The sequence below is a fragment of the Chitinophaga vietnamensis genome, assembly GCF_902167635.1.
GTDB classification, from domain to species: Bacteria; Bacteroidota; Bacteroidia; order Chitinophagales; family Chitinophagaceae; genus Chitinophaga; species Chitinophaga vietnamensis.
Map to the genome: position 1 here is coordinate 171,847 of NZ_CABHMS010000002.1, position 57,671 is coordinate 229,517.

General features: G+C 50.2%; 50 protein-coding genes (2 of these 50 only partly in view). 37 read left to right on the plus strand and 13 right to left on the minus strand.

Translation table 11 applies throughout. From position 1 onward, the window contains the following. Window positions 1–631 carry the 5' portion of a GntR family transcriptional regulator gene (locus FPG75_RS05280; RefSeq protein ID WP_143305619.1) on the minus strand. 401 nt of this gene lie to the left of the window's left edge, so 631 of the gene's 1,032 nt are visible here — the first part of the coding sequence; the start codon lies at window positions 629–631; its stop codon lies beyond the left edge, outside the window. Window positions 632–815: 184 nt separating this feature from the next. Between FPG75_RS05280 and FPG75_RS05285 the strand changes: the two genes are divergently transcribed. The 7 genes from FPG75_RS05285 to FPG75_RS05315 all read left to right on the plus strand — a co-directional run bounded on the left by FPG75_RS05285 (window position 816) and on the right by FPG75_RS05315 (window position 10,028). Further along, complete coding sequence (locus tag FPG75_RS05285; RefSeq protein ID WP_143305621.1) at window positions 816–2,921, plus strand: bifunctional aldolase/short-chain dehydrogenase; 2,106 nt, start codon at window positions 816–818, stop codon at window positions 2,919–2,921. A 27-nt stretch (window positions 2,922–2,948) separates the two neighbouring features. Beyond that, window positions 2,949–4,307: an FGGY-family carbohydrate kinase gene (locus FPG75_RS05290; protein WP_143305623.1), complete on the plus strand. Its 1,359-nt coding sequence runs from the start codon at window positions 2,949–2,951 to the stop codon at window positions 4,305–4,307. Window positions 4,308–4,356: 49 nt separating this feature from the next. Next, window positions 4,357–6,342, plus strand: a complete 1,986-nt coding sequence (locus tag FPG75_RS05295) for a beta-L-arabinofuranosidase domain-containing protein (protein ID WP_143305625.1) — start codon at window positions 4,357–4,359, stop codon at window positions 6,340–6,342. Between the two features lie 45 nt (window positions 6,343–6,387). Next, window positions 6,388–7,200, plus strand: coding sequence for a helix-turn-helix domain-containing protein (locus FPG75_RS05300; RefSeq protein ID WP_143305627.1), 813 nt, complete (start codon window positions 6,388–6,390; stop codon window positions 7,198–7,200). Window positions 7,201–7,240: 40 nt separating this feature from the next. Then, entirely contained in the window at window positions 7,241–8,782 is a 1,542-nt protein-coding gene (locus tag FPG75_RS05305) for an FAD-dependent monooxygenase (RefSeq protein WP_143305629.1), read from the plus strand. Between the two features lie 64 nt (window positions 8,783–8,846). Then, window positions 8,847–9,131: a hypothetical protein gene (locus FPG75_RS05310; protein WP_161596674.1), complete on the plus strand. Its 285-nt coding sequence runs from the start codon at window positions 8,847–8,849 to the stop codon at window positions 9,129–9,131. Window positions 9,132–9,140: 9 nt separating this feature from the next. After that, entirely contained in the window at window positions 9,141–10,028 is an 888-nt protein-coding gene (locus tag FPG75_RS05315) for an AraC family transcriptional regulator (RefSeq protein ID WP_143305633.1), read from the plus strand. Window positions 10,029–10,030: 2 nt separating this feature from the next. On the opposite strand, the gene FPG75_RS05320 is transcribed toward FPG75_RS05315, so the two are convergent. From FPG75_RS05320 to FPG75_RS05340, 5 genes are all read right to left on the minus strand, one after another. Beyond that, on the minus strand, window positions 10,031–10,798 hold the full coding sequence (locus tag FPG75_RS05320; protein ID WP_143305634.1) for an ABC transporter permease: 768 nt from the start codon (window positions 10,796–10,798) through the stop codon (window positions 10,031–10,033). A 1-nt stretch (window position 10,799) separates the two neighbouring features. Continuing rightward, window positions 10,800–11,561, minus strand: a complete 762-nt coding sequence (locus FPG75_RS05325) for an ABC transporter ATP-binding protein (protein WP_143305636.1) — start codon at window positions 11,559–11,561, stop codon at window positions 10,800–10,802. A 3-nt stretch (window positions 11,562–11,564) separates the two neighbouring features. Continuing rightward, window positions 11,565–12,488, minus strand: coding sequence for a pentapeptide repeat-containing protein (locus FPG75_RS05330; RefSeq protein ID WP_143305638.1), 924 nt, complete (start codon window positions 12,486–12,488; stop codon window positions 11,565–11,567). 135 nt (window positions 12,489–12,623) lie between these two features. Beyond that, window positions 12,624–13,049: a hypothetical protein gene (locus FPG75_RS05335; protein WP_143305640.1), complete on the minus strand. Its 426-nt coding sequence runs from the start codon at window positions 13,047–13,049 to the stop codon at window positions 12,624–12,626. Between the two features lie 4 nt (window positions 13,050–13,053). Then, window positions 13,054–13,773, minus strand: a complete 720-nt coding sequence (locus tag FPG75_RS05340; RefSeq protein WP_143305642.1) for a hypothetical protein — start codon at window positions 13,771–13,773, stop codon at window positions 13,054–13,056. Between the two features lie 211 nt (window positions 13,774–13,984). Between FPG75_RS05340 and FPG75_RS05345 the strand changes: the two genes are divergently transcribed. From FPG75_RS05345 to FPG75_RS05355, 3 genes are all read left to right on the plus strand, one after another. Continuing rightward, window positions 13,985–17,086, plus strand: a complete 3,102-nt coding sequence (locus tag FPG75_RS05345; RefSeq protein WP_161596675.1) for a ligand-binding sensor domain-containing protein — start codon at window positions 13,985–13,987, stop codon at window positions 17,084–17,086. Between the two features lie 7 nt (window positions 17,087–17,093). Further along, window positions 17,094–17,858 carry a response regulator gene (locus FPG75_RS05350; protein ID WP_143305645.1) on the plus strand — a complete coding sequence of 255 codons (765 nt, stop codon included), beginning with the start codon at window positions 17,094–17,096 and terminating at the stop codon, window positions 17,856–17,858. Between the two features lie 215 nt (window positions 17,859–18,073). Next, window positions 18,074–19,141: a glycoside hydrolase 5 family protein gene (locus tag FPG75_RS05355; RefSeq protein WP_143305647.1), complete on the plus strand. Its 1,068-nt coding sequence runs from the start codon at window positions 18,074–18,076 to the stop codon at window positions 19,139–19,141. Window positions 19,142–19,218: 77 nt separating this feature from the next. On the opposite strand, the gene FPG75_RS05360 is transcribed toward FPG75_RS05355, so the two are convergent. Further along, window positions 19,219–20,385, minus strand: a complete 1,167-nt coding sequence (locus FPG75_RS05360) for an alginate lyase family protein (protein WP_143305649.1) — start codon at window positions 20,383–20,385, stop codon at window positions 19,219–19,221. Between the two features lie 227 nt (window positions 20,386–20,612). Here FPG75_RS05360 and FPG75_RS05365 point away from each other — a divergent pair, with 227 nt between their 5' ends. Further along, on the plus strand, window positions 20,613–21,434 hold the full coding sequence (locus tag FPG75_RS05365) for a hypothetical protein (RefSeq protein WP_143305651.1): 822 nt from the start codon (window positions 20,613–20,615) through the stop codon (window positions 21,432–21,434). A 13-nt stretch (window positions 21,435–21,447) separates the two neighbouring features. Here the strand turns inward: FPG75_RS05365 and FPG75_RS05370 are convergent, their stop codons facing one another. Then, entirely contained in the window at window positions 21,448–22,737 is a 1,290-nt protein-coding gene (locus FPG75_RS05370) for a hypothetical protein (RefSeq protein WP_143305653.1), read from the minus strand. A gap of 343 nt (window positions 22,738–23,080) precedes the next feature. Between FPG75_RS05370 and FPG75_RS05375 the strand changes: the two genes are divergently transcribed. Beyond that, window positions 23,081–23,464 carry a helix-turn-helix domain-containing protein gene (locus tag FPG75_RS05375; RefSeq protein WP_143305655.1) on the plus strand — a complete coding sequence of 128 codons (384 nt, stop codon included), beginning with the start codon at window positions 23,081–23,083 and terminating at the stop codon, window positions 23,462–23,464. Between the two features lie 84 nt (window positions 23,465–23,548). Next, window positions 23,549–24,304: an SDR family oxidoreductase gene (locus tag FPG75_RS05380; RefSeq protein ID WP_143305656.1), complete on the plus strand. Its 756-nt coding sequence runs from the start codon at window positions 23,549–23,551 to the stop codon at window positions 24,302–24,304. Here FPG75_RS05380 and FPG75_RS05385 read toward each other — a convergent pair whose 3' ends face one another. Both FPG75_RS05385 and FPG75_RS05390 read right to left on the minus strand, forming a co-directional pair. Further along, window positions 24,305–25,012: a LytR/AlgR family response regulator transcription factor gene (locus tag FPG75_RS05385; protein ID WP_143305658.1), complete on the minus strand. Its 708-nt coding sequence runs from the start codon at window positions 25,010–25,012 to the stop codon at window positions 24,305–24,307. Window position 25,013: 1 nt separating this feature from the next. Beyond that, the gene (locus tag FPG75_RS05390; RefSeq protein ID WP_143305659.1) at window positions 25,014–26,048 is read right to left on the minus strand and encodes a sensor histidine kinase; all 1,035 of its coding nucleotides are present in this window, start codon (window positions 26,046–26,048) and stop codon (window positions 25,014–25,016) included. Window positions 26,049–26,217: 169 nt separating this feature from the next. On the opposite strand from FPG75_RS05390, the gene FPG75_RS05395 reads away from it, so the two are divergent. Genes FPG75_RS05395 through FPG75_RS05405 form a run of 4 tightly spaced genes read left to right on the plus strand, consistent with a single transcriptional unit; the run spans window position 26,218 to window position 30,248 of the window. Beyond that, on the plus strand, window positions 26,218–28,653 hold the full coding sequence (locus tag FPG75_RS05395; protein ID WP_143305661.1) for an outer membrane beta-barrel protein: 2,436 nt from the start codon (window positions 26,218–26,220) through the stop codon (window positions 28,651–28,653). A 34-nt stretch (window positions 28,654–28,687) separates the two neighbouring features. Continuing rightward, window positions 28,688–28,855 (plus strand): hypothetical protein, encoded by a 168-nt coding sequence (locus FPG75_RS25960; RefSeq protein ID WP_161596676.1) that lies wholly within the window; start codon window positions 28,688–28,690, stop codon window positions 28,853–28,855. Between the two features lie 36 nt (window positions 28,856–28,891). Then, window positions 28,892–29,395, plus strand: coding sequence for a GNAT family N-acetyltransferase (locus FPG75_RS05400; RefSeq protein ID WP_143305663.1), 504 nt, complete (start codon window positions 28,892–28,894; stop codon window positions 29,393–29,395). 19 nt (window positions 29,396–29,414) lie between these two features. Further along, window positions 29,415–30,248, plus strand: a complete 834-nt coding sequence (locus tag FPG75_RS05405) for an AraC family transcriptional regulator (protein ID WP_143305665.1) — start codon at window positions 29,415–29,417, stop codon at window positions 30,246–30,248. A gap of 59 nt (window positions 30,249–30,307) precedes the next feature. Here the strand turns inward: FPG75_RS05405 and FPG75_RS05410 are convergent, their stop codons facing one another. Beyond that, on the minus strand, window positions 30,308–30,496 hold the full coding sequence (locus FPG75_RS05410) for a hypothetical protein (RefSeq protein ID WP_143305667.1): 189 nt from the start codon (window positions 30,494–30,496) through the stop codon (window positions 30,308–30,310). 273 nt (window positions 30,497–30,769) lie between these two features. On the opposite strand from FPG75_RS05410, the gene FPG75_RS25965 reads away from it, so the two are divergent. From FPG75_RS25965 to endOF3, 16 genes are all read left to right on the plus strand, one after another. Next, window positions 30,770–30,946: a class I lanthipeptide gene (locus tag FPG75_RS25965; protein WP_161596677.1), complete on the plus strand. Its 177-nt coding sequence runs from the start codon at window positions 30,770–30,772 to the stop codon at window positions 30,944–30,946. A gap of 153 nt (window positions 30,947–31,099) precedes the next feature. Beyond that, on the plus strand, window positions 31,100–32,329 hold the full coding sequence (locus tag FPG75_RS05415; RefSeq protein WP_143305669.1) for an MFS transporter: 1,230 nt from the start codon (window positions 31,100–31,102) through the stop codon (window positions 32,327–32,329). Window position 32,330: 1 nt separating this feature from the next. After that, window positions 32,331–33,140 carry a hypothetical protein gene (locus FPG75_RS05420; RefSeq protein ID WP_143305670.1) on the plus strand — a complete coding sequence of 270 codons (810 nt, stop codon included), beginning with the start codon at window positions 32,331–32,333 and terminating at the stop codon, window positions 33,138–33,140. Window positions 33,141–33,362: 222 nt separating this feature from the next. Next, a complete protein-coding gene (locus FPG75_RS05425) occupies window positions 33,363–34,643 on the plus strand; it encodes a TCR/Tet family MFS transporter (RefSeq protein WP_143305672.1) in 1,281 nt (426 codons plus the stop codon). A gap of 71 nt (window positions 34,644–34,714) precedes the next feature. Beyond that, on the plus strand, window positions 34,715–35,320 hold the full coding sequence (locus FPG75_RS05430; protein ID WP_143305674.1) for a hypothetical protein: 606 nt from the start codon (window positions 34,715–34,717) through the stop codon (window positions 35,318–35,320). Window positions 35,321–35,458: 138 nt separating this feature from the next. Beyond that, window positions 35,459–39,568 (plus strand): RHS repeat-associated core domain-containing protein, encoded by a 4,110-nt coding sequence (locus FPG75_RS05435; protein ID WP_143305675.1) that lies wholly within the window; start codon window positions 35,459–35,461, stop codon window positions 39,566–39,568. Between the two features lie 16 nt (window positions 39,569–39,584). After that, a complete protein-coding gene (locus FPG75_RS05440; protein ID WP_143305677.1) occupies window positions 39,585–40,022 on the plus strand; it encodes an SMI1/KNR4 family protein in 438 nt (145 codons plus the stop codon). Window positions 40,023–40,354: 332 nt separating this feature from the next. After that, window positions 40,355–40,666, plus strand: a complete 312-nt coding sequence (locus FPG75_RS05445) for a hypothetical protein (RefSeq protein WP_143305679.1) — start codon at window positions 40,355–40,357, stop codon at window positions 40,664–40,666. A gap of 40 nt (window positions 40,667–40,706) precedes the next feature. Beyond that, on the plus strand, window positions 40,707–41,096 hold the full coding sequence (locus tag FPG75_RS05450) for a VOC family protein (protein ID WP_143305681.1): 390 nt from the start codon (window positions 40,707–40,709) through the stop codon (window positions 41,094–41,096). A 35-nt stretch (window positions 41,097–41,131) separates the two neighbouring features. After that, a complete protein-coding gene (locus FPG75_RS05455) occupies window positions 41,132–41,836 on the plus strand; it encodes a DUF2461 domain-containing protein (protein ID WP_143305683.1) in 705 nt (234 codons plus the stop codon). Window positions 41,837–41,859: 23 nt separating this feature from the next. Beyond that, window positions 41,860–42,435, plus strand: a complete 576-nt coding sequence (locus FPG75_RS05460) for a hypothetical protein (RefSeq protein WP_143305685.1) — start codon at window positions 41,860–41,862, stop codon at window positions 42,433–42,435. A gap of 188 nt (window positions 42,436–42,623) precedes the next feature. Next, window positions 42,624–43,184, plus strand: a complete 561-nt coding sequence (locus FPG75_RS05465) for an RNA polymerase sigma-70 factor (RefSeq protein ID WP_143305687.1) — start codon at window positions 42,624–42,626, stop codon at window positions 43,182–43,184. Between the two features lie 71 nt (window positions 43,185–43,255). Beyond that, on the plus strand, window positions 43,256–44,275 hold the full coding sequence (locus FPG75_RS05470; RefSeq protein ID WP_143305689.1) for a FecR family protein: 1,020 nt from the start codon (window positions 43,256–43,258) through the stop codon (window positions 44,273–44,275). A 111-nt stretch (window positions 44,276–44,386) separates the two neighbouring features. Continuing rightward, window positions 44,387–47,710 carry a TonB-dependent receptor gene (locus tag FPG75_RS05475; protein ID WP_161596678.1) on the plus strand — a complete coding sequence of 1,108 codons (3,324 nt, stop codon included), beginning with the start codon at window positions 44,387–44,389 and terminating at the stop codon, window positions 47,708–47,710. Between the two features lie 22 nt (window positions 47,711–47,732). Then, window positions 47,733–49,271: a RagB/SusD family nutrient uptake outer membrane protein gene (locus FPG75_RS05480; protein ID WP_143305693.1), complete on the plus strand. Its 1,539-nt coding sequence runs from the start codon at window positions 47,733–47,735 to the stop codon at window positions 49,269–49,271. Between the two features lie 136 nt (window positions 49,272–49,407). Continuing rightward, window positions 49,408–50,361 (plus strand): endo-beta-N-acetylglucosaminidase F3, encoded by a 954-nt coding sequence (gene endOF3 / locus FPG75_RS05485; protein WP_143305694.1) that lies wholly within the window; start codon window positions 49,408–49,410, stop codon window positions 50,359–50,361. Between the two features lie 52 nt (window positions 50,362–50,413). Here the strand turns inward: endOF3 and FPG75_RS05490 are convergent, their stop codons facing one another. Both FPG75_RS05490 and FPG75_RS05495 read right to left on the minus strand, forming a co-directional pair. Next, window positions 50,414–52,027: a hypothetical protein gene (locus FPG75_RS05490; RefSeq protein WP_144695831.1), complete on the minus strand. Its 1,614-nt coding sequence runs from the start codon at window positions 52,025–52,027 to the stop codon at window positions 50,414–50,416. 286 nt (window positions 52,028–52,313) lie between these two features. Continuing rightward, complete coding sequence (locus FPG75_RS05495) at window positions 52,314–53,426, minus strand: hypothetical protein (protein ID WP_143305698.1); 1,113 nt, start codon at window positions 53,424–53,426, stop codon at window positions 52,314–52,316. Between the two features lie 158 nt (window positions 53,427–53,584). Between FPG75_RS05495 and FPG75_RS05500 the strand changes: the two genes are divergently transcribed. From FPG75_RS05500 to FPG75_RS05515, 4 genes are all read left to right on the plus strand, one after another. Then, a complete protein-coding gene (locus tag FPG75_RS05500) occupies window positions 53,585–54,268 on the plus strand; it encodes a response regulator transcription factor (RefSeq protein WP_143305700.1) in 684 nt (227 codons plus the stop codon). Continuing rightward, complete coding sequence (locus FPG75_RS05505; RefSeq protein WP_143305702.1) at window positions 54,265–55,548, plus strand: sensor histidine kinase; 1,284 nt, start codon at window positions 54,265–54,267, stop codon at window positions 55,546–55,548. The genes FPG75_RS05500 and FPG75_RS05505 overlap by 4 nt, the downstream gene beginning before the upstream one ends. A 150-nt stretch (window positions 55,549–55,698) precedes the next feature. Continuing rightward, window positions 55,699–57,093 carry a TolC family protein gene (locus FPG75_RS05510; RefSeq protein ID WP_143305704.1) on the plus strand — a complete coding sequence of 465 codons (1,395 nt, stop codon included), beginning with the start codon at window positions 55,699–55,701 and terminating at the stop codon, window positions 57,091–57,093. A gap of 26 nt (window positions 57,094–57,119) precedes the next feature. After that, window positions 57,120–57,671: the 5' portion of an efflux RND transporter permease subunit gene (locus FPG75_RS05515; RefSeq protein WP_143305706.1), read on the plus strand. 2,724 nt of this gene lie beyond the right edge of the window; the window shows 552 of its 3,276 coding nt (coding positions 1–552); its start codon is at window positions 57,120–57,122; its stop codon lies beyond the right edge, outside the window.

Sequence of the window (57,671 nt, forward strand, 5' to 3'; positions counted from 1 at the left end):
GTTGCAGTTTCTCACGGGCTTGTTCGAGTGCGCCATAAATATCGTCCTGAAAATTTTCGTATACAGCGCCATACTCGCCGGTAACGCCTTTCAGCTTTTTATCCAGCAGGATCAGTTTCTCTTTCGGGATGGTGTTGATCACTTCATCCACATGATCCCAGCGTTCCCGGAAATGGGGGAGGATCACCACGTGCGTGTATTCGTTGAGGTTTTGAGAAAGTAATTTTTTGAACAGGCTGAAATCACTGTTGTAGATGTAGAAATCGATGCTGGCCTGCTCTCCGAGCTTTGCGGCAAACGAGTCATAGATCACTTTCTTATGTTCGCTGAGTTTATTGAACAGCAGCAATATCCGGTACTGCTGGCCAAGGTTGCTTTGTTGCACATAATACCCTTTGCCTGGCACGGAACCCAGGATGCCGAGGCCTTTCAGGTATTTATAGGCTTTCTCCGCCGTATCCCTTGATATTTCGAAGTTGTGGCTTACCTCATTGATAGAAGGCAGGATATCATCCTGCTGTATCTTCTTGTCTATAATGGCTTTGATGATGGAGTTGGCCAGTTGATAATATTTAGGTGTGGCGGCATAGTCGTCGATAAAAAGATATTTGAATACCGGATGTTGTTTCATAGCGTGTGAGTTAGAGTCTGGACAATGATAGTAATTTAATTTGGCATTAAGCAAAGAAGCCCTTGAAGCGCTCAAAGCGCTTCAAGGGCTGGAACCGAAATAGCCATATGCTAACCATGACAGTACATGACAGTTAGAAATACTACATGCTTTACTTTTATTACAACGTTAAAATTTATTGTGTATGTCATTCAAGCATGTCAGTTATTTATGGGATAATACGGTGGCCGCTGGTATGGAAGGAGATGAAGTAGCCTTGCTGATCTACCGTTCCAACCTGCTGGGGGCCGATCTCCGGCTCACGAACTACGGTGGTGGCAATACCTCCTGTAAGGCCATGGCAAAGGATCCTGTGACGAACGAAGCGGTAGAGGTGATGTGGGTGAAAGGCTCTGGCGGCGATCTGGGAACACTGAAAAAAAGCGGGCTGGCGGCCTTGTATGTGGAACGCCTGCAGCAACTTAAAAATATATACAAAGGTATTGCGCAGGAAGATGAGATGGTGGCGCTCTTCAACCATTGTATCTACGACCTCCATTCCAAAGCGCCATCGATCGATACGCCGTTGCATGCGTTCCTGCCTTTCAAACATATCGATCACCTGCATCCTGATGCCGTGATCGCGATTGCCGCTGCGAAAGATGGCGCGCAGATCACGCAGGAATTATTTGAAGGCGCCATTGGCTGGGTGCCCTGGCAGCGGCCAGGCTTCGACCTGGGGCTGCGGCTGGCACAGTGTTTAAAAGATCATCCGGGTATCCGCGGTATTATGCTCGGATCGCATGGATTGTTCACCTGGGGCGATACCGCCCATGCGTGTTATGTGAATACATTGGAAGTGATAGAACGTTGCGCATCATACATCGCTGAACGTACAGGCCGTGATAAACCGGTTTTCGGCGGAAAGAAAATAGATGCCTTGCCGGCCGAACAGCGCGCCAGTCAGGCCGCAGCGCTCGCGCCAGTACTGCGCGGGTTTTGTTCTTCCGCGCAAAAAATGGTAGGACATTTTACAGATGATGCCATCGTACTTGAGTTCATCAACTCCCGCGATCTGCATCGCCTCGCGCCGATGGGCACCAGTTGCCCGGATCATTTCCTGCGCACAAAGATCAGTCCCCTCGTGCTCAACCTGGCGCCGGATGCGGATCTTCAGGAGGTAACAGCCGTGAAGGAATTACTCGCGCCGCTATTTGCCGGCTACCGTGATCAATACGCCGCCTACTATCAGCAATGCAAACATGCGAATAGCCCTGCGATGCGTGACCCCAATCCCGTCGTGATCCTGTACCCGGGCGTAGGGATGTTCACGTTTGCGAAAGACAAACAAACCGCCCGCGTGGCAGCAGAGTTTTATATCAATGCCATCAATGTGATGCGCGGCGCAGAAGCCATCTCGGAATATGTTGCGCTGCCCCGGCAGGAGGCTTTTGATATCGAATACTGGCTACTGGAAGAAGCCAAGCTGCAACGCATGCCCGCACCGAAAGCGCTCAGTGGAAAGGTAGCGCTGGTAACCGGCAGCGCTGGCGGCATTGGCAAAGCCATCGCGAAAAAGTTTGCAGAAGAAGGAGCGGTGGTAGTGATCAATGATAACGATGGGCAGCGACTGAGCCAGGCCGAAGAAGAGTTTCATCAGCGCTTTGGTAGAGATGTATTCATCGCCGCCTTGCTGGATGTGACTGATGCCGCCTCTATCCGGCAGGTGTGTAACAAGGCCGTGCTGGCCTTTGGCGGCGTAGACATCATCGTTAATTGTGCCGGCATCTCTATCTCCAAACCACTGGAAGAGCATACGGAAAAAGATTGGGGCCTGTTGTATGATGTGCTGGTGAAAGGACAGTTCCTGGTAACGCAGGCAGGGCTTCATATCCTGCGCAAGCAGGACATCGGCGGCGATATTGTAAACATCGTCAGTAAAAATGCATTGGTATCAGGTCCTAACAATGCCGCCTATGGTTCTGCCAAGGCCGCACAGCTGCACCTGAGCCGGCTGAATGCCGCCGAGCTGGGAAAAGATCGTATACGCGTGAACGTAGTAAACCCCGATGCCGTCATCTCCGACAGTAAAATATGGGCCGGCGCATGGGCAGAAGGCCGCGCCAAAGCCTATGGCGTGAAGGTAGAAGAGCTGCCGGCCTTTTATGCCCGCCGCACCTTGCTCAATGAAATTATTGTACCGGAAGATATTGCCAATGCCTGCTTCGCCTTTGTAGGCGGACTGCTCAACAAAGCCACCGGCAACGTATTGAATGTGGATGGCGGCGTGGCGATGGCCTTTGTCAGGTAAACTTTCGTTTGTAACTTAAGCTGTGCTATGAAAAAAATTCCCGTTATCGCCATCTTCGATATTGGTAAAACCAATAAAAAACTGTTGCTCTTCGATGAACAATACCGCATCGTTTTTGAATACGCCACCCGTTTACCTGAAACAGCGGATGAAGATGGCGATCCCTGCGAAAACCTGGAAAGCCTTCGCCACTTTGTGTTTGACACACTGCAACAAATACGCCGGGATGAAAATGTGCGCATAGCGGCCATTAACTTTTCTGCCTATGGCGCCAGCATGGTGCATATAGATGAGCAGGGGCGCGCACTTACGCCCTTGTACAATTACCTGAAACCTTACCCGGCAGCACTCAGTGATCAGTTCTATAGCCGCTATGGCGGCAGCGCGGCACTCTCTTTACAAACGGCGTCGCCGGTGCTGGGGAGCCTCAATGCCGGCATGCAGTTGTATCGCCTGAAATATGAGCAGCCGCTGATATTCCGGCAACTGAAATATGCGTTGCACCTGCCGCAATACATGAGCTACCTGCTAACGGGTGTTGCCTGTTCCGATAAAACCAGCATCGGCTGCCACACCCATCTATGGGATTTTCAGCGGAATGATTATCATACATGGGTAACAACGGAAGGCGTGAAAGACAAGCTGGCGCCCGTTTTTGCCGCTACGGCAACGATGATGTCCGATAATGGTGTTATCGGTGTTGGGCTGCACGACAGCTCCGCTGCGCTGATCCCTTACCTGGTGACGTGCTCCGAGCCCTTTGCCCTGATCTCCACCGGCACCTGGTGCATCTGTTTAAATCCTTTTAACAACATTCCTTTAACTACCGAAGAACTGGCCGCTGACTGCCTTTGTTATCTTTCCTTCGAAGGCAAGCCGGTAAAGGCTTCCCGGCTGTTTGCCGGTCATGAGTATGAGCAACAGGTGAAACGGATCGCCAATCATTTTCACCAGCATACTGATCGTTATCAAACAATGGAATATAATGATGAGATTATACAACAATTGAAAGAAGCCCCGGTGTTAGATAAAGACAGCGGGCCTTGCACCGTATTCGAACAGCGCCATCTCGATTCATTTGCATCAGATACGATTGCCTATCATCAACTGATGATGGATATTGCCAGGGAGCAGTACATCGCCGCCATGCGCGTGCTGAAAGATACACCGGTAAAACGTATATACGTTGACGGTGGATTCAGTAAAAACCGGCTCTATATGCAACTGCTGGCCAATATGCTCCCGGAGATGGAAATATTTGCCGCTTCCATGCCGCAGGCAACGGCGATGGGCGCGGCATTGGCCATACACGAAGCCTGGAATCATCAGGCGGTACCTGCGGACCTGGTGACGTTGAAGCCTTACCGCGCAGCCAGGTGTGGGTAGATCATATTAATCCGTCATTCTTAATATTTATTTTTATATTTTAGTCAGCATGAAAACACTGCTGGCTCTTTCTCTGTTCTTCTTGTCTGTTGCAAATGCCAACGGCCAATATCTCAACAACCGCGCGCCACTCCGGCCCAATCCGTATATGGAGCTGCCACCGCAGGCAATTCAGCCGCAGGGCTGGCTAAAGGAAATGTTGGTTCGTCAGAAAGATGGCGCCACCGGCCAGCTGGATCAGTTGTATCCGCTGGTGATGGGGCCGCGCAATGGCTGGCTGGGCGGCGATGGCGACCAGTGGGAGCGTGGCCCCTATTGGCTGGATGGACTTGTGCCGTTGGCGTATATTCTCAACGACAAAGCACTCATTGCGAAAATAAAACCCTGGATAGAATGGTCGCTCAACAGTCAGCAAGCGGATGGCTATTTCGGTCCTGCCAGAGACTATGGCCCGGAAGATGGCATCCAGCGCGATAACAGCCACGACTGGTGGCCCAAAATGGTGATGCTGAAAGTGCTGCAACAATACTATGAAGCTACCCATGATCAACGGGTGATCACCCTTCTCACGAAATATTTCCGCTACCAGCTGAAAGAGCTGCCCGCCAAACCGCTCGACCACTGGACCTTCTGGGCCCGCTACCGCGCCGGCGACAACCTCATGGTGGTATACTGGCTCTATAACATCACCGGCGATACCTTCCTCTTGCAACTTGGCGATCTGCTGCATCAGCAGGCCTTCGATTTCACTAAAGCATTCGCACAGGGAAAGATGCTGACCACCATGGGCAGCGTACATGGCGTAAACCTTGCGCAGGGCATGAAAGAGCCGCTCATCTACTATCAACATCATCCTGAGTCGCAATATATCGATGCCATCAATAAAGGCTTTAACGATCTGCGCACCTTCAACGGCTTTGCCAATGGTATGTTCGGCGGCGATGAATCACTGCATGGCGGCAACCCTACACAAGGCGCCGAGCTGTGCACCGTGGTGGAAATGATGTTCACACTGGAACAGATACTGAGCATCACCGGCAACGTAAAATATGCCGATCATCTTGAAAGGATCGCCTTCAACGCACTGCCCACACAGGTAACGGAAGATTTTACGGCAAGACAATATTTTCAGCAGGCCAACCAGGTGATGGTGACAAGGCATTTCCGCAACTTTGATATCAACCATCACGGCACTGATATCTGCTACGGCCTCCTCACCGGCTACGCCTGCTGCACCTCCAATATGCATCAGGGCTGGCCAAAGTTTACCCGTAACCTCTGGTATGCCACGCCAGATAAGGGTCTGGCGGCACTCGTCTATTCTCCCTGCGAAGTAACGGCGCTGGTGGCCGGCAACAAACAGGTGCATATTAAAGAAGAAACAAATTATCCTTTTGCAGAAACGATTAAATTCAGGTTCACTACCGCCGGCAATAAAGCGACGGCCTTTCCGCTACAGCTGCGCATCCCCGAATGGTGCGACAGCGGCGCTGTGACCATCAATGGCATCCCGCAACTGAGCGCAAAGGGCGGCCAGGTAGTGACCATCCGTCATGAATGGAAAACCGGCGATGTGGCAGAACTGCGGCTGCCAATGAAGCTGTCCACCAATCGCTGGTATGAAAATGCAGCATCGGTAGAACGCGGGCCCCTGGTATATGCATTGAAGATCGGCGAACAAACGAAGCGCATCAACAACGATAAAGACGCGAAAGATTACGGCAGCACTTACCAGGAGATCATTCCCACCACACCCTGGAACTATGGCCTTGTGAGCACCCGCCAGAAAGATTATACGGTAGAAGAGAAAGGAACCTTGGCGGTCTATCCCTGGAATGCGGACCAGGCGCCCATTCTGATTAAAACGAAGGCAAGGCGCATCCCTTCCTGGCAATTATATAACGAGATGGCCGGCCCCATTCCTTACAGCCCCATTTACCAGATGGAACTGGGAAAAGAAGAGGAGATATCATTGATACCTTATGGATGTACGAAGCTGCGGATTTCGGAATTTCCGGTTACAGGAGGGGAATAGCTCTCCCAAAAAATAACTAACGTTAACGGATATACGAATAACAATATGCGATCCTTCAAAATGCAACACGAAGAGTTCGCGCCGCCGGAGGCGCTTCAGGATGCCATCAGATGTTTCTGGTACAACCGGGAAGATTTTGGCGCCGCGTCGGTCAGCTTTGAAGTGGTGCCGGATGGTTATGCGGAGATTATTTTTTATTTCGGCGAGATGACGCGTGGCGCAGCCTTGCAGCCATTGCCATCACCTTTTATCATGGGCTTGCTCAATCAGCCCGTGGTTTTTCATGCAACAGGTCTTCTGGAGATCATCGGCGTGCGATGCTATCCCTGGACGGTATTCGATCTGCTGGGATTGCCCGCCACTAAAGACGGTCTGCAGATATTTGAACATCCGGTTAGCCGCCTGCAATCCGTTCTAAATACGTATATGCGTGAGGGTAAGATAGCAGCGGCGCTGGCGCAGGTGAAAGCATATTTCCTGGATGCGCGCATGCACATCGCGGCAGATACCATGCTGTTCAAAGCAGGAGCGGCGATGAGAAAAGCAAATGGCGCCATGCCCGTAAGCCAGGTGGCCGCCGCGGCGCATACCACCGTGCGCACATTGGAAAGGAAATTCAAACAGTCTTCCGGTCATACCGTGAAAGACGTATCAGGCCTTATACGCTTTGAACAGGTACGCAATCAACTATGGCATCATCCTGATACCAATATCGCAGGCCTGGCGCAAGAACTGGGCTATGCGGATCAGGCCCACCTGAGCAAGGAATTTAAACGCTACAGTGGCACTACGCCAGCGGCATTCGCAAGAAATGCGAAGAAAAGCAAAAGGGATTTTGTCGCGTTTGTACAAGAATAGCGCCGGCGCATGACAGAATTTTGTGCTACAATGATATTATATGAAAGCACAGAACCATGCTACTTACGATGTGATTATTTCCGGCGCAGGGCCTGTAGGCCTCTTCCTCGCCTGTGAACTGGCCTTGGCGCAATGCACGGTGTTGATACTGGAGAAAGCGGAACAGCCGCAATCACCATTGAAACAACTTCCCTTTGGTATGCGCGGCCTTTCTGCGCCTGCTATTGAAGCGTTTTACCGCCGTGGCCTGCTGGATGAACTGACGCTTCACAAGCGCATCAAAAATCCACATCACCAGCCTACACCGCCGCCACGCCCCCAGGGTGGCCACTTTGCCGGCATCCCGTTTTACCTCGATGAAGTGGATACTTCGCAATGGCCCTATCAATTGCCCGGCGCTATCGATACCAGTTTATTAACGGAGATGCAGGAACTGGAAACAGTGCTCACCCGCCGCGCCGCCACCCTTGGTGTAGAGATACTGCGCGGCCTTGCTGTTAGCGGCTTTCATCAAACCGCAGATGATGTGAGGGTGCAATGCGGTGATGATGCTTTTACCTGCCAATGGCTCGTAGGTTGCGACGGTAGTCGCAGTGCCGTGCGCAAGGCCGCTGGCTTTGATTTCGCGGGCACCGAGCCCGAATTTACCGGTTACACAGTACAGGTGGATCTCGCCGGCGCGGAGCAACTCAAGCCCGGCCGCAACCTCACGCCACAGGGCATGTACCTGCAATCACAACCTGGCTACATCGTGATACAGGACTTTGATGGCGGCGCCTTTCACCAGTCGGATAAGCCCATCACGCGGGAACATGTGGAGGAAACGCTGCGCCGCATCTCGGGCGTTGATGTAAGCATCAAGGCGCTGCATGTCGCCAGCACCTGGACCGACAGGGCGCGGCAGGTAACAGCTTACCGCAAAGGGCGGGTATTGTTAGCCGGCGATGCGGCGCATATTCATTCGCCGCTCGGCGGCCAGGGGCTTAACCTCGGCCTCGGCGATGCCATGAACCTCGGCTGGAAACTCGCCGCCACCATCCGACACAAAGCGCCGGAAGGCCTGCTGGACAGCTATCACACGGAACGATATCCCATCGGCGCACAAGTGCTGGACTGGTCACGCGCACAGGTGGCCATTATGAAGCCTGATCCGGCCGCCCGCGCACTGCACGCGATCGTACGCGATCTGATACATACACGTGATGGCGCTACTTATATGGCCGGCAGGATACGCGGCGTTTTTATGCAGTATCCGCTGGAGGGGCATCATCCGCTGACAGGCCGCACTGCGCCTGATTTTGAGCTGGAAGATGCAATCCGAATTGGTGAGCTGATGCACGACGGTAAAGGTATATTGCTCGACTTCCACCACCATCCTGCACTCCAGGCACTCGCCGCTGCATACGGTCAACAGCTGAAATATATTGCCGCCACGCCAAAAGACAGCCTGGGTGCGAGCGCCCTGCTGATACGCCCCGACGGGATCGTGGCATGGGCCACTGATACCGATCCGGATCGCGATGAACCGCAACAGGCTATTGCCCGCTGGTTTGTTGCTGAAGTACAGGATTTGTACAGGTGATACCAGGATTCATACAGCCAGTTGCTGCGGAAAGCGGGCAATTTTGCAAGAAACAATTATCCAGATGATCAACAATCTCATTTGCTGTTTCTTTGCCGGCTTCTTTTTTGCCAACGGCATCCCGCATTTTGTGAAGGGTATCACGAAAGAAAACTATCCCTGCCTTTTTGGTAACAGGCCCATTCCCAATCTGCTTGCCGGCTGGACCATGTTGCTGGTATCACTGATCGTTTTCCACTTTACAGTTATCACCAAAGACGACTTCGCAGCGCAGGCTGCGGTGGCGGTGGGCGCATTGTCGATTGGATTGTTCCATGCCGGTCCTGGCGCCTTCGGTGCAAAATCGTAATTTACTTTCATGAGGAAACCATCTGGCGCAGTGCTCAATACCACAGGGCTGCTCAAAGCCATCTCACAACATCCGGTATTTCCGGTAATAATCGCATCGTCGCAACACCCCATGTCGGCGCCTGATGTAGATGTAGGCCATGCTACCAGGCCACGCCGGCTCGCCGCTTACCTGCTCATTTTCCTGGTAGAAGGAAACTCCGTACACAACCTGGATTTGAAACAGGTGCAGCTGGCATCAGGACAAGTGTTGCTCGTGCAGCCGAACCAGATCCACCAGTTTCTTTCCAACTGGCAGCAGCAACGGCGATGGTACAAGATCGGTTTTGATGAACAAAGTCTTGCCTTGCTGCCACAGTCATTCGATTTTCTCTCCAACCCGCTCAACAATGCTATCCTGCAAGTGGAGCCGGAAGAGCAGGAACGGCTTACCTGCAATTTCGAGTGCCTGGCCCAGTTACTACGGGCAGCACAGAAGCCGCCAGCAGGGCTTATTCTGGCGTATATGCATACGCTGTTGATGGAATTGAATACGATCTATTTCAAGATATCTATGAAGAAACAAACGCCGGGAGAAGCCCTGGAGCTTTATCTCCGCTTCCGGAAACTGGTAGAAGGAGAATTTACCAATCAGCCATCGGTCCAGCAACTGGTCGATGGCTTATCGGTGTCGGAGAACAAGCTGTACGCCGTGGTGCGGCAATTTGCCGGTGTCTCTCCTAAAACCTATCTGCTCAACAGGACCATGCTGGAAGCGCAACGGATGTTCTTTTACGACAGGCCATCTGCAAAAGAAGTAGCATACGAGTTAGGCTTTAACGATCCCGATCATTTCTCCCGTGCCTTCAAACGGGCTTCCGGTAAAACGATCACACAATTCCTTCAGGATATTGAATGATCTTATACACGGTTCCTGTAGATCCGCATCGCCACGGCATAAGCCACCAGCGTGATACCGGCGCACCATGCCATCGCCACCCAGATGGTATTGCCTATCGGCTGGTTGTTGAGCAGCGCGCGGATGCTTTCTATGATCGAGGTTACAGGCTGATTTTCGGCAAAGGCACGCACACCTGCAGGCATCGTTTTGGTAGGCACAAAAGCAGAGCTGATCAAAGGCAGGAAGTGAATAGGGTAGGCTATTACAGCGGCGCCATCCACCGTTTTGGCCGTGAGCCCGGGAATGACGGCCACCCAGGTGAGCGACAGCGTAAACACAGAGAGTATTCCTATCACCGCCAACCACGACAACACGCCTGCCGGCGAACGGAAACCCATGATGAGCGCCACCAGCACAATGATCGCCACGGATATTACATTAGATACCAACGAGGTCAGTACATGCCCCCACAACGCGGCGGAGCGCGCAATGGGCATGGAATGGAAACGTTCAAATATGCCGCGTTGCACATCGGTGAACAAACGGAAAGATACATAACCGATGCTGTTGGCCACTGCCATGAGCAATACGCCCGGCAACAGGTAATTGACATAATGATCCGTGCCGGTATGAATGGCGCCGCCCAATACATAAACAAATAGCAGCATCAGCGCAATGGGCATGATGGTAATGGTGATGATGGTATCCATGCTGCGGGAAACATGGCGCATAGAGCGTCCGAGCATCACGCTCATATCTGCGAAGAAATAGGTCCTGATCGTTTTCATATTATTTTGTTGTTTTTGTGCCTACGATAGAAAGGAATATTTCCTCGAGCGTAGGCTGTTTTTCAATATATTCCACCTTTGCGGGCGGGAACAATTTTTTCAGTTCTGCAAGCGTGCCGCTCACGATGATCTCTCCGTTATGAAGGATCGCGATCTTGTCGGCGAGTTGTTCGGCTTCGTCCAGGTACTGAGTAGTGAGGAATACCGTGGTGCCGCTGCGGGCAAGGGTTTTGACGATCTCCCACACCTCGATGCGCGCCTCGGGATCGAGGCCGGTAGTTGGTTCGTCCAGGAAAATGAGCTTGGAATTGCCCACCAGGCTCATGGCAATATCAAGCCGGCGGCGCATGCCACCGGAATAAGTGGATGTGCTGCGGTTGGCCGCATCCGTTAACCCGAAACGATGGAGCAGGTCGTCCGCCACCTGGTACGGATTGGGAAGATGCCGCAGCTTTGCGATCATCACCAGGTTTTCACGGCCGGTCAGGATCTCGTCCACAGCGGCAAACTGGCCGGTCAAACTGATCGATTGCCGCACCTGTTCGGGGGCCGACAATACATCAAATCCATTGACGATGGCGGTTCCGCTGTCTTGTTTCAACAAGGTGGTGAGTATCCTGACGATCGTTGTTTTGCCGGAGCCGTTGGGGCCGAGCAGGGCGAAGATGCTGCCTTCTTCTACTTCAAGATCTACGCCCTTCAATACATGGAGGTGCCTATAGGACTTGTGCAGCCCTTTCACCTGGATGGTCTGGTTTTGCATGGTTTAAATAATTGTAACGTTTGATAAATCCACTACCCGTAAGCCTTTGAGGGCAGCGTAGGTGAGCTTGTCCATCATCGCGCCATCAAAGGAGATAGTTTTCATAGCAAGATGTGATCTGTTGGTAACGGAGAATGGCGGTATGAATGAGACGTTCCGGAGCGTGGCGCCTCTGAAAGAAGCATTGTTCAGTGACGATCTGTCGAACCGGGTATTGGTAAAGGTTTGCCCGTCAAAACAAACATTCCGCAGATCGCAGTACGTGAAGTCAACGCCGTTAAAGCTGCATTGCTCAAAGGCGGCTTTTCTGAGGTCGGTTTTGGTGAACTTCACGTCTTCCATATTTACTGCTGTGAACCTGGCGCTTTGGCCCGACAGGCTCATAGTGGTGCGCACCATGATAGACTGGTTGAAGCTGGCGCCCGTGAGGTCCATAATAGAAAAGTGGCAGTCGGTCAGATCAGCGCCGTCGAAATTGGCTTCGCGTGCATCACAAACTTCAAAGGTGCTGCCACGCAGGTCTGCGCCGGCGAAGTTAGCGCCGCGCAAAGGGCTGGCTTTGAATTTTCCCTTGTGTAAAATAACGCCTGCAAAATCGCTGCCTTGCAGGTCAACCGCAGAGAGATGAAGGCGTGGCGGGCGCGCCGCTGAAGGGGAGGGGTCGGCGTCTTCCAGCGCTGCTGGCTCATCTTCACCGGCGGTCGTTTTATCGTTTACAGATGAAAAGTTGGCGGAGAAATAGTTGAGATCAACGCCGAGAATCTCCGCGAGCCGGTTAATGGTAAGAATATCGGGAACAGATTCTCCGCGTTCCCATTTGCCCACTGCCTGCGGACTGATAAATAAACGCTGGGCCAGTTGCGCCTGAGACATATTAGTCTCTTTTCTTGCCTGGGCAATTTTATTGCCGATCAGATTGGTATCCATTTGTATTGTTTTTTGTTTTTTTGTGACAATACAAAGGTAGATGGGGAAATCACCACTATCGCTAAAAGTGGCGCTACTGTTGGTTGTATGGCCGCTACTACCTGTTGTTTTTTGACAACTGACAGTTGTTTTTGATCAGGAGGCCTGTTGTTTTACAAAAAATAAACCGATCGCCCCGCTTACCAGGCCCTGAAATGGCCCCATGTAAATAGACGACTCTTTCATTAATTGCAGCAAGGGTTTGTTGGTAAGTGGTTGCAGTAAGATCATCAGGATGATCACGCCCAGGTAGAAGATGGACAGCCCTATGGTGATCCGGTAATAGAAAATATCGACAAAGGATCGCTCGGGAGCTGCGGCTTTGATATCGAAAAGGAAAACGCTCAACATGAGCGTCAGGTTAGGCAGGATGGCAGAAGTGACCCATCCCCAGGCTTCCTGGCTATTGTCTTCAAACTTGCCGCCAAGCGTTTGAACGAATACGATAGTGAAAATGATAGCAGAAACAACAAACCAGAAAATAGCGATCTTTTTCTTGGCTTCGGGAAAACTGGTATTCATATATTTATTTTAATCCGTCGTAAATCTTGTTTTTGATCAGTTGATTCCGGCCAGTGACGGGCGATGGAACGATCATGCTCACCGAAGTGTCTGATTCATTCTTTTTAAACTCGTAGATCAGCACGTCGAGGGAATGATTTTCGTTGAAGGGTATCTTGCCTATTTCGGCTGGCAACCTGTTGATGCCGGATGCAAGCCATTCGTTTGCCTGTCTTTCTGTTGCTTTATTCTCCGAGTAATGGTAGTATCTGTCGCTGACTACAAATACAATGCACCGGTAATAGCCAGGATTGGCAAATAATAGCCTGGTGAGGTAATTCTTCAGGGAGAAGCTCTCCTGGTCTTCTTCCTGTATCCATCGTTCGTTCTCTGATTTTACCGTCCGGTCTTTATTGATTTTTTCCAGTTGTGTTACTAATACAAAGCCGTTAGGCGCGCTGAAATAGCTTTTCCTGACATAGCCGCATTTGTCCAGCGCGGCGGATAACCGCGCGTTTACATCGCTGAGCGCTTTGCAAGTGGCGAAATAGGACCGGGAAATTTCATCAGTGGCCGAGGGCTGTGGCGGCGGGAAAGGAAATGCCGGAATGTAAATGGCAGCAGCGCTGTCTGGAACCGCGCCGCCAAAGCCGGATTCAGATTTCCTTGACGCGCATCTGGTAAAGAATGTGCAGATCATAAATGCACACACAGGGATAAGAATATAGGAAGATATTTTATTCATGGCCATGAGTTTGGGGCGTGAATAATTATTATAGCAATAAGGGATGTTGAAATTTGGGGTCGTATGTCTTTAATTGTCTTTCTGTATCTATTATTGGGGCTATTGCTTTGCTACACTAATATAGGGGATTTTCCGGAGTGTACCAATGTTTTCTCTTCCTGCATTAAAGATACCAGGTGCTATCCTGCAAAAAAATGTATTATTGTACCGTATGAAGCAGAAAATTTATCCGATGTGCTGCTTGCGTTACCGCTGGATATTGTTTCTACTGCTGCTTTCCAAGGTACTCAGCGCTCAATCCTATTCTTTCAGAAGATATGAAACAGAGAACGGATTGTCTAATAACACTGTGCAATGTATCGTGCAGGACCAGCAGGGCTTTATGTGGTTTGGCACAAAAGATGGCCTGACCCGCTTTGATGGCTATCACTTCAAGGTGTTCAGTTTGAACGACAACCCCGTGATCCCCAATGTAAACTATGTGAATGTGACAACGGTGGACAATGAGGGTACGCTATGGGTCGGATCTACGCAGGGCATCTATCGTTTTGATAAAACAGCGGCGCTGTTCCATCCTTTTCTGGATTCCCTGCATGGCATTGCGGCCCTGCATTTCAGCCGCAATGGTGATCTGTGGCTCACTGCCCGTGGTACCGTTTACCGTTATGATTTTCACACCGGGCGCCTCACGCGTTTTCCTCCTGAAGAATATTTTTGGGTGACAGCCATCTGCGAATGGAAGGGCTTTATCTGGTGCGGCACGCCTGATGGTCAGCTCAAAAAGATGGACCCTGCTACCGGCGCGTTTACTTCTTATGATATGTTTGCGCAGTCAGCAGTGGCAAAAGGAGAGCGGTCGATCGAAACCATCCTGCCGGATGATAGCGGCGGAATCTTTGTGGGCTACGTGGCCGGGCTGAAGCAATTCAATACCGTATCTGGCGCTCGTAAAGACCTGCTCCGCTACGATACCGGGAACTTCACCATCTTTACCCGGTCTATTCTCAAGGCCAACGATACGGAGTTCTGGTTCGGTACAGAAAGAGGATTGTTCATATATAATACGGTGACAAAAAAATTCAGGCACCTGGAAACGGAACGTTTCAATCCTTATTCCATTCCTGATAACGCGGTGTATGCGGTATACAAGGATAGTGAAGGAGGCATATGGGCAGGCACCTATTTCGGAGGAGTTTGTTACTATAACGGGCACGCCTATCCTGTTTTTGAAAAATATTTTCCGGGCGAAACACGGAATGCCATCAGTGGCAATGTAGTACGTGAAATTTGTGAAGACCACGAAGGCAATATCTGGATGGGGACGGAAGATGCCGGCCTGAATAAACTGAACCCTCTGACCGGCGAGATACAGCAGTTCAGGCCCAGCGGCCTGCCCGGCAGTATTGCTTATCCCAATATTCACGGCTTGCTGGCGATAGGTGATGAACTGTGGATCGGCACCTTTTTTCATGGTATAGATATCATGGATATCCATACCGGTAAGGTGAAGCGGCATATCTCCACGGGGGAGGTACAGTTCACCCTCTGCATGATGCAAACGAAAAATGGAGATGTGTACCTGGGCGCTCAATCTTCCTTATACAAATATGACCGCAGCAGCGGCGGTTTCACCCGGCCTGCGGCCGTGCCGGCAAGCACGCCGGTACTATGCCTCACGGAAGATCATGCCGGAACAATATGGGCGGGCACCGTAAACGGGGTGTATTATTTCAATCCGCTTTCCGGCGCCAGCGGGCATTTTATGAACATCGCCGGTAATGAAAATTCACTGAGCAACAACAAGGTGAACGCCGTCCTCGAAGATACGGAACACCGCCTCTGGTTTGCCACGGAAGGCGGCGGCCTGTGCAGGCTCGATGAAAGCAGGAAGAGATTTGACCGCTACGCCACCAACAACGGACTGCCCGGCAATTTCGTTTTCAAAATAGTAGAAGATAACTTGCGAACACTTTGGGTCACTACCTCAAAAGGCCTGGTGCGCATGGATCTCACCGGGAAGATAACAAACGTTTATACACACGCCGATGGCCTGCTCACCGATCAGTTTAATTACAATTCAGGATTCAAAGACCGCAGCGGTAAATTATATTTCGGCTGTATAAAAGGTATGATCGCATTCCGGCCAGACAGCATCACGCGCGTTAATGACAACAAGTTCCAGATCTATATCACCAGTTTTGAAGCCAACAATAAAGAACTGAAAGCCGGAGCCGGCGAGCTGTTACAGCGTTCCATCCTGCTCGCCGGTAAAGTTGAGCTGCCGTATAACCAGTCATCTTGCAGTATTGAGTTTGCCGTGCCCAATTATACATCTCCCGCAGCGGTAAAGTATTCCTATAAATTGGAAGGCGTAGACAGAGACTGGGTTGAACTGAAGCAAAACAGGCGTATCTATTTTGCAGGCCTGAGCCCTGGTACTTACACGCTGCATATCCGGGCTACCGCGCCATTCTTCATCGGGCGCGCCGAGAAGCAATTGATCATCAAAATACGGCCGCCATGGTGGTTTTCAGGATGGGCATACCTGTTGTATGCGGTCATACTAACGGTCTTGATCATTTATATCATCAGAACACTTCGCGCAAAACAACGGGTGAAAAAAGAAAAAGAAATATATTCAGAGAAGATCAACTTTTTTACACAAGTTGCCCATGAAATAAAAACGCCGCTCACCCTGATCAAAGGGCCGGTAGATAATTTAAAGGAGTGGACAACAGATATCCCCGAGATACTTGTGGATGTGAAGATGATGGAAAGAAATACAGACAGGCTGATCAACCTGGTCAACCAGTTGATGGATTTTAACAAGATCGAAGCCAATGGATTCAGCCTGAACTTCCATCCCGTGAATGTTAGCGAGCTCCTTGCAGAAACCTTCAGGAATTTTGAAGAACTGGCCAGGGCGAAATCGCTGCACTATTCGCTGCAGATGCCGGCTACGGACGTTTATATTGCGGCAGACCAGGAAGCGTTGCGCAAGATCTTCGACAACCTTTTCAGCAATGCAGTGAAGTATGCAGCCAGCAAGGTACTTTGTGAGATGACGGAACCGGATCCGTCAGGCGGAATGCTGATCATCACGATCAGCAACGATGGCAAGGTGGTGCCTGCGGAGATGCGCGAAAAAATATTTGAACCCTTTTTCCGGCTCCGTGAAACCAGCAAGCAAAGGGGAGCCGGCATCGGGTTGGCGCTTGCCCGCTCGCTCGTGAACCTGCATAAAGGCTCGCTTTATATGAAACAGGAGGAGAGCAGTAAAAATATTTTTATCTTAAAATTACCTTTTAAGTAGAACCACCATGCTACCTGCGCTTTTATTAGTTGATGATGAAGAAGAGATACTGGACTTCCTGGAACGTGCGCTGGAGCCGCAGTACACCGTTTTCAGGGCCGACAATGTACCGGATGCCTTGCAGATACTCGAAAAGGAAGCCATTCACCTGGTGATCAGTGATGTGATCATGCCGGTAACGGATGGCCTCGAGTTTTGCAGGATCATCAAATCTACATTGGCGTTTTCGCACATCCCTGTAATTTTGCTGACCGCCAGGAATACCCTGCAATCCAAGATAGAAGGCCTTGAGCTGGGTGCGGATGCCTATATCGAAAAGCCTTTCTCGAAGCAACACCTGTTAGCGCAAATAACAAGCCTGCTCCATAACAGGATGCGGATGCAGGAATACTTCTCGGGCGCTTCCCCTATGCCTATCAAGCATCTCGGCTATTCCAGGCTGGATGAGCAATTCCTGGAATCGTTGAATGAGCTGATCTTTCAATATATGGAGAAAGAAGAGCTGAATGTTGATCTGCTCGCGAAATCCATGAACATGAGCCGTCCTACCTTGTACCGGAAAATAAAGATGGTGAGCGGAATGGCCCCCAGTGAATTTATCAATATCACCCGCCTGAAAAAGGCCGCCGAGCTGCTGGTGCTCGGACAATATAAAATATACGAAGTAGCACTGATGACCGGCTTCGGCTCGCAAAGCAATTTTACCCGCAGCTTCAGCCGGCATTTCAATATCACGCCCACCGCATACCTGGCGGCAAAGCGAAATGCGTAGTTTGATCAGCTATGTATAGAAAATGATCAACAGTGAATAATCCTGCTTACAGCCTTGCATTAATTTAGCCCAACCCCGGCACTGTGGCCGTACATATCATGGAGATAGCGATTATACCTAAGTTTTTAATAGTAAAGACGACAATAATGGATAAATCAACCTGGCCGCTCCCGGCCGGGTTTTCAAAAAGATCATTACAAAAATTCACCACGCAAATGAAATATAAAACACTGTTCTTGATCATCAGCGCTTTTTGTTCGCTGTCAACATCGTTCGCACAATCAGGCCTTTGGACCAAAGAAAAGGCCAACAAATGGTATACAACACAGCCCTGGCTTACAGGTGCAGACTACATTCCCAACAATGCCATCAATCAGCTGGAAATGTGGCAGGCAAACACTTTCAGCCCGCAACAGATCGATAAGGAATTTGCCCTTGCAGAAGACATCGGGTTTAACACTATGCGGGTATTTTTGCACAGCCTCGCCTGGAAACAGGACCCTGCCGGGTTTAAGCAACGTATCGATAAATTCCTGTCCATTGCGCAGCAACATCATATCCGGCCGCTCTTCGTTTTCTTTGATGATTGCTGGAGAAAAGTTCCCCAGGCCGGCCGGCAGCCCGATCCGCAACCAGGTGTACACAATTCAGGCTGGGTGCAGGATCCCGGCGATCCTGCTTCTATGAACGAAGCGAATTTTCCCGAACTGGAGAAATATGTGAAAGATATACTGAGCAGCTTTGCGCACGACAAAAGAATACTGGCCTGGGACTTATATAATGAGCCGGGTAATGAAGGGAAAGGCATCAAAACCCTTCCGTTGCTGAAAGCTGTTTTCTCCTGGGCAAGGGTGGTAAACCCCGACCAGCCTATCACGGCCGGTTTATGGAACTGGTCCTCCGGTTTCAAAGAGCTGAATGAATTTCAGATCGACCATTCAGATATCATCACCTATCATTGCTATTCGCCGGCAGATGAACATCTGAAAATGATATTGTTTTTGCAGGCATTGGGCAGGCCGCTCATCTGCACGGAATATATGGCACGTACAAGAGACAGCCGTTTTGCCACCACTATGCCGATACTGAAAAAAGAAAAGGTGGGCGCTATCAACTGGGGATTTGTAGAAGGGAAAACCAATACGATCTATCAATGGGGCAAGCCTATTCCGGATGGCAGCCAGCCGGATGAATGGTTCCATGATATTTTCCGGAAAGATTTTACGCCCTACCGGAAAGATGAAACAGATCTGATCAGGAAACTGAATAAAACAAACCCTTAAGCTGTACTTTGTTCGCTGTAAAAAGGGTGTGTCAATATGATATTGACACACCCTGCTTGTTTCCGGAAAAAAATTATTTACTGCAAGCTGCTCACACCATAGTGTGTATAAGTAGTGAAGCCCAGGAACGTATTGTCGTTCGGCACGCCCAATGGCGCCTGCAAGCCTCTCAGATAAGCCAGGTTGCTGGTTTGATAATGATTGTATGCTACTTCCACGCCGGGGAATACCGGGCTGGAAGTGGAACAATAATTACAGGTAGTGCTTTGGCCATAGGCGGCGCGCATGTAATCATAACCGGCGCTGAGGCGGTTGCTGCTGGCCGACCACAGCGAATTGTCGCCCTGTATACTGGCCAGTTGCGCGGCATAGGCAAAAGCAGTCAGGGAATATTGAAAGTGCACACAATCCTGGCGGTTACAGTATTCCGGAATATCGCCATTGGATTGTATGATGATGGGCAGATAAGTGGTGATCAGATCATACCCGTTCTGATACACGCTGGTGCTGTTCAGAAAAATACCGATGGCCATTTTCGCATAGCCCTGTGAGGCATTCCAGTTGTTATTGTACACCGGCATGTTGTTGATGTAATTGTTCTTTACATTATTGAGATAATTGGAGAACTGCGTAATATCTGCAGCGGCCCATCCTGAGCCATGACCATTCACCTGGTAGTAGCGCATGATCTCTGCGGCCGCTACAAAGCTGGGCGTGGTCCAGGAGGCTTCCAGGCCTGGTTGATTGGGATTGGTGGAGGCATCCAGCAGGGCATAGTTCTGGAACGTGTAAGACCAGCCGTTCAATATCTGGATGCATTTGTCGGCCCAGCTCTGGGTGCCGGTTTTAGCCCATCGTAACGCTAACGCATATGCGAGTTCTGCATCTTTCCTGATCTGTGATTTCGACGGAGAGGTAGCGCCGTTTGATCCTACTACTACGGTAGCATAGAAGGAGGTAGGTACGGGGTGACTGTCTACATAATCGATCACTTTTTGATAAGATGCGCTGCGGGCCGGATCGCCGCCGTTTACCTGGCCGCCTGCATAGTCAAGGCTGGCTTGCGTGTTCAACACGCCGGGATGTACGAAGGACGTGATCTGCGCTGTGGCGGCAGTGTTGTTAGCCGCTTTGTTGCCGTTGTTTAAACTGTCTGTCAGTTGTTGTTTTCCGCAGGCAAATAGTAAAGCAGTGGCAGAGAGGATGCTCACCGTGAGGTAATAAAAAAGGGTGTTCTTTTGCATATCTGAATTTTGTGATAATAAATGAAGACGGCCGGAGTACGAGGGTTTTCGGCTGTTTAGTGCAAACGTTTGCATGAAGATAGGAAAAGTGCGCATACGAATCGTTAAACGATCAAAATATAGAAATCTTCTAATAAGTGTAGAAAGAACGTTTTCCGCTGGTGTAAATAAGCCATCGCCGGATAGAAAAAACAACTACATTAGTTGTTATCATTAACCCCCTTTATATGCCAAAGTATATCTCTATCCTCTTGCTCATCTATGGCTACACCTGTTGCCATCCCGCGGAAAGCAAGGCCCAGGCTTATTCCGGCGATATCGGTAAAAATAACTGGAAAACAAATGAACTAAAAGGACGTGTGAAAACATTGGAAATTTCCACACAGTACCTGTTTGCCGGCAAATCGGAGATCAGTAAACAGGTGCTCACCTTTGATCCCGCTGGTAATGTGGTGGAACTGACGAGCAACGAAAAGGATGTGCCACGCCAGACTTTCAGCTACAATACCAAAGGGCATATGATCGCTCTCTCTTACATCCGGAAAGACACGCTGGTAGAGGGAAAATGCAAGATCAGATACGACCGCCATGGTAATATAGTTGAACGCATCTCCCTCACAGATACGCCACAGGTCACGCGGTATAATAATATCTATGACCACAACGGCCACCTGAGACAGGTAGATTTCATGCCGCCATTTGATACATCCTCGCTTGAAAAAATGATCAGCATGACGCTGCAATTCGATCCGCAGGGCCGCTTATCGGAAGAAACGATCTGCCTTGCGGGCGCTGTTTTTACGACTACCACCTATTACTGGGATAATCATAACCGGGAAACCGCCCATGTGAAGCTGTCATTCCACGATACTACAAGAGTAGAAAATGAATACGATGCCCACGGCAATAAAATCACCGAGCGGCAAGGCGTTTATAGCGTTATCATCAATAAATATGTTTACGATGCCCATGGTAACTGGATCAGGAAGGAAACATATCTGAATGATAAGCCCAACAGCGTGATAGAGCGGAAGCTCACTTATTTCTGAATAAAGCCTCCGGTTATTTCCCCGTCAACTTATAATTCCCTTGTTCATCTTTCACCAATGTATAGCCATCATTCAGTTCCAGTGTCCAGCCATCACCGCTTGCTTTTTTGTTGGTAATATCAGTGGGAGCGGAGAGGGTGATCATATTCCAGGAAGGATTCATCAGGGCGCCTTTGGTAACCGTGAGGATGCCCCATAGATCGGTTACGCGCATCGTTGGATAAACCGTACCTTTATCTTCCAGTGGAACAATGATGCTCGGATTAAAGGAGATATTCATTTTCTTCAGCGCTATGGCGGTATGTGGCGATTCCACAAATGTTTTTTTGTATGCCGCCACCAGTTTCTGCGTAGCTATTTCCCGGTCTGTTTCTTCCGCGAGTATCTGTGATCCGTTGTAACTGCCGGAAAGCTTGTCTGTAGCGGTTTTCAGGTCGGCGGGAACCGTTACGTTGAATGCTTTCAGGAAATAAGCGGTGAGGTCGGTATGATTGTCAATGTGATGATTCCAGTAGGGCTGCTGTTTGCTCAACAGGTATCCATATGCAGGAATGGTTTGATAGGCAAAGGAGCGCACAAAAGTAGGATAGCTCACATAATGTTCGATGCTGCTGGTAAAGTGAGCGATGTTTTGTTGTTCGTTGCGGCCGCAGGTCATGGCGCCGGTAAATTCCGCGAGGCCTTCATTCAGTTCCAGCTGGTTTTCGGTGGTGTCGGCGCCGGGATAAAGCTGGCGGCGGTATTCCCGGAAGAGCAAGGCACTGGTAACATGCTGCTGCACTTCCGCTGCTGATGCGGCTTGTATGGCTTTCTTGAGAGCTTCCAGCTCCAACCTTAAATAAAGACGGCCCTCTTTTTTGTTCATATGCGGATTGTCGGGATCGGGCTGAATGAAGCCCAGCGCAGGTTGCGCGCGGTGAAACATTTCATGCGACATCAGGTTCAGGCGCTCATATTTATCTTCCGGTAAAGGCAGCAATATCATGGCCCATCGTTTGCCGCTCCAGTTCACCGAGGTATTGGCGATATTGACATTGTTAGGCAGCTGGCCGGCAAACACGCCATCAGGGCGCTTCTTTAATATCCCTGCGCTATCTGCTTCATTGGCCACCACGGCTCTTGTTTGCGGATCTACTAATAAAATAGCAGTGTAAAGGTCTTTGTTCCAAAGCTGGCGGTGCTGCCTGGTAACAGTGCGGATCTCGTTGAAAGTGGAAGGATAATTAACAGGTGTTGTTGGCTTGTCCTGCGCCATTGCTGCGATGGACAGCGGTAAGAGGAAGAGGGAATATATTTTTTTCATAGTGTGTAAATAAACAATGTTGTTGTATAAATCTATCGCTCCTACGGAGCTGGATGTAGACGGATCGCCTTTTGATCCCCGGGTTTCACCCGGGTCTACCGGGCTTTCGCCCCTACGGGGCTTGATCAATACGGTTGTTACCACCCCGTAGGGGTGATACATTGTTGGTCATACGTTCATCCAATGCAAACGCTCCGCTGCTATACGCCCCGTAGGGGCGAAAGCCCGGTAGGCCCGGGCGTCAGCCCGGGTTTATGCGATAACCCAACAACGGGTTTATGCAATAACACCAACAACGGGCATTGTGCAACAACGACCAATAAACAGTAAATTTAACAATACTATGCGGAAACCGACAAACAAATCAACGCGGCAAAGTGAAGTGATCACACAGGCCTACTTCGCTTTCCTGGACAAGCACATCGAAGACGTGATCAGCGGCCATGCGCCCGCTTTTATGGAGCTGAACCAGATCGCCAGCGCCTTGTTCATCTCTCATGCACATCTTACTGATACCATCCAGCAAACAATGGGGCGCCATCCCTGCCATTTTTATGATATGAAGATCATCGCGCAAGCGCAAAGGATGCTCACAACCACCGATGAGCCGATTGCAGCAATCGCCAACATCCTCACTTATGATCCTTCCAACTTTTCCAAGTTCTTCAAAAAGCTCACCGGCCAAACGCCCGGCGAATTCCGGGAAGCGATGAAAAAACAGCCCTGAAAAAATTCCGTAAAGTTCACCATGATGAGGGCAATGCTTTGTAAGACCTTTACATCATTGCGTAATTTATTTAAACAACACATCATGGCACGTAATGATTTAAAAGGAAAAACAGTACTGATTGCCGGGGGAGCAAAAAACCTGGGAGGCCTTATCAGCAGGAACCTCGCGGGCAAAGGCGCTAAAGTCGCTATCCATTACAACAGTGAAAGCACCAAGGGCGATGCGGAGAAAACCCTCGCCGATATTGTCAATGCCGGCGGCGAAGCATTGCTGTACCAGGCTGACCTCACTCAAACCGCTAACATCAAAAAGTTGTTCGACGAAACAAAGAAACAATTCGGCGGGATCGATATTGCCATCAACACTGTAGGTAAGGTATTGAAGAAACCTTTCCCGGATACTACTGAAGAGGAATACGACAGTATGTTCAACATCAATTCAAAGGTGGCCTATTTCTTTATACAGGAAGCAGGCAAGCAATTGAATGATCATGGCAAGATCTGCACGATCGTCACCTCTTTGCTTGCTGCATACACCGGCCTGTACGCTACTTACGCAGGCGGTAAGGCCCCCGTGGAACACTTCACCAGGGCGGCTTCCAAAGAATTTGGCGATCGGGGTATCTCCGTAACGGCGGTGGCGCCCGGCCCGATGGATACGCCTTTCTTCTACGGACAGGAAACACCGGATGCCGTAGCATATCACAAGTCTGCCGCCGCACTTGGCGGATTGACCAACATCCGGGACATCGCGCCACTGGTAGAGTTCCTCGTTACGGATGGCTGGTGGATCACCGGACAAACTATCTTCGCCAATGGCGGATACACCACGCGCTGATCAGCGGAAATGATCCATCAGGTCGCGGCGATAGGTATTGCCCACCGGCAGCACATGGCCATTGTCCAGCTGCACCTCTCCGGGCGTGATCTTCTGTATATGATTCAAGCCTACGATATAGGATTTGTGGATACGCTGGAATCCGCGACCATCGAGCTTTTGCTCTATCTCGGCCGTGGTGAGCGGACTTAGATGCACCTGATCTGTCGTGTGCACTTTCACGTAGTTGCCCCAGCTCTGCACATGCGTGATCGTGTGCAGATGCACTTTAATCACTTCTCCGGCTACTTTCAACATCAGGAAAGCAGCGGCAGGATCTGTTTCCTGCGGCGTGGACACCGCCGGCCGGTAACGTTTGAATACTTTATCGATGCTGGCGGTGAACCGCGGGAGATCAATCGGCTTCACCAGGTAATCCACCACCTGGTATTTATAACTCTGCAAGGCATATTCGCTGTAGGCAGTGGTAAGCACCACCAGCGGCGGATTAGACAAGGCTTCCAGCATATCCATACCGGATACGCCCGGCATGTTGATATCCAGAAAGATCAGGTCTACCGGTTTTTTGTGGATATATTCCATCGCCTCGATGGCGTTATAGAACGATGCGCGGAGCGCCAGGCTGCTAAAGGATTTCAGGTAATGGCCCAACACCAGGTGCGCGCCTTCTTCATCATCGATGATGATACAGTTCAAGGGGGCTGTCATCTCAAAATGGGTTTAATTTTAACGTGAGGCTGGTCTGGTATTCCCGCGCAGTGGCAGCCGTTTCAAAATGATATCTTCCCTTATATAATAATTCCATCCGCTCAGTGATATTCACGAGGCCAATGCCCGTGGAGTAATGTTTGAGCGATTCATCGGCAATAGAATTGACGATATGCAATTGCAGCGTATGGTTCACCACTTCCAGCTGAATATGTACAAACCATTTGTGCAGGATGGTGAGGCTGTGCTTGAACGCATTTTCCACCAGCGTAAAAAGGATCATGGGCGCAATCTTGTGCTGACAAACAGGATCCGTCAGCGCAGGGAAGCTGAAAGATATCTCGCAGCGCTTGCCGATCCGCTCCTTCTCCATGATAATATAATTTTCGATGAAGTGGATCTCATCATGAATGCTGACATCCGTTTTACGGGCGTTCTCCAACTGGTAACGCATCAGGTCCGACAGCTTCAGGATCAGCTCTGGCACGCGTTGCGGCTCGGTAAGACTTACGCCATACAGGTTGTTGAAAGTATTGAAGAAGAAATGCGGATTCATCTGCGCATGCAGGAATTTCAGGTTCATCTCGCTCAACAACAACTGCGCTTCATTTCTCTTTTTTAATTCCAGCGAATATTTACGGATCAGGAAGAAGGAGAGAATAGCCATGGTGCTGATGATGCACAAGCCAAAAAGATAAATGACGCCAAGTACGGCATCGCCCTGTTTGTACAGCTCCGGCTCAATGTAGTAGTAATCCGCTGCAAACAATATCAGTGTGCCCGCCAGCGTGGAAACGAGGCTGGACAAGGCATACGCCAGGTACTTTTTATTCAGCAGCAGGGGGAAGATAAAGAAGCGGTGAAACTGCGCCTGTGCATACAGGATCAGGAAGAAGCCCAGTCCCTTACCAATACTGATGAAAGTATCTACCTGCATCATTTCGTGCAGCATCGTGAGGATGTACATCGATATAAAAAATACCACTTCCACAAACAGGTTGCTGTGATACCATTTGTCTTTTTCAACTACGCTCATCAGGCTTCTTTTTAGACTTGTCAAAGAAACAACATTTCCCTACCGCCGGCAAACATTAAATGATGAACTGCGTTGGTCATCTTATTCCTGCATTTGCTCATTTAAATTTTATCCCCATCCGATCCCGGTTTTTCTTTGCAAAGATTTAATTCATTCAACGGAAACGGACATGCTTAATCGAAGAACTATCCCCGCCGGGCTGATCTCCCTGCTGCTTTTGCTGGCCGCCAGCGCCTATGGCCAGACGATGGTTGTCAGGGGGACCCTGGTGGATTCAGCTACAAAATCTCCTATTTCTTTTGCAACAGTAGCGATCACCAAACCGGATAACAAAGCATTACAAACGGGATTTACAGATGATAGCGGACATTTTTCATTAAAGGCGCCACTGGCTGCGGAGCTGCTGTTACATATTTCTTATGTTGGCTATCATACTTATTCAGCCAAAGTGCATCCGGTGGCGGGTGTGGCAGATGTTGGCATCATCCGCCTTTCCGCCCGTACCGGCGTATTAACGGAAATTGTGGTGAGCGGTCGCAAGCCCCTGATCCAGAGCAGCGGCGATAAACTGGTCTATAATGCGGCCGCAGATATCGGCAACAGGTCGGGATCGGCTTCCGACGTGCTGCGCAAAGCGCCCATGATCACAGTAGGCGCGGATGGAGAGGTGAGATTGAAGGGAGACGCTAATATCAAAGTATTGCTGAACGGCCTCCCCTCGGGCATGATGGCCAAGAACCTCAAAGAAGCCCTGAAAGCAATACCGGCCAGCATGATCGAATCCATCGAGATCATCACTTCGCCATCTGCCAAATATGAAGCGGAAGGCGCCGCCGGCGTGATCAACATCGTCACGAAAAAGAAATTGAAAGGCGCTGGCGGCAGCATCGATCTCAGTGCCGGCAACCTGGAACAATCCATCAACGGTAACCTGAACGCCACGCAGGGCAAGTTCAGCCTCAATCTCAATGTAGAAGGCAGCATGGAGAAATCGCGCACCGTATCAGCAACGAACAGGACATCATCAAATGAAGGCCACCTTTTTCAACGCAACGATGAAACCCAGCGCTTCAAAGGCGTCTTCAGCGAACTGGCGCTCGAATACCGCCCGGACTCCTCACAGAAGATCGGGGCCAACGTTTCTTACTGGACCGCGAAATGGCCTTCCGCCGCCGAGATCTATAGCCGCTACCAGGACAAACAAAACATCAACGAATACAATCAAAGCAGCGACCAGGGCGGGAAAGCGAACTTCGTTGAGTTCTCGCTGAACTATCAGAAAAAATTCAAGCGTCCGGAACAAGAGTTGCAACTGATCAGCCAGTACAACACTGGTAATGACCGCGCGCAATACCTGACCAACCAATCGGATATGAACGGCAAGTCGTACTTCCGGGAACGCAGTCCCAATACAAGCAACAGCCGCGAGTTCAGTTTCCAGGCAGACTATACCCAGCCACTGGACCGCAAAGGCAAGCAGCTGCTCGAGATAGGCGGCCGTTACAGCCAGAATAATTCCGGTAGCGACTATACGGTCTTCAACAACCGACTGACGCCGGGCAGCGATCAGCTCACAGAAGATACCAGTCGCGCTAACAGGATGACCTATCACCAGCGCATTGCGGCAGGGTATATAAACTTCCGCTTCAAATTGCCGAAGGGCTGGGGAGCAAGGCTGGGCACGCGTTTCGAGCACACCAGTCTGGGCGCCGATTTCAAAAGCACACAGCCTTCGTTCAACACGCAGTTCAGTAACCTGGTAACAAGTGCATTGCTCAGCAAAAAGATCAATGATATCCACGAGCTGAAACTGAGCTACGCGGAGCGTATCCGCCGGCCGATGATATGGGACCTCAATCCTTATGTGAATGCCAGCGATCCGCGCAACCTCACTTCCGGGAACCCCGGGCTGCGGCCGGAGATCAACCGCATGCTCGAACTCGCGCATGCATATGTGGCGCCATCCGGTTTCAACCTCAACAGCAGTCTCTTTTATCATGCGAACAGCAACGCCATCGAACCGCTGCGGACAGTAGACAGCAGCGGTGTTTCAAGAACCAGCTCGCAGAACATCGGCGCCAGCAGGAGTTTCGGCGGCAACGCCTACAGCATGCTGCAATTCAGTAATGAATGGACAATGATCCTGGGCGCGGAATTGTATCGCGTATGGTATAGGAGCAAAGCCCTGGATGCCCGCAATGCAGCTACCATCTACGAGCTGAGCCTGAATAGTTCATATGAGCTGCCGAAAGATATCATCTTACAATTCTCCGGTGATTTCAGCAATGCTTACGTTACCCTTCAGGGTAAAACCTCCGCCAATTACAATTATCGCTTTTCCGCGCGCAAAGAGTTCTGGAACAAGCAAGCCGGCATTACGCTGAGCGTCAACAATCCTTTCCAGCAGCGGCTTATGCAGCGCAATACCGCATGGGGCCCGTCTTTCAGCAGCAATACTACCTCGTGGTACTATAACCAGTCTTTTTCCATTGCCTTCAATTGGAAATTCGGCAAAGTGAAAGCAGCAACGGAAGAGGAGCAGCCGCAAAGCGGCAACGATAAACATATGCGGCAGCCGCAGAACAAAGTAGCGCCTGGCCATTAACCTGCAACTGGATATATGTAGGCGTGATGCCCCAATGGCAAAAGTAGCCGTTCATAATGGCAAAACGGAAGTGCGTTTTTCACACCTGGGCCTCATGCCGGCCAGCGAATGTTTTGACGCTTGCAGCAACGCCTGGACCGGGTATATCAACAACAGCCTGCAACGCCTGATCGCTACCGGGGAAGGGCTTCCCGATAAATGAAAATGATTGTACATTTGGATATAGCAATGCCAAACCATGCATATCCTTTATCAAAGTAATACCATCATCATTCGCGAATTTTTGCCGGAGGAGATAGCCTTATTCACAACGCTTTTTGAAGATGAAGATGTAACCCGCTATCTGCCTTACCGCTCGCCCGAGCAATATGTGGAGCTGTTCCATCAGTCGCTGGAAGACTACCGCAATGGGCCTTTCAGCCGCTGGGCCATATTCGACGCCGTCAACAACACCTTTGCAGGCATGTGCCTGGCGCGGCATTTCGCGGATGTGCCTACACAGATCGAAATCGGTTATATACTCAGTAAAGCCTACTGGGGAAAGGGCCTTGCCACGGAAGTGAGCAAGGCCCTTGTGCATTATTGTTTCAGCCGCAGCGATACCAATGAAGTGGTAGCTGTAACGGCGCCGGGTAATACCGGTTCGCAAAAAGTGCTGGAAAAAGCCGGCTTCACGCGGCTGGCAGACCTGATCCGCCCCGATCGTGGCGCCTTCGCCTATTTTATGATTCAAAGAACCTGATAACCGCAATCATCCTGGTATGCATCCTGTCTATTTCTCACCGCACCCGCTGTTGAAAGGACTCATCAGCACCTTCGGCATACTGTATGCAGATTTTGAGCAGGTCAATATCTCCCCGAATTATACTTTCCCCTGGTCGGCGCAGATGCGTCTTAATTTCACCTTACAGGGCGCGCCTATCCGCGTGAAGAAAGATAGCGCATCACATTTTAACAGGCTGCCGCTTGTTTCGCTCATCGGTCCGCAGCTGTCCAGCAGCGCCTTGCAGTTCGACCGCAACGGTGCAACGGCCTGCGTATGCTTCCACCCTGGCGGGTTTTACCGGCTTACCGGTATTCCCGTACATGAGCTGGTAAATCAGGAACTGGATGCCGGCTTCGTATTCGGTCCGCAGGTATGGGAAATTGGCCGGCAACTGCAAGATGCAAAAGACACCTCAGCGGTGCAGGAAATAGTGGAAGGTTTTTTACTGCAACGGCTATACGAAAAAAACAGGGACCTGCGGCCTTTCGATCATGCCATTTTGCAACTGATCAAAAGTAATGGTAACCTCTCCATCAGCACCGCCGCCGCAGCAGCCTGCATGAGCACGCGGCATTTTGAACGCCTGTGTAATGAATACCTGGGCATCTCTCCCAAGCTCTTCGCCCGCCTGGTCCGCTTTTCCAGGGCGCATGCACTGATAGAAACGCAGGGCGGCAAAAGCCTGTCCAGCATCGCATATGAATGCGGGTATTATGATCAGATGCATCTCATCCACGACTGCCGGAAGTTCTCCGGCGCCACGCCACGGATGATCAACCAGGAGCTGGACCGCTCGCTCAAGCTCCTCAGCATGCTGGAAAACGGCTGAAGAAAGAAGCGCCTGCGACAGCTGCCGCAAGCGCTCTTCCAGTAATCGTTAGTTTTTGTTTAACAGTTCACAAATGTGGGCACACAATCGCCACAGGTGTTGTAATGTGTAGGAAAGCATCCTGCCGCCTGTGCGGTAGGGCACACAACAAGCAGGCTAACATCTTTGCCGGCATGCAGCTGCTGGCTGTTGAGACGGGCAAGTTTCAGTTTGCCAAGGAGCAGTTTTTTCTCACTGGTTTTTCTCATAATGGATTTGTTTTAAGATGAGTGATAAGAATGAAGGGAACTCGGATAGCGCTTATACCATCGGGCTTCCACGGGAAAACAAGTGTCGGGTGCATGGTCTGCTACAGGTAATTATTTCGATGTATGAAAATACACAGAAAATATCAGTATGATGATCACAGAAAACCGTGATTTTTCAGCCGGTAAAATCACGGTTTTACGTGATTGCTGTCCTGGGGAATTAGCTGTAATTTTTTGCCGTTGATTTCAACCTGTTCTTCTAAATGTTCAATTATGAAAAAGAAAGTCAATCTGACCAAACTCAGCCTGAGCAAGAAAACGCTGGCTCACCTGAGTGCACAACAACAAGATGGTGTAGCCGGTGGCAAACTGTTTTCTGATCCGCTGACAGAAAATCCCTGCGATCCTACTCCCAGCATGATTTACTGCGCCACGCGAAAAAGTTGCTAACACAACACTTTGAAATTTAGGGATTTTTTGATTTACGGATTTCTTGATTTGATGGAAATTTCAGCTTCCCTCCAAATCAAGAAATCCGTAAATCAAGAAATCCCTAAATTTTTATATCTAATTTTGTGCTCCGGAACCATCAGCTTATATAACATGACCAACGGCACTGTTAAATTGAAACGGATCAAGGAGCACCATACGGGAATCGCTACACTGCTTGCCTTTGCCATGATCCCGATGTCGGGGTTTGCAACGGATATCTATCTTCCTTCCCTACCCGGGATGACCAAAGCCCTGAACATCACCAGCAGCCAGGCACAGCTCACGCTGAGCCTCTTCCTGATCAGCTATGGCTTATCGCAATTGTTTATCGGCGGACTGCTCGACAGTTATGGCCGCTATCGCATTGCCCTGGTATCTATGTTCGTTTTTTGTTTGTCGTGCGGCGTGATCGCCAACACCCACAGCATCTACGTGATCTATGCCATGCGTATCCTGCACGGTATCACCATCGCATCGATGGTGGTGAGCAAGCGTGCATTTGTGGTGGACCTTTACAGCGGCGACAAACTGCGGCACTACCTGAGCTTTTTTACGATCATATGGTCTACAGGCCCTATTGTAGCGCCTTTCATCGGAGGGTACCTGGAAGTGACCTTCGGTTGGGAATCCAACTTCTATTTCCTGGGCGGCTTTGCAGCCATATTGCTGTTGCTGGAGATCTTCTTCAGCGGTGAAACGATCAAACAAACCACGTCCTTTCACCCGGTGAAAATAATCGGCATCTACTGGAAGATGCTCCGTACCGGCAGCTTTATTTTAGGTATCGTGATGCTCGGACTGGCCTATTCCATGGTGATGGTATATAATATGTCGGGGCCTTTTATCATTGAACATCACTTTGGCCTTTCGCCGGTGGTAACGGGCTATTGCTCGCTGGTCCTCGGTTTCGCCTGGATGGTGGGCGGGTTTATCGGCAAGGCCATGATCAACCGGCCATTCCTGAAGAAGATGGGCATGAACGTGCTGCTGCAATTTATTTTTGCAGGCGCCTTGCTGCTCACCTTTTTATGGACCGGCCAGCTCTGGACTATCCTGGTATTTGCCTTCCTGGTACATGCCGGCGCGGGCTTTACATACAACAACTATTTTACTTTCTGCCTGCAGATATTCCCTGATAACGCCGGGATCGCCGGAGGCCTCACTGGCGGCCTTTGTTACGTGATCGTGTCTATGCTGAGCTATGCATTGATATTCGCCATGCCCGCCAGCGATGGCAAACATCTTTCGTATAGCTATCTGTTATTGATAGTAGGCAGCGCCGTGGTGATGTACCGCGTATTTTTACTGGGAAGAAAGCAGGTGAATACTTTATCTTTGTAAAATGACCCACACCACTGCATTGGTAACCGCCGCCCGTCGTTATTGTGATGAGAATTATTCCTATTGGGCCATCCGCTACGCGCAGGAGCGCACCGGGCTGGACTTTCCGGACTACACCTACACTGACAATGACTATAACATTTTCCCGCGTTATAATATATTAGGCGCTATCCGTGCGGAAGTGGAAACGCTGACCGCGCAAGCCTTCAACAACCTGGACACGCTCCGGGAGAAGCTCATTACGATGGCGCGCGCCGCCACAGCGCATTTCAGCGATACGCCGTATAATGCTATCGAAGCGGCAGCGATCGAAGATGAAAAGAACAAATTTATTCATTTCATCAGCGCCATTACAACAGCGGAGCTGGAGCAAGAGCCGCCATTGCCGCACCGGCGGCGCATTACCGGCGATGAAAAAATAAGGGTGATGCAACAATTGTTACAACGCTGGAATTATGACGCTGATTATTGGGACCCCGTTGAACCACGATGCGCTGCTGAAACCTTGTTCCTGCCGATGGAAAGCCTTACCCAGGAAGACCTGGCAGCATTGACTGCTTTCCTCCGCAGCTATGGCGAGCCGTACCTGGTGGAGATAGAAGAAGACAGGGAATGTACCGAGATAGAATATAATATATTCACCCCAACGAAAGTAGAAACCGCTTGCTTTGATCATACGTATCGCTGGCTCATCTATGGATCTCATGAAATGACCGTTACCTTTGCAGGAGCGGAGCTGCTGGCCTTTATCCGGCAACAGTTTGCCGGCAGGGAAGCGCTCTTCAACAGTTTTCCGGCGTATCAGGCATAAACTGCTTGCATAGCTGAGATGGAAAATATATCTTCCGCTTTTTTTACCGACAAAATTATTGCTTTCGCCGAGAAGGAAATGATACTAACCGGAAGCCGCTTCATGATCGGGTAAGTCAGTGTTATCTTTGATCGCATATTAATACCGTATCGTCTTAACAATTTCTGATCCGCTGGTGTGGGCGGTTCAGCACCAAGTCTATCCATCCAATATATAAACACTATGCAAACATCTAGAAAAGCAGCTATTGGCTTTATCTTCGTCACATTGTTGATCGATGTGATGGGATGGGGGCTGATCATTCCGGTAATGGCCGACCTGATTGCTCAGCTCAAACACATCCCGGTTAACCAGGCCAGCACCTACGGCGCTATTTTGTTATCTGTTTTTGCGATTACGCAATTCCTCTTCGCTCCGGTGATCGGCAACCTGAGCGACAAGTACGGCCGCAGGCCTATCCTGCTGATATCGTTGCTGGGCTTCGGTATCGACTACATCATCCTGGCATTGGCGCCTGCTTATGGCTGGCTGTTCATCGGCCGCGTTATCGCCGGCATCACTGGCGCGAGCTTTACCACTGCCACCGCTTACATCGCGGATGTGAGCACCGATGAAACATCCAAGGCCAAGAATTTTGGTTTGATCGGTGCGGCCTTCGGTCTTGGCTTTGTGCTGGGACCCGCACTGGGCGCGCTGTTGGCGCAATGGGGCATCCGTGCGCCTTTTTATGCCGCCGCTGCCTTGTGCCTGCTCAACTGTGCGTATGGTTATTTCCTGCTGCCGGAATCGCTCAGCAAAGAAAACCGTCGTCCCTTTGATTGGAAGCGTGCCAACGCTTTCGGCTCGCTCAAGTTCCTGGCAAAGCACCCCGAGATTGGCGGGCTCGCCTTTGCGTTTTTCCTGATCTATCTCGGTGCACAATCCGTACAAGGTAACTGGAACTTCTTCACCATCTATCGTTTCAACTGGAGCGAGAAAATGGTGGGCATCTCGCTGGCGGTAGTGGGCGTGCTCGTAGGCGCTGTACAGGCGGGCCTTACGAGGGTGATTACACCAAAGCTCGGCAATGAGAAAAGTATCTATCTCGGCCTTTCCTTGTACACATTGGGTCTCGTGCTCTTTGCATTTGCCACGCAGGGCTGGATGATGTTCGCTTTCCTGGTGCCGTATTGCCTCGGCGGTTTGTGCGGCCCTTCACTGCAATCCGTGATCTCCGGCCATGTACCTGCCAACCAGCAAGGCGAGCTGCAAGGTGCGCTCACCAGCCTGATGAGCCTCACCACTATCTTTGGCCCGCTGCTGATGAACGGCACCTTTGCTTATTTCACTTCTGCGAAAGCGCCATTCCATTTTCCGGGCATACACTTCCTCATCGGCGCTACCTGCATGATGTTGAGCATTATCATCATCAGCAAAGTGCTGAACAGGGAGAAGAAACAAAGCCCCGAACTGGCGAAAGTGATTGAAGGAAGTGGTAGCGTGAATGAGACTATTATGCATTAATGGCTTTTCATCAAGGCATCATTTTTGGATAATGTAGGTGCTTTACTTTCTATCAACGACAAAAACAGTATATGAAAACAAAAGCTACTACATTAACGACAGAGATAAAGGACAAACTGTATCAATGGAATATGTACTCTGAGGAAGAGCTGGAAACACTCGTTGCCGCCTTTGAAAAAATTCCCAGAGAAGCCGTATCCAGCGCCTATGTATCTTTGCTGGCAGATGACGTATTGGCAGAGAAATTAGTGGAGATTGGCAGGGCCTACGAAAAAAATACAAACCTTTTATGTAATATCATTTCCGCTTTGGGAAATATGATGAAGCGATATAGCCTCCGCCCGCGCAGGCATATTTTCGATTTTTTTGTAGCCGCCACAAAGAACAAGAAAGCTAATTTTTATGTGTCGCTGTTCCTGTCTTCTTTCCCGCAATACAATCAATGGAATGGGAGATGGGGTTATCTGACCTCTATGGCCAGCATCGCACCGCGTAAAAAATCGATCACCAATTTTCATACGGAGATCAAGCGGGTAGTGAAACATCATAACGATGATATTCCTTCCGACACCAGGATACAGATCGTACGGATACTCGACACTTACCGGAAATCCGGTGTGCTGAATGAAGACGACCAAAAAGATTACCTGAACACACTTTATTTACTGGTAGACTAATATTTCGTCAAAAGAAAATGTTCGATTGCGCTGGCTCCCCAGAGGAGACCAGCGCAATTTTTTATTCAAAATTTTCCTTACATTGGGATACTGGAATTTTGTTACCCTTTCTGTCTTTATTGAAAAAATTAATCCCGTATGCTGGTCACCAACAAACACTTTACGCCGGTCATAGGTTTGGACATACATATTGTTATCCTGTTTGGTTTTCCCATACCATTGCCACATCCGTATATCGGGCTGGTGGTAGATCCTATGGATTATGTGCCGTTCATCGGCGCTTCTACGAAAGTCAATCACGTGCCGTGCGGCAAGAGCGATACCAATGGCAGGATCATCATTCTTTTCCATATCCCGATGGGCGGGCCTTTCCTGCTGGCGCCGATGATCGGGCATGATTCCGTTAATTTTTTTGGTAGCAAGAAAGTGAAAGTGGAAGGGAACCTCATGAGCCCTGCCGGCCATATGCTGATGACCTGTAATGATATCGGGATACCACTATCCTTGCAGCCAGGCAAGAAATTCATTCCCATCCCCAGTTTATATCTCCCTACATCTTACTCCATCCCGGTATCTTTCGGCAAACCCGTGATGGTTGGCGGTCCTTTCGTTCCTGATTGGGCCGGCGTGCTGATGAACCTGATCATGTCGTACGGATTTGGCGCGCTCATGAAAGGTTTAGGCAAGGCGGGAAAAAAAGCCATGACCAAATTTAACAAGGCGCTCAAAAATAAACTGGGCAGTAACAAACTGAGTAAATTCCTTTGCAAGAAAGGCTTTGAGCCGGTAGACCTGGTGCAGGGCATCATGATATACGATGGTGTCGATTTTGAACTGCCAGGCCCCATTCCTTTGAAATGGGAACGCTCCTGGAACAGCGATAGCCGCTTCCAGGGCTTGCTCGGCCATGGTACGCACCTGAGTTATGATATGCGTGTATATGAATCGCCGGAAGACGAGGCCACCGTTGTATTGCTGGGAGATGGCCGCAGTGCTGTATTTGATCCACTCTTATTCAACGGCGAAAGTGACTACAACCGTCATGAGCACCTGCGTCTCACGCGCACAGCTGCTGATGAATTTGAACTGCACGACTATAGCAACCAACAAGATTATACATTCCGCAAATTACAAGGCAGCCGGGAGTTCCGGCTGGTAGCCATCCGCGACCAGGCGGGTTTCCTGGTATCCTTGCACTATGGCAGCCATGCGCGGCTGCTGCGCATCATCGACAGCGCAGGCCGCCACCTGCATATTAGCACAGACACGGAAGGCAGGATAACGGCCGTGACCGCGCATCACCGCGGCCAGCAACAAACCCTCGTGCGCTATGCCTATAACGATGCCGGCGATCTGGCAGAGATCACCGATGCGCTGGGGCAAACAACGTATATGCAGTACCGTGACCATCTCATGGTAACCAAAAAAGACCGCAACGGGCAATCGTTCTACTGGGAGTACGACAGCCACCAGCGCTGCATCCACACCTGGGGCGACGGCGGCCTGCTGGAAGGGCGCATCAGTTATCATCCCCGCGAAGGATATAATCTCGTGACTGACTCTCTCGGCGCCACCACCACCTACTACTATACTCCTGATTTTGTAGTGCACCAGATCAAAGACCCGATGGGCCACTCCACGTTCTTTGAGTATACAGCACATATGGAGATCTATCGTGTGATCGATCCGGAAGGTAACGTGAACGGCTATACGTACGATGAAGATGGCAACACCACCGCTATAGTACAACCTGATGGAACGGAATATACATTCGCCTATGATGCGCAGCAGCGGCTGGTGCTGGCAAGCGATCCGGAAGGCGCCAGTCGCACGAACGTTTATTATAAAGACACCGGCCTGCTGCACACCGTTACGGCCGCCAATGGCCGCATACAGATCTTCCGTTACAATGAGCAGCACCTGGTATCAGCGATAGAAGATGAACAGGAAAACCTTACCCGCTTCACTTATGATGAAGATCATAACCTGCAAACGCTCACGCTGCCGGATGGCGGCGTGGCCTCCTGGCAATACGATGCCTGGGGGCATTGCACTGCCAGCCGCAACCTGATGGGACGGGAGCAGTTATTCCGCTACGATGCGCTGGGCCGCGTAACAGAAGTGAAGTTACCAGACAACAACCACATACAGCTGCATTACAATGCTTATGAAGAAGTGCTGCGCATGACTGACCGCCACTATGATATCCGTTTCGACTATACGCCGTTGGGCAGTCTTAAAACAAGAACGGAAAATGGTAACAAGATACACTTCAATTATAATTCAGCAGAACAGCTTACGGCTGTTATCAATGAACATGGCGAGCGCTATGCCTTCCGCCGCAATGCTTGTGGTGATATCATCCAGGAAACAGGCTTCGACGGTATCACCCGTACCTATGAGCGGGACAGCAGCGGTAAGGTGACGCGCATACACCGTCCCGGCCAGCGATGGACCGAATATGAATACGATGCCAATGGCAGCATTACCCGCGCCGCTCATCATGATGGCAGCTGGGAACTATACAGCTACAACCGCAATGGCCAGCTGATAGCGGCAGAAAATGAACACAGCAGCGTCACCTTCACCCGCGATACGAATGGCCGCATTATACAGGAATGGCAGGATGGGCACATCGTGGAACGCAGCTATGACGATGATGGCCGTTGCATCGGTATCCAGAGCAGTTTGGGCGCGGCCATCCGCATGCAGCGCAGCAAGACGGGATGGGTCACCGGCGTAGAAGCCGCTAACACGGCGGATGCCGGCACATGGACCGCGCACATCCTGCGGAATATGATGGGCCTCGAAATAGAACGGACACTACCCGGTGGCGTGAAAAGCAGCTGGGCTTATGACGCCGCAGGCAATCCCTTGTCGCACACGGTGCAGCGCGGTAGCCGCACCACCCGCAGCCGTCAGTATCATTGGGATGCCAACCAAAGGCTCAAACAATTTATCAATCAGGTACAACATGGCAGCACGAAGTTTGGCTATGATGAAGTAGGTAACCTCGCCTGGGCGCAATATGAAGATGGACAATATGATTACCGCCTGCCGGATAAAGCCGGTAACCTGTATAAAACATCTGCAAGGAATGATCGCAAATACAGTGCTGGCGGACGTTTGCAGGAATCTGCCGATGCGCGTTACCAATACGACGAAGAGGGTAAGCTGCTGAAGAAGATCGTATATACGATGCCTGCCGGCGTCGGCATATGGGAATACGAATGGTATGGCAACGGCATGCTCAAACAAGTGACCCGTCCAGACCGTCAGGTGATCGCTTTTGAATATGATGCGCTAGGCAGGAGAATATCAAAGCGCTACAAAGGCCGCCTGACGCGCTTTGTGTGGGATGGCAACGTGCCGCTACATGAATGGCATTACCCGCTCTCCGACAAGCCCGTGATCACGATGGATGATATGGGCAGTCTGCGATCCAGTCACCCCGAACCGGTGCCGCCGGAAACGCTCGCCACCTGGGTGTTTGAAGACGATGCTTTTACGCCGGCTGCCAAGATCATTGGCGGCAAACAGTACTCCATCATCACCGATCATCTCGGTACACCTGCGGAGGCCTATGATGAAAGTGGCGAGCTCGTATGGAGCTGTGAGTTGGATATTTATGGCAAGGTGCGTAAATTGAGTGGCGACCGCGAACTGGTGCCTTTCCGTTATCAGGGACAGTATGAAGATGTAGAGACAGGTTTGTACTATAACAGGTTCAGGTATTATGATCCGGATGAGGGGGTATATATTAGTCAGGACCCGATTGCAATACAAGGAGGTTTGAATGTTTATGCCTATGTGCATGATCCCAATAGTTGGATAGATGAGTTTGGGCTGAGTTCCAATCCAATATCATTTACGGATAGCACAGGGTTTACACTCGACGTAAGCGGATATACGGATATCAGCCACATGAGTGATGATCAGCTGAAAGCGTTATATTACGCGAATGATAATGCGTTGAAAGGAAAAGGCTTTGGTTTGTCCGGTGTAGACAAACAAGGAAACACAATTGTATTGCATCACTATAAACAGAACCCTAACGGCCCAATAGTGGCGCTGCCAGGGAAACACCACGACAAACCGCACGTCAATCCCGGACAACACCCATTTGGAAAGAAAAAAGGCGGAGGCCTGACAGCAAGCCAACGAGATGCCTTTAACAAGTGGAAACAAGAATATTGGAAGAGCAGGGCGGAAACAGAATTGAAAGCAAGAGGTATTACCTGTCATTAAAAAAATAGCCATTTATATGAAGCAAGAGCTAATAGCGAGACTGAGTTCCTTTTTTGAGAAGAATCCTACATTAAAGGGAAAACCAGCCACCGCAGAACAAATAGACAATGCTGAAAAAGACCTCAACGTAAAAATGAGTGAAGACTATAAAGACTTTATTCAGCATTTCGGAGGTGCTTATGCAGGAATAGCCGTACATGCTTTCGTCAACGGTTCGTCGGTTGGAAATGAAACTGTAGTAGAGCTGACAGATCGCGGTCGCAAACTTTTCAATGATGCCAACCTGTTCCCTGAAATTAACGATAGCATTGTAATTGCAGATGATGGCTCCGGCAACCCGATTGCTATAGAGCCTACTGGCGAAGTGGTATTGTTTGATTATGATACTGAAGAAAAACAAGTATTGTCCGCATCCTTCGGGCAGTTTATCGAAGATAACTTTGCAGAATGGTGAAAAAACTCATCGCTTCGATAAACGAAGCCGGAGTGAATGTTGACAGCATTCAAAAGTTAGTTGATCTATACATCAATCATGAAAAAGAAAGAACATTTATCAGCCATGAAATCTTAACAGCGTAATTGAAATTTCATCTGAGAATGCAGCCGCCCAATTGAAAGAATTCTATGACCGGCCTAAAGGAATGAAGTCGCTTAAAACAATGGGGATAAAAGCAAGAGTTGAAAATTCAAAAATAGTGTTTGAACCAGATACGCCTGCATGGCAAAAATAAAAATGTAACGCGATGAAGAACGCGGCATATTAAATGCCCTTAGTCATCAATAGCTATGAACAAGGAAGATATCGCACAACTGCAACAACTAAAAGCCAACATAGAAGGCGTACACCGCTTTAACGAAAATGGTAACCACTATGGCCTGCTAATAATAGCCAGGGGAGAGGCGCTGTTCTTTCAGGAAAATGATAAAGCCTTGTTCTGCGACGTATCTGCCCGGTATGCACTCATCCATCCAAATACCATCCAGCAATGGGACAATGGTAACAAGATATCGGATGAAGAGAGGGAGCGGATCATACAGCAAATTGTTCATCTGTATAAACTCGCTTACCGCGATGATCTCAAGGTATTTCAGGAATAATATTTTCTAACGATCCGGCAAGATAATAAAGTTATTTACCATGAAAATACCCGCTTTCCCGGAAGAATATCAACAAGTGATGCCTTACCTCGTTATGCGCGATGCCAAAGGCTTCATCCGTTTCATGCAAACCGTTTTCGGCGCTACTGAAAAGATGTGTTTTATGAGAGATGAGCACACGGTAGCCCATGCCGAAGTAGCCATCGGCCGGAGCGTGATCATGTTCTCCGGCGCGGTAGACGAGCTGCAAACCTGTACCGGCGGCTGTTTCGTATTTGTAGATGACGCCGACGCCGTATATGAAAAAGCGCTGGCCGCCGGCGCTACTTCATTACAGCCTGTACAAAACAACCCCCGCGGACGCAGCGGCGGCTTCAAAGACCCCTTCGGCAACAGCTGGTGGGTGAAAACACATGATCCACATCTCTGATATTTATAATACATTCGCAGGATAATTTAACAGTCATGGCAAAGCGTCAAACGGAAACGCCACAGTTACAAGCGTCGAATTTAAAATTCCTGGAACAACTCAGTGAACACAACAACCGCGAATGGTTCAACGAACATAAAGACCGCTACCTGCTGGAGCTGGAACAAATGGAAACCTTTGCAGAAGGCCTGCTGTCCATGCTTTCCGCGCATGATGTGATAGAAACGCCTTCGGGAAAACAGAGCCTGCAACGCATTTACCGCGACACCCGTTTCTCGAAAGATAAAACACCCTATAAAACTCATTGGAGCGGCGGCTTCCGGCGCGCCACTAAATTCCGCCGTGGCGGATATTATTTCCAGATACAGCCCGGCAACAAAACCTTTGTGGGCGGCGGATTCTGGAATCCCAATGCAGAAGATATCAAACGTATCCGGGAAGATATCGCCTTCGATCCGGCGCCTTTACGCAAGATACTGAACAGCGCTAGCTTCAGGAAAACATTCGGCGTCTTGCAGGGCGAGCAGCTGAAAACCGCGCCCAAAGGCTTCGATGCGGGCCATGAAGCCATCGACCTGCTGCGCTACAAACAGTTCCTGCTCATCAGAACCTTTACCGATAAAGAAGTGCTCGACGCCGGTTTTATGAAAGAAATGAACCGCACTTTCGAAGCCATGCGCCCGTTCCTGGATTACATGAGCGATGTGCTCAGCACCGACGAGAACGGCCTGTCTATATAAATCTGAATAAAAAAATCTACATCATGATCTCCCGTAGAATCGCTATCCTGTTGTTGGTATTATCCTTTTCTTTTCCTGCCATGGCACAAAATTCCGTGGCTTCGGTAACCGATGTTACGCCAGCCATGGTGGCCTGGGCCAGGCATGTGGCCAGTGATTACGATAAGTATTTCAAGCCGGAAAAAGCGGCAGACCTGAGCCAGGCGCTGGGCATGCTGAAACAGGAGCTGGGCGCCTATATAAAAACGAGGAAGAAGCTGGCCGACAGCGTTTTCCGCAGCAACATCACGAAAGGCAAAAAAGACCCCGAGGGCCTCGAATCCCTGAAGAACCGCATGACCACCGTGATGGAAAGTATGCGCAATGTGACCGACCTAACGAACAAGGATATACGAAGCGAAGGAGATAAACTGAACGAAGAGATCTACAACGTGCTATACGGCAGCGAACCTCGCTACCTCTCGCACCTGGAAGCCTTTCTGGATGGCAATGAAGTCACCAAAAAAGACCTGGCCCTCGATGGCAGCATCTGTTATACCCGCCTGAGCGAATGCCTGGACATCATCAGCAACCTACTTGAGAAAACAAAAAAATATTGACGATTTATTGATTTACGGATTTACGGATTTAATTGAAGCGGAGATAAACAATGCCCTCTCCGCTTCAATTAAATCCGAAAATCCGCAAATCCATAAATCCGCAAATCCAAGTTAATTTACTACCATTAAGGGTGAATCCACCATACATCGTGTGTTGAAAGAATCATTAATTTAGATGACCACGTTGTATGAACAAATATCAACCAGATTATATCACGGCATTAAGAGGGGGAGATACTGCTTCTTTCCGGCTCCTGGTAAGGGATTTCGGTACTGCCTTGCATTATTTCGCCTGTAGCGTAACAGGGGATGAGCTGGAGGCGGAGGAGATCGTATCAGATGTTTTTGTGAAGATATGGCAGCAGCGTGCGGCATTGCCCGGGCCGGAACATATCCGCTTCTATCTTTTCAGGGCGGTGAAGAATACCGCACTGAACTACATTAAAAGCAAAGGGCGCCGCACAGAACGCCAGGCCGAATGGGCCATACAGGTGCAGCCGCCTGCCGCACCCAACCCCGAGGAAATGATGATCAGCAAAGAACAGGTGAATAAAATCCAGCAGGCGATACAATCCTTGCCGCCACGCTGTCGCCAGATATTCATATTGGTAAAAGAAGAAGGCCTCAGTTATGAAGAAGTAGCGCAACTGCTCGACCTGTCCAAAGCAACAGTGAATGTTCAAATGACGCTGGCCACCAAAAAAATATGGGCCGCTTTATCTTCAGCGCTCACCTTCTCGCACTCTTGAAAAAATTTTGCAAGGACTTAATTACTTTTCTTTTTTTAGTTGTTTTTATTACTGGTAATTATCATTGAGAGATGACACAACGATTTTGGGAGCTGCTGTCGCGATACTGGAGCGGGGATATTTCCACGGAGGAGCTGTCCGAGCTGGAATCTATGATGGTGGAACATCCCGATGCCTGGCTGAAATCGGGCCTCGTCAATCAGGTGTCGTTTCGCAAGGAGCCGCTGCACAGCGCCGGCCTCACTGACCGGTTGATGGAAAGGATCGGGGAGAAAGTTACTGCGCCGCCGCCACGTAAACGACTGCAAGCCGTAGCAGCGCCGCTATGCATATTGCTGGCCTGTGCCGGACTGTTTTTATTGTACCATTTCTATTACAAAGCCAACAAAAACTATAAACAGGTGGCCACAGAAATGGGAATGAAAACAAAGCTGCGCCTGCCCGATGGCAGCACCATCTGGCTCAATGCCGGCAGCCGCCTGCGTTATCCCGACAAGTTCAGCAAAAGCAGCCGGGAAGTGTATCTCAGCGGAGAAGGCTATTTTGATATCGCTCAAATGGCAGACAAGCCATTTATCATCCACACAGATAAAATGGATATCAAAGTGCTGGGCACCGCGTTCAATGTGCGCTCCTATGATGATGAAGACTACGCAGAAACCGCAGTGGTAAAGGGCGCGGTGGAAGTGACCATGAAAGACGAAGCGCATCCCGGCAACATTCTTTTAAAACCAAATCAGAAAGTGGTATGGCGAAAACAGGAAGCAACACCTGCTGCCACCGCCCGCCAGCAAAAAACAATCGTGGTGGAACGCCAGCCACTGTCGATGATCGGCGGCGACAGCACCCTTACTGAAGAAGTGGCCTGGATGAGCAACCGCCTCGTATTCCACAATGAAACAATGGCTGCCCTGGCGCACCGCCTGGAACGCTGGTACGGCATGAAAGTGCTGATACAGGACAACGAACTGGCGCAACGCCGCGTATCTGGTCGCGCCGATAACCTGCCAATAGAAAAACTATTGGACATTCTTCAGAAAATTGCACCATTTGAATACCGCATCGAAGACAACACCGTAATTATTCAGTAACAAATATGTCGTCAAACATGTGAATAGGTTATGGGAGCGCCTCCCCTGACAAGGATAGCCGTTCCCGTTAGTAAGCCATCATCTTATCGCTCTAAAAATTCCGTACAGGTTATGAATCAACACACATCACAGGTCAGTCTTGTGCTGATCCCGCTTGCCCACAAGTGGCTGCGCACCCTCCGGTTTTCCTGTTTGCTCCTGCTGCTTTTCTTTGAAGCATCGGCTGCCAGCTTCTCGCAGAACAGGTTTCCCCTGCGCTTCGACAAGGCAGAAACAGAAAAGATATTGCAATACCTCGAAAAGAAATCGGGATTCGCCTTCTATTACAGTAATAACGAGATCGAAGGACTGCCGAAGTTAAGTCTTCATATGCCCGCCGCTTCGCTGCAGGAGGCGCTGGACAGCATCTCCCATCTCACCGGTCTGCATTACGTTATCCTCGAAAATAATACGGTGGTCATCCGCAAATCTGCCGGTCATCTCCAAACAAAAAAAATAAACGGTAAAGTAAGCAATGAAAAAGGCACGCCCTTGCCCGGCATCACCGTAATGGTGAAAGGCGGTACCATCGGCGCTGTTACCAATGTAGAAGGCGCTTTCTCGCTACAAGTGCCGGATAACAGCGTGCTGGTGTTCACCGGCGTAGGTTTTCTTCGCCAGGAGATACCGGTAGATGATCGCGGTACCTACAATATCGTGATGAAGGAAGATGTGGCAGGCCTCAACGAGATCGTGGTCGTAGGTTACGGCACACAGGAAAAACATAAGCTCACCAGCGCCGTATCCACTATTTCCGGTACAGAGCTGAACAAGCGCGTGGTCACCAACCCGGTAGCGCTGCTGCAAGGGCAGCTGCCCGGCCTGCAGGTAACGCAGGGCTCAGCAGAACCAGGCAACGAAAACCTGCAGCTCCGCATCCGCGGTGTGAGCACCTTCAGCGGCGCCGGCAATGATCCGCTGGTGATCATCGACGGACTGCCAGGAAGCCTGAGCATCCTCAATCCTAACGATATCGAATCGATCTCCGTACTGAAAGATGCCGCCTCCGCCGCCATCTACGGCTCCCGCGGCGCCAACGGCGTGATCGTAGTGAAAACGAAGAAGGGGAGGCCCGGCGGCTTCACCTTGTCTTATGGTTATAATATCGGCATCTCCAAAGCAGCCAAGCTGCCCAGCGTGATCAGCAACTCCGCAGAATACATGGAGCTATCTAACGAAGCACGCAAAAACTCCGGACTGGCGCCACTTTACACGCAAGCGCAGATCGACCTTTACCGTAACGCTACCGACCGTACGAAATATCCCAACCACAACTGGCTGGATGATATCTTCCAAACCGCCTATACCCAAAATCATTATCTCAACATGAGCGGCGGGAAAGACAATACTACGTATAGCCTTGGTCTGGGCATCAGCACACAGCCCGGCGTAATGATCGGCTTCGACTACAAAAAATATACGCTCGACCTCGGCCTCTCTTCCCGTGTAAACAAAAGGGTAACTGTAGGTACCAATATACAGATGCGCTATGCCGACCGGAAATATCCCGAGAATGGCGCCGGCGATATGTTCCTCTCCGCGCTCGCCCAATCCCCTTTATATCCGGCCCGCTCCAGCGATGGCCGCTGGATCAAACGCGCCTATCCTAATGAAGTAGGTAACAAAAATCCCGTGGCAATCGTAGCAGAAGATATCCGTGTGCGCTCAAAAGATTACTATGCACAAGGCAACCTCTCGCTGGATGTGGATATCATAGACGGGCTGAAATGGGAGAACCGCGCCGGTATGAACTATGATAATGCCAAGTACAGCGATTTCCGCCCCGTGATCCAGACCTACTTTTTCAGCGACATGAGCAGCGCCGGCCTCCTCGATGATGGCTCTCCCGGCTTCACCACGGGTAATAACGGTAACGTATATACGGTGTTGTACAGTCAGCTGACCTACAAGAAAAAATTCGGTCCGAACAACATCTCCGCACTCGCGGGCTATCAACAGGAGCACAACAAGGCCGACAACATCGATGCCGGCCGCAAACAATATCCTACCAACCTCCTGCGGGAACTGGATGCCGGTCCCGCCGAAGGACAATGGAACGACGGCACTTCCAGCGAATGGGGCATCCGCTCGCTCTATGCTAACGCCAACTACGACTATAAAGATAAATACCTGCTGGGCGGCAGCCTGCGCTACGACGGTACTTCCCGCCTGCCTTCCAACAGCCGCTGGGGCCTGTTCTATTCATTGTCGGCCGGCTGGCGCATCTCGGAAGAAAATTTCCTGAAAGGCGTTTCCTGGATCAACGACCTCAAACTGCGTGGATCACTCGGGCAGCTGGGGAATCAGAACATCGGTACTTATCCCTATCAATCTACCCTCAATCAAAATTCTTATGTGTTCAACAACAACAATGTGATCGGCTTCACACCCGGCTCATTGGTAGATCCCCATCTCACCTGGGAAACCACGCGCGTAGTGGACCTGGGCATGGACTTCACCATCCTGAACAACCGGCTTACTTTCATGGGCGACTGGTTCAATAAATATACTTTTGATATTCTCCGCAGCTCCCAGGTGCCGCTGTGGCTGGGCGTTGGCGCGCCTACCATCAACAATGGCGCCGTGCGCAATACCGGCGTGGATTTCAATATGCAATACCGCGATGTGATCGGCAAAGAATTTAACTACAATGTAGGCGTTACCTTCCAGGCCTATAAGAATAAGCTCGTGCACTTCGGTAAAAGAGAGATCAGCGATCATACCATCCGCGAAGAAGGAAATGAACTCGATGGCTATTATATGTACATCTGGGATGGTATTTTCCAGAGCGCAGATGAAATTGCCAAATCGCCGAAACAGCCGGTGACAGCCACTCCCGGCGATATCAAAATTAAAGATGTGAATGGCGATGGCGTGATCGATGATAAAGACCGCACCTATGTAAAAGGAAAATATCCCACTTTTCAATATGCCTTCAACCTCGGCGCCTCCTGGAAAAATTTTGACCTGAGCGCACAGCTTTTTGGTTCACAGGGGCAGAAGATATATGTGAATGGATGGGGCATTGAGCCTTTCCGTCAGGGTTCTATCCCCACTACCGATTGGCGCAACCGCTGGACACCGGAGCATCCCAGCACTACCATGCCCAAGATATATGTGGCAGATGGCTATCAGCCGATACAGAACTATCCATCCACCTACTTCCTGAAAGACGCTTCCTTCCTGCGCCTGCGTAATGTGCAGATCGGCTACAACCTGCCACAGCGGCTGATCAGCAGGGCAAGTATGAAATCGCTGCGGGTGTATTTTGCGGCCGACAATGTATTCACCATCAGCAAGTATCCCGGCCTCGATCCGGAGCGTATTGGTGATGGCCGTTACGTAACCTATCCGCAGATCAAAACCTACACCTTTGGCGTGAACGTACAGTTTTAATCATCTCTGAAAAAACACCGTTATGAAAAGATATATCAGCTATATGACCATGACCGTCCTGATGCTGGCATTCGCTGCCTGCAAGCGCGGTTTCCTTGATGTAACGCCACCCGCGAGCGTATCGTCGCAGGTGTTCTGGAAAACGCCCGCCGACGCCGACGCCGCGCTCACCGGGCTTTACAGCTACCTCTATGCCGGCAGCGGCGGTTATGCCACCTCTCAATTTACAGTTACCTCCTGGGATAATTTCTCCGACGACTCTTACGGACAATACAAATATGGCGGTGGTATCAATGTGCCAATCACGCCACAGGCGGGCGATTTCGTTTACAGCTATTATGCTAACAGCTATCAGGCTGTTGCCGGTATCAATACATTCCTGGCCAATGTAGGCAAAGTGCTCTCCGGCGACAAGCTCGCACAATACCAGGGCGAAGGCTATTTCCTGCGCGCCTTCAATTATTTCTGGCTCGCCCAGCTCTATGGTAATGTGCCCATCGTTAAAGAAGATCCTTCCACCATCGATTTTAAATCCACCCGGGCAAAATCTACCCGCGATGAAGTGCTGGCCTTCGTGGAATCTGACCTCGACAAAGCCATCGCCGCATTGCCTGATGTAGCTTATGCCGACGGCCACGCTACCAAAACTACCGCTATGGGCTACAAAGTGCGGGTATTGCTGTTTGAGAAGAAGTTCCCGGAAGCCGCAGCCCTGGCCCAACAGATCATCGCCGGCAACAAGTATATGCTCAATCCTAACTACATGGCTAACTTCTACAAGCCGGATCAGAATGCCAGCAAAGAGATCATGTTCTCCGTAAAATATCAGCGCCCGAATGTGCTGCACCAGGATGTGGCCTTCGCCGTACACCTGCAACGCTGGAAAGGAGAGCTGGGCACACAAGACCTCATCAATGAATACGAAGCTGCCGATGGAAAAGATACTGCCTCCTCCGCCGTCTATGTAAAAGGCAAACCCTTCGAAAACCGCGACCCGCGCATGCGTATGACCTTCTTCTTCCCCGGCGATACCAAAGCGCAGGGCTGGCCTTTCACCGGCGACCTGGCCATCGCCACACCTGGTAAAGACTCCTGGATCCTTGGTTACTACGCCGTAAAGAAATGGCTTGACCCCTCGCTCGTAGATCCTGATTACGGCACCGTTGACGATGGCGATTTCGTATTGCTCCGCTACGCCGACATCCTGCTGATGTATGCCGAAGCACAGAACGAAGCTGCCGGCCCCGATGCCTCCGTATACGCCGCCATCAACCAGGTACGTGCCAGGGCCAATATGCCAGCTCTTGCTGCGGGGCTCTCCAAATCCGCCATGACAGCCGCCATCCGCCATGAACGCCGTGTTGAGTTCGCGCTGGAAGGCCTCCGCTACTTCGACCTCAGAAGATGGGGCATCGCCGAACAGAAATTAAATGGCTTCGTGCAAAATCCTTTATATCCTAACATCAAAACAAGTTACCTCCCCGCTTACGCCTTCTGGCCTATCCCCCAAACCGAGATAGACCGCAACGCGCCCGTACTGGTGCAGAACCCCGGGTATTAAGGATTTACGGATTTATTGATTTACGGATTTACGGATTTAATTGAAGCGGAGAGGGCATTGCTTATCTCCGCTTCAATTAAATCCGTAAATCCGTAAATCAATAAATCCGTAAATTTTTCTGATTGCCTCCTTCTTCATGCCTGCAGGTGCACTACTACTATTGGGTCTGGCTGCCTGCCAGAAAACATTGACCACTCCGCAAACAGCGGAGGCGCCCAAAAAAGCGAACACCGAAATGGTGGGCTCGCAGGTCTGTATCGCTTACTACATTACTGATGGAAGAAACCCTGGTTTCAAGCTGAAGAACATGCCCGACAGCGTGGATATGGTGATCCTCTTCGGACTGAAGTACTGGAGCTTGCAGGATACCACGCAACTGGCTGCGGGCACGGGTATGATGGGTAGCTTTACTTCTTACCAGGATCTCTACGCACAGATCAGACAATTGCAGGCGCGTGGTATCAAAGTGTTGCAGAACATCGATGACGATGCCAGCTGGCAAACGAACAACCCGGGCGGTTTCGCTTCTGCCAGCGCTTTTGCCGATACGCTGAAATCCTTGCTGATAGACCGTTTACAGCTGGATGGTATCAGCCTCGATGTAGAGCATTCCGGTACGGCGCCCAATCCCGTCCCGAAATTCCCGGGATATAATGCTACCGGTTATTATGGCTGGTATGGCGGGATGGCAGCCAATGCGCAATACCTGGCGGTGATAGGCGCTTTCACCAAATATTTCGGCGCCGGCACCACTAAACAATTGCAGATCGCTTCCGGTATCGACATATATGCCTGGAACCCTATCCTGAGCAATTACGGCAGCAAGTTCAACTATGTATCTCTACAGTCCTACAACCGCGATACCAGCAGTTTGCGCCTCTCTATGAACTATGTGGTGAATACGAACAAGATACCTGCTAACCGGGTGGTGTTCGGCGCTTACGCAGAAGGTGGTACTAACCTGAACAATGATATCGTTACGGCTAAGTGGATACCTGTGCAGGGCAAGAAAGGTGGTATGATGATCTACACCTACAACTCCAATGTGCCTTATGCAGAGGCCGTGAAGCGCGCTACCAAATCATTCTAAAAAAGAGAAGCTCCTCACGTCGCCGTGATGGAGCTTCCTGTTCGCCAAACCTTCATTTGTCTACCGCTGAAATTCTTCGGAAGGCTTCCTGGTACAGCCGGAATTTAGTGGAGGTGCTGCCCACATCGGGTTTATCCACCGGCTTGCCAACGTTATCCAGCAGGAACGACAGGTCCGTGCCGAGCCTTAACTGTGCGGCGCCATGGCATCCCTGGCAGCCTCCCATCGTATATTTATGCCCGTTAATGAACGTGTTCTCACCGCCATTGTACGGTGAATCAATAGAGCTGCCCCTGAAATTTTGCAGCACACTATCTGATTCTATGACGTAATTGGCTAAATAGAAATTGGGCGAATGCGTGTCGTTGGTGGGGCTATGTTGCACGCCTACCAGCCGGTAATTCAGCCATACGGAATTACGGTTTACTTTGGCGAGCTGCTGGTGCGCCGCATCGGTGGCATTTTTGGTGATCTGCAGGATAGGATGGTCCCGGACATACGGCCTGATGCCGCCGGTTTCTACATCATTCTTCAGTAATGCATAGCCCATATCATGATATTCCACATCCATCTGTTCAAAGGTGGCAATGATAAAATCAGGATAGTTAGTTGTTTTGTGAATGATATGTAACCCGATGAGGGCATATTCATCATTTACCGCCCTGATGCCTTCCGGCGTGTTGCGGTAAGTGAGTACCCTACGCATGAAGAACCTCCTGCGATCCTCTCCTGGCGTGAGTTTGCGCCAGGCGGTCTTTACCTCGATGGCGCCTTCCTGTCCCGGGCCTCCACAGGGCAGGCAGATCACTTTCTCTTTCGGATCGCAGTTGCAGGAAGAAGGATGCCCTTTGTAATAGGCATTGAGTTTCGAGATGTTGCTTTGCGTTCTGGCGGTTGCATTCTTTAGAGAATCCTTTTTATTGTAGTAGGTCAGGATGTAATTATATTCATCACGGTTTGTTTTGGCCTGGTAGAGCACCTGGTATTGCCGCTGGTAGTGTGATACAAACGCATACAGGTTACAGGAGCCTATTTCGCTGCTCTCATCCAGGTTGTTGAAGGCTGTGGTGTCGGTGCCTGGGGCGATGGGATAGGGGTGGTAGTAAGAGTATACCGGCGCCTTATCGAAGGGCAGCATGCTGTCGCTTGCTGGCCGCAGTTCCACCCGGTGATTGTAGGTTTCCCATACGGTAAGATCGGGATAGTTACCGGGACTTTTGGCCGAGTTGTAGCTCCAGTTCAGGTCAGGCTTGCCGCGCCAGTGTTTGATGGTATTGTAGTTGGAACGATAGTTCAATGCAAAGAACTCGTTCCAGGCAAATTCCGCGAAATCGGCCTCTGTGGCGCTCAGTGGCAGGTCGTGCGGTATGTCGCTCGATAACGGGAACGAATACACTTTTTGTTGCCTGATAGCCCCGGCCGGATTTTTCCATATCACGATGGCTGCTGCCGCTGCGATCATCACCACGATGATGAAGAAGAAATGTTTTTTCATGATAGTAATTTTGAGGTAGAGAGTGATCTTGTTGGAGCAATACAATCCCGGTATCAATACTTTGATAGTATGATACACTGCATGACGATGCCTGCAAGCGGGGCGGCAGGTTATCCAGTCATAGAAAAGCCGGGAAAGGATGTGCATGTAACGCTGGAAATGCCTTTCCATGCAAGGTTACAGGGGTTCCACATAGATAAGTCTTTAACGCGTGAGGTAATGGTGCTGATTGAGGGAATTCATAGTCCGGTCTGTCGTAATTAGTTAGTCATCCTTACTATATAATCTGCAAACACTTTGTTTCCAAAGATAAAATTTTAATCATAAAAACAAATAAATTTTTGAAAAATAATAAATCATATAACGTTAACAGCTATACGAAAAATTTACGGATTTATAGATCTGTCCCCACAAATCCATAAATCCGTAAATCCGTAAATCCATAAATCCGTAAATCTTACTTCGTATTCATGCTGGTGATCAGCGCTGCCAGCGTTCCGGGAGAAACGGGGCTGGGGTTGAATTTGAAGGCAACATAGTTCTGACCGGCCGGCGGTGCGGGGATGGTCACATCCTGCTGGTCTGCATAGAACACGCCACCGATGGAAGAGATAGCGAGGAAGGTGCCTTTCAGCCCAACAGGAATTGTGTTCTGATAGCTCAGGAAACCCTGGAAGCCTGCGGGCGCATTGAAGATCGTGTTATAGAACTTGATGATCGTATTCTGCCCGGAGGGTTTGAAAAAAAGCATGCTGGGTTCTTCGCCGGTGAAGCTGGTAGCGGTATTCGGGTTGTAATTGCTGGTGAAATAGCCCAGCACCGTGGTTTTCGGGCTGCTGCCCGGATTGAGGCGGTCGCAGTTGGTCCATTTGATGAGGCTGTCCAGGCGGATATTCAGGTTCGTGCCATCGAACAAGGCATACGCCGAAGCCGGGTTGGTCACCTGCTGCCAGTCGATCCCTTTGTTAGCGCTCACCTGCATGGTCACGGTAATATACTGGTTGATGTAATTGTAGCCGGAGAGGCTTGCAGTAACAGTGGTGTCGCCGTTCCACATAGGGATCTGTTTGATGTCTGTTTGTCCTGCGGGTACCTGTATTTTTACGGCGCTGTCTTTACGCAGTTGAAGGTCTATGCCGCCTTGTGTGGCGCGCACAAAGTACTCGCCGTAAGACGCCAGTGGTATGCCGGTGTTGGTAGCCGTCTGGCGGTCGGCAAAGATCATATTGGCCGGGGTGCTGATCTCTTTCACGTACACGGTTACCGGGCCTCCAACCGGGCTGCCATCGGGCATTGCCAGCGAGTTGTGGGAGATGGTGTAGATATTGCCTGACCGCGTCCGGAAGAGGCCATCTTCCTGCGCATTGATGGTGAAGGTTTCGAAAGCGGGGCCACTTTTGATCAGAAACTGGTGCAGCGCCGCGCCGTCGGGGTCAGGAGCGGAAGCCTTGATAGTCGCATTGGACAAGGGTTTCGCCGCATTAGCGGGATCGTCTTTCATTTGTTTGGTACAGGCGCCAAACAGCAGCAGCGCTACCAGGCTGCCGGCAACGCAGGAATGTGCTCTCATGGGTTCGGGTTTTAAAATAATAAAATAAAAAAATGATAAAATATGATGGGATTGGGTGACAGCTAAATTAATCGTCGTGCCTGCAACCGGGTGGCATAAATCCCCTGTCCGTTAACAAACTTCAAATTTCTCTCAAAATTCCCCCGTATTTTAGTCGCATGAAAGTACTGGCAGTAGAAGATAACAAGGAAATAGCCGATAGCATCCATAATTTCCTGTGCAGGGAAGGTTACATCTGTGAGCTGGCCCATAGTTATGATGAGGCCCAGGAGAAACTTTTGCTCTACACATATGATTGTGTATTGCTCGATATCATGTTGCCCGACGGGAACGGACTGGAACTGCTGCGCCTCATCAAGGCGCAAAAGATACAGAGCGGCGTATTGATCATCTCCGCGAAAGATGCGCTGGATGACAAGATACGCGGACTGGAAGACGGGGCAGATGATTACATCACCAAACCTTTCCACCTGCCGGAGCTGCATGCCCGCCTGCGCGCTATCTACCGCCGCAAGAAGCTCTCCGGTAGCAATATCATCAGCTTTAATGAGATCACCCTCAATACCGATACCCTGGAAGCCACTGTTAATGAGACGGTGCTGGATATCACCCGCAAAGAATTTGATCTGCTGCTCTACCTGGTGGTCAACAAAAACAGGGTGCTGTCGCGCCAATCCATCGCTACACACCTCTGGGGCGATTATACAGACAATTTAGCTAATTTTGACTTCGTATACCAGCACATCAAAAACCTGCGTAAGAAGATCAGCGCTGCCAATGGAGCGGATTATATTGATACCGTATATGGACTGGGATACAAGTTTAATGCTTCCAAATCATGAAACTGGTTGATAAATTTACTTTGTGGTTTATCGCGGTGATCCTGCTCACCACGCCGATCACGGCTTATTACTGCTATTATAACCTGGAAAAGCACATCGAAGATACGGAGATCGCGCGGCTGAAAGGCATCAATGAAGAAGTGGCCGCCGGCCTGCGTAAAGGCCAGCAGCCTGATAATCGCGTTAGCAGCACCGTTACCACCGCACGCGAACTGAGCGCGCTGCCGGCCAGCAAGAGTAATGTACAGGTAGAAGCTGATCCGGTTCATCACGAATCCCGCATGACCGTCCGTTCCTATTACCAGGTGAACGGTAAAAATTATGAGGTCGCCTCTGCCAACTACGTACCTGCGCATGAAGAAATTGCCGGCGTAATCCTCAAAACGGTGTTCTGGAAACTCTTGCTGCTCGTGGCTTGCATGGTTATCACTGCCAGGCTGGTATCGCAATGGATATTATCTTCCTTCAAACAAACCATGAAGTTGATCCAGTCGTTCCATGTCAAGAAGAAAGTGGAATTTGTACAGAGCAGCACCCGCGAATTTCGCGAACTGAACACCTTCCTGCAAAAAATGACCGACCGTATTGTGGATGAATATGCCGCTGTAAAAGAATTCAGCGAAAATGCCTCTCATGAGCTGCAAACCCCGCTGGCCGTGCTTCGCAACAAACTGGAACTGCTCAGCGAAACCAATATTGAAGAGTGCCAGGCTGCCCTCATCGAGGATATGCAGAATGCCGTAGAGAAATTATCGAAGATCAACCGCCTGCTCATCCTGCTCGCGAAACTGGAAAACAACGAATACACCGCCACCGAAAACATCCGCTTCTGCCGCGTCGCCAAAGACGTACTGGCCATGTACGAAGATCGTATAGAGATCAAACACCTGATGGTGACGAAAGATATCGACAAGAATATTTTATTGAGAATACACCCGGTGCTGGCGGATATGTTGATGAACAACCTCATAGGCAATGCCATCCGCCACAATGTGCCCCATGGTATGATCGATATACAGCTGACGCAACGCAAGCTGATCATCAAAAATACCGGCATGCCGCCCGCCTTCCCGGCAGAAGAGCTGTTCCTGCGCTTCAAAAAGGGCAACCAGTGCAGCGACAGCGTAGGGCTGGGCCTCGCCATTGTAAAACAGATTTGCGAAGTGTGCGATTTCAATATCACCTATCATTACGAAAACAACCTGCACGTGATACAGGTGGATTTTCAGGGAAAACTGCACCGGGAAATATCAAGGGCGCCCGCGCTTGAAGCGATCTAGGCGCTTCTTCGCTTTAATACCCATTTACCGCTCATCATAAAAAAAGGACATTTTTTATACAGTTCCTGCCTACTTCAAGTTTACTTCAAAATCCTGAAGTCATTTTGCTATGAGATTAATTACCGAAAGCCTTAGCAAAATTTGATATTCATGTTTGACAGACGATACTTATTGCTACTCCTCACATTTATCCTTGCAAATACTTGTCCTGCCAGCGCTCAGCAGCTGCTGACGCTGAAAGACGCTATCAGAACAGCAGTAAATAATTACGGAACCATCAAGGCCAAGGCCAGTTATGCAGCAGCATCAGCCGCCACGGCCGTGCAGGCAAAGCGCGATTACCTGCCCAACCTGAACCTGTCGGCACAACAGGATTATGGTACCATCAACGGGCAAAACGGCCCCCTGTATGGCTTTGGCGGCTTTGGCGCGGCCTCTTCAGGCGCGCCGCTGCCCAACCAGAACTGGAACGCCGCTTTTGGTTCGCTCTATCTCGCTAACGTAAACTGGGACTTCTTCGCCTTTGGCCGCGCCAAAGAAAAGATAAAGACAGCACAGGCGGCTGCTATCAGAGATTCAAAAGATTGGCAACAAGAAATTTTTCAACAGGAAGTAAAGGTAGCAGCCACCTATCTTAATTTACTCGCTGCGCAAAGGCTCACCGAGTCGTACCGCAAAAACCTGAACCGTGCAGACACTTTCAGGAATATTGTCGTTACCCGCGTAAAGAACGGCCTCAATGCCGGCGTGGATTCCGCGCAAGCCAATGCCGAAGTATCCAGCGCACGCATCGCGCTCACCCGCGCCGTGGATTTCGAGCAAACGCAGGCCAACCAGCTCGCACAGCTCATGGGCGTGCCGCCGCAGTCATTTACACTGGATACCATCTTCGTACAACACCTGCCCAACTTCTTCAGCGACTCTGTCGCCATCGCCAATCACCCGTTGCTGCAATGGTACAAGAGCCGCATCGCGGTATCGGACGAGCAGGTGAAATATTCGCGCACGCTGAACTACCCGACCTTCTCGCTCGTGAGCCTGATCCAGACAAGGGGCAGCGGCTTTGAACCTACCTACGGCGCACAAAACCCCGACGCCTACAGCCATAGCTGGTGGGATGGCGCCAAACCTACGCGTACCAACTATCTCATCGGAGTAGGCATCAGCTGGAACTTCACGCAGCCCTTCCGGATTGCGCAGCAGGTGAAAGCACAACGCCTCGTCAGCAAAGGCTTGCAGGAAGAATACGATCTCCTGAACCAGCAGCTGGTAGCGCAAAAGCAACTCTCTGATACCAAGATCGCCAACGCGCTGGAAAATTACCGCGAAGTGCCGGTACAGGTGAAAGCCGCATCAGACGCCTATTTGCAGAAATCGGTGCTCTATAACAACGGCCTCACTAACCTCGTGGATGTAACACAGGCCCTGTATGCACTCACCCGCGCAGAAACAGACCGCGATATCGCCTATAGCAACGTATGGCAGGCGCTCCTGCTGAAAGCCTCTGCCAGCGGCGATTTTACGCTGTTTGAAAAAGAATTGTAACGTAAGCTCAAGTATAAATCAAAAGTATGAACCTAATCCGATTCGCCCTTCGTAAGCCCATCACCATCCTGGTATTGGTGGCCGGCTTATTCTTCTTCGGTATCAAAGCGGTCAGTACCATCAAGATCGATATCTTCCCGAAGCTGGATATGCCGGTGATCTACCTCTCACACCCCTTTGGCGGATATACATCTACCCAGATGGAATCCTTCTTTGGTAAACAGTATATCAACATCCTGCTTTTTGTGAACGGGGTGAAGAGCATTGAAACAAAAAATATTCAGGGCCTTACCCTTATCAAAATAAATTTCTATCCCGGTACCAATATGGCCCAGGCGGCAGCGGAGGTGAGCGCCTTCTCCAACCGTATCCAGGCGATATTTCCACCCGGTTCCAACCCGCCTTTCATCATTCGTTTCGACGCCTCCACCTTGCCGGTAGGGCAGCTCGTGCTTAGCTCCGACAAACGCAGCAACAACGAACTGCTCGATCTGGCCAACGTGTATGTACGTTCTTCTTTCGTATCCATACCCGGCCTGGTAGGCTCCACACCCTTCGGTGGTAACATCCGCACCGTG

Excerpts from the sequence above, each read along its gene's own strand:
- FPG75_RS05430 (WP_143305674.1), top strand. The coding sequence starts at position 34,715 with ATGAAAACAAAAGCTACTACATTAACGACAGAGATAAAGGACAAACTG.
- FPG75_RS05405 (WP_143305665.1), top strand. The coding sequence starts at position 29,415 with ATGCATCCTGTCTATTTCTCACCGCACCCGCTGTTGAAAGGACTCATC.
- FPG75_RS05335 (WP_143305640.1), bottom strand. The coding sequence starts at position 13,049 with ATGAATACCAGTTTTCCCGAAGCCAAGAAAAAGATCGCTATTTTCTGG.
- FPG75_RS05395 (WP_143305661.1), top strand. The coding sequence starts at position 26,218 with ATGCTTAATCGAAGAACTATCCCCGCCGGGCTGATCTCCCTGCTGCTT.
- FPG75_RS05425 (WP_143305672.1), top strand. The coding sequence starts at position 33,363 with ATGCAAACATCTAGAAAAGCAGCTATTGGCTTTATCTTCGTCACATTG.
- FPG75_RS05340 (WP_143305642.1), bottom strand. The coding sequence starts at position 13,773 with ATGAATAAAATATCTTCCTATATTCTTATCCCTGTGTGTGCATTTATG.
- FPG75_RS05500 (WP_143305700.1), top strand. The coding sequence starts at position 53,585 with ATGAAAGTACTGGCAGTAGAAGATAACAAGGAAATAGCCGATAGCATC.
- FPG75_RS05380 (WP_143305656.1), top strand. The coding sequence starts at position 23,549 with ATGGCACGTAATGATTTAAAAGGAAAAACAGTACTGATTGCCGGGGGA.
- FPG75_RS05355 (WP_143305647.1), top strand. The coding sequence starts at position 18,074 with ATGAAATATAAAACACTGTTCTTGATCATCAGCGCTTTTTGTTCGCTG.
- FPG75_RS05450 (WP_143305681.1), top strand. The coding sequence starts at position 40,707 with ATGAAAATACCCGCTTTCCCGGAAGAATATCAACAAGTGATGCCTTAC.
- FPG75_RS05480 (WP_143305693.1), top strand. The coding sequence starts at position 47,733 with ATGAAAAGATATATCAGCTATATGACCATGACCGTCCTGATGCTGGCA.
- FPG75_RS05310 (WP_161596674.1), top strand. The coding sequence starts at position 8,847 with ATGATCAACAATCTCATTTGCTGTTTCTTTGCCGGCTTCTTTTTTGCC.
- FPG75_RS05440 (WP_143305677.1), top strand. The coding sequence starts at position 39,585 with ATGAAGCAAGAGCTAATAGCGAGACTGAGTTCCTTTTTTGAGAAGAAT.
- FPG75_RS05375 (WP_143305655.1), top strand. The coding sequence starts at position 23,081 with ATGCGGAAACCGACAAACAAATCAACGCGGCAAAGTGAAGTGATCACA.
- FPG75_RS05295 (WP_143305625.1), top strand. The coding sequence starts at position 4,357 with ATGAAAACACTGCTGGCTCTTTCTCTGTTCTTCTTGTCTGTTGCAAAT.
- FPG75_RS25960 (WP_161596676.1), top strand. The coding sequence starts at position 28,688 with ATGGCAAAAGTAGCCGTTCATAATGGCAAAACGGAAGTGCGTTTTTCA.
- FPG75_RS05285 (WP_143305621.1), top strand. The coding sequence starts at position 816 with ATGTCATTCAAGCATGTCAGTTATTTATGGGATAATACGGTGGCCGCT.
- FPG75_RS05460 (WP_143305685.1), top strand. The coding sequence starts at position 41,860 with ATGATCTCCCGTAGAATCGCTATCCTGTTGTTGGTATTATCCTTTTCT.
- FPG75_RS05475 (WP_161596678.1), top strand. The coding sequence starts at position 44,387 with ATGAATCAACACACATCACAGGTCAGTCTTGTGCTGATCCCGCTTGCC.
- FPG75_RS05330 (WP_143305638.1), bottom strand. The coding sequence starts at position 12,488 with ATGGATACCAATCTGATCGGCAATAAAATTGCCCAGGCAAGAAAAGAG.
- FPG75_RS05345 (WP_161596675.1), top strand. The coding sequence starts at position 13,985 with ATGAAGCAGAAAATTTATCCGATGTGCTGCTTGCGTTACCGCTGGATA.
- FPG75_RS05415 (WP_143305669.1), top strand. The coding sequence starts at position 31,100 with ATGACCAACGGCACTGTTAAATTGAAACGGATCAAGGAGCACCATACG.
- FPG75_RS05505 (WP_143305702.1), top strand. The coding sequence starts at position 54,265 with ATGAAACTGGTTGATAAATTTACTTTGTGGTTTATCGCGGTGATCCTG.
- FPG75_RS05390 (WP_143305659.1), bottom strand. The coding sequence starts at position 26,048 with ATGAGCGTAGTTGAAAAAGACAAATGGTATCACAGCAACCTGTTTGTG.
- endOF3 (WP_143305694.1), top strand. The coding sequence starts at position 49,408 with ATGCCTGCAGGTGCACTACTACTATTGGGTCTGGCTGCCTGCCAGAAA.
- FPG75_RS05455 (WP_143305683.1), top strand. The coding sequence starts at position 41,132 with ATGGCAAAGCGTCAAACGGAAACGCCACAGTTACAAGCGTCGAATTTA.
- FPG75_RS25965 (WP_161596677.1), top strand. The coding sequence starts at position 30,770 with ATGAAAAAGAAAGTCAATCTGACCAAACTCAGCCTGAGCAAGAAAACG.
- FPG75_RS05420 (WP_143305670.1), top strand. The coding sequence starts at position 32,331 with ATGACCCACACCACTGCATTGGTAACCGCCGCCCGTCGTTATTGTGAT.
- FPG75_RS05305 (WP_143305629.1), top strand. The coding sequence starts at position 7,241 with ATGAAAGCACAGAACCATGCTACTTACGATGTGATTATTTCCGGCGCA.
- FPG75_RS05470 (WP_143305689.1), top strand. The coding sequence starts at position 43,256 with ATGACACAACGATTTTGGGAGCTGCTGTCGCGATACTGGAGCGGGGAT.
- FPG75_RS05385 (WP_143305658.1), bottom strand. The coding sequence starts at position 25,012 with ATGACAGCCCCCTTGAACTGTATCATCATCGATGATGAAGAAGGCGCG.
- FPG75_RS05300 (WP_143305627.1), top strand. The coding sequence starts at position 6,388 with ATGCGATCCTTCAAAATGCAACACGAAGAGTTCGCGCCGCCGGAGGCG.
- FPG75_RS05490 (WP_144695831.1), bottom strand. The coding sequence starts at position 52,027 with ATGGAAAGGCATTTCCAGCGTTACATGCACATCCTTTCCCGGCTTTTC.
- FPG75_RS05325 (WP_143305636.1), bottom strand. The coding sequence starts at position 11,561 with ATGCAAAACCAGACCATCCAGGTGAAAGGGCTGCACAAGTCCTATAGG.
- FPG75_RS05445 (WP_143305679.1), top strand. The coding sequence starts at position 40,355 with ATGAACAAGGAAGATATCGCACAACTGCAACAACTAAAAGCCAACATA.
- FPG75_RS05465 (WP_143305687.1), top strand. The coding sequence starts at position 42,624 with ATGAACAAATATCAACCAGATTATATCACGGCATTAAGAGGGGGAGAT.
- FPG75_RS05400 (WP_143305663.1), top strand. The coding sequence starts at position 28,892 with ATGCATATCCTTTATCAAAGTAATACCATCATCATTCGCGAATTTTTG.
- FPG75_RS05350 (WP_143305645.1), top strand. The coding sequence starts at position 17,094 with ATGCTACCTGCGCTTTTATTAGTTGATGATGAAGAAGAGATACTGGAC.
- FPG75_RS05510 (WP_143305704.1), top strand. The coding sequence starts at position 55,699 with ATGTTTGACAGACGATACTTATTGCTACTCCTCACATTTATCCTTGCA.
- FPG75_RS05495 (WP_143305698.1), bottom strand. The coding sequence starts at position 53,426 with ATGAGAGCACATTCCTGCGTTGCCGGCAGCCTGGTAGCGCTGCTGCTG.
- FPG75_RS05315 (WP_143305633.1), top strand. The coding sequence starts at position 9,141 with ATGAGGAAACCATCTGGCGCAGTGCTCAATACCACAGGGCTGCTCAAA.
- FPG75_RS05435 (WP_143305675.1), top strand. The coding sequence starts at position 35,459 with ATGCTGGTCACCAACAAACACTTTACGCCGGTCATAGGTTTGGACATA.
- FPG75_RS05320 (WP_143305634.1), bottom strand. The coding sequence starts at position 10,798 with ATGAAAACGATCAGGACCTATTTCTTCGCAGATATGAGCGTGATGCTC.
- FPG75_RS05365 (WP_143305651.1), top strand. The coding sequence starts at position 20,613 with ATGCCAAAGTATATCTCTATCCTCTTGCTCATCTATGGCTACACCTGT.
- FPG75_RS05410 (WP_143305667.1), bottom strand. The coding sequence starts at position 30,496 with ATGAGAAAAACCAGTGAGAAAAAACTGCTCCTTGGCAAACTGAAACTT.
- FPG75_RS05290 (WP_143305623.1), top strand. The coding sequence starts at position 2,949 with ATGAAAAAAATTCCCGTTATCGCCATCTTCGATATTGGTAAAACCAAT.
- FPG75_RS05370 (WP_143305653.1), bottom strand. The coding sequence starts at position 22,737 with ATGAAAAAAATATATTCCCTCTTCCTCTTACCGCTGTCCATCGCAGCA.
- FPG75_RS05360 (WP_143305649.1), bottom strand. The coding sequence starts at position 20,385 with ATGCAAAAGAACACCCTTTTTTATTACCTCACGGTGAGCATCCTCTCT.